44 protein-coding genes and 4 tRNA genes (1 of these 48 cut by a window edge) are annotated in these 43,081 nt (G+C 70.2%); 12 read left to right on the forward strand and 36 right to left on the reverse strand.

Going from position 1 to position 43,081, the window contains the following annotated elements; translation table 11 throughout:
- From B082_RS0104720 to B082_RS0104765, 10 genes are all read right to left on the reverse strand, one after another.
- Positions 1-1,907, reverse strand: the 5' portion of a protein-coding gene (locus tag B082_RS0104720; RefSeq protein WP_018550654.1) for a DNA-directed RNA polymerase subunit beta'. 1,993 nt of this gene lie to the left of the window's left edge; the window shows 1,907 of its 3,900 coding nt (coding positions 1-1,907); it begins with the start codon at positions 1,905-1,907; its stop codon lies beyond the left edge, outside the window.
- 129 nt (positions 1,908-2,036) lie between these two features.
- Positions 2,037-5,522, reverse strand: a complete 3,486-nt coding sequence (gene rpoB / locus B082_RS0104725) for a DNA-directed RNA polymerase subunit beta (protein WP_018550655.1) — start codon at positions 5,520-5,522, stop codon at positions 2,037-2,039.
- 596 nt (positions 5,523-6,118) lie between these two features.
- Positions 6,119-6,502, reverse strand: coding sequence for a 50S ribosomal protein L7/L12 (gene rplL / locus B082_RS0104730; protein ID WP_018550656.1), 384 nt, complete (start codon positions 6,500-6,502; stop codon positions 6,119-6,121).
- Between the two features lie 84 nt (positions 6,503-6,586).
- Positions 6,587-7,144, reverse strand: coding sequence for a 50S ribosomal protein L10 (gene rplJ, locus B082_RS0104735; RefSeq protein WP_018550657.1), 558 nt, complete (start codon positions 7,142-7,144; stop codon positions 6,587-6,589).
- 293 nt (positions 7,145-7,437) lie between these two features.
- Positions 7,438-8,358, reverse strand: a complete 921-nt coding sequence (locus tag B082_RS0104740; protein WP_026249430.1) for a hypothetical protein — start codon at positions 8,356-8,358, stop codon at positions 7,438-7,440.
- Positions 8,359-8,516: 158 nt separating this feature from the next.
- Positions 8,517-9,239, reverse strand: a complete 723-nt coding sequence (rplA, locus tag B082_RS0104745) for a 50S ribosomal protein L1 (RefSeq protein ID WP_018550659.1) — start codon at positions 9,237-9,239, stop codon at positions 8,517-8,519.
- 80 nt (positions 9,240-9,319) lie between these two features.
- The gene (gene rplK, locus B082_RS0104750; RefSeq protein WP_018550660.1) at positions 9,320-9,754 is read right to left on the reverse strand and encodes a 50S ribosomal protein L11; all 435 of its coding nucleotides are present in this window, start codon (positions 9,752-9,754) and stop codon (positions 9,320-9,322) included.
- Positions 9,755-9,931: 177 nt separating this feature from the next.
- Positions 9,932-10,774 carry a transcription termination/antitermination protein NusG gene (gene nusG, locus B082_RS0104755; RefSeq protein WP_018550661.1) on the reverse strand — a complete coding sequence of 281 codons (843 nt, stop codon included), beginning with the start codon at positions 10,772-10,774 and terminating at the stop codon, positions 9,932-9,934.
- Positions 10,775-10,848: 74 nt separating this feature from the next.
- Positions 10,849-11,136: a preprotein translocase subunit SecE gene (secE, locus tag B082_RS0104760; protein ID WP_018550662.1), complete on the reverse strand. Its 288-nt coding sequence runs from the start codon at positions 11,134-11,136 to the stop codon at positions 10,849-10,851.
- A 106-nt stretch (positions 11,137-11,242) separates the two neighbouring features.
- Positions 11,243-11,315 (reverse strand) — tRNA-Trp (locus B082_RS0104765).
- A 224-nt stretch (positions 11,316-11,539) separates the two neighbouring features.
- Between B082_RS0104765 and B082_RS0104770 the strand changes: the two genes are divergently transcribed.
- Positions 11,540-12,766, forward strand: a complete 1,227-nt coding sequence (locus tag B082_RS0104770) for a pyridoxal phosphate-dependent aminotransferase (RefSeq protein WP_018550663.1) — start codon at positions 11,540-11,542, stop codon at positions 12,764-12,766.
- A 121-nt stretch (positions 12,767-12,887) separates the two neighbouring features.
- Complete coding sequence (locus B082_RS0104775; protein ID WP_018550664.1) at positions 12,888-13,910, forward strand: adenosine deaminase; 1,023 nt, start codon at positions 12,888-12,890, stop codon at positions 13,908-13,910.
- 106 nt (positions 13,911-14,016) lie between these two features.
- On the opposite strand, the gene B082_RS0104780 is transcribed toward B082_RS0104775, so the two are convergent.
- Positions 14,017-14,622 carry a TetR/AcrR family transcriptional regulator gene (locus tag B082_RS0104780; RefSeq protein ID WP_018550665.1) on the reverse strand — a complete coding sequence of 202 codons (606 nt, stop codon included), beginning with the start codon at positions 14,620-14,622 and terminating at the stop codon, positions 14,017-14,019.
- 88 nt (positions 14,623-14,710) lie between these two features.
- On the opposite strand from B082_RS0104780, the gene B082_RS0104785 reads away from it, so the two are divergent.
- Positions 14,711-15,346 (forward strand): NAD(P)-dependent oxidoreductase, encoded by a 636-nt coding sequence (locus B082_RS0104785; RefSeq protein WP_018550666.1) that lies wholly within the window; start codon positions 14,711-14,713, stop codon positions 15,344-15,346.
- Positions 15,347-15,420: 74 nt separating this feature from the next.
- Here B082_RS0104785 and B082_RS0104790 read toward each other — a convergent pair whose 3' ends face one another.
- From B082_RS0104790 to B082_RS0104830, 9 genes are all read right to left on the reverse strand, one after another.
- Positions 15,421-16,476, reverse strand: coding sequence for a UDP-N-acetylmuramate dehydrogenase (locus B082_RS0104790; protein ID WP_018550667.1), 1,056 nt, complete (start codon positions 16,474-16,476; stop codon positions 15,421-15,423).
- A 72-nt stretch (positions 16,477-16,548) separates the two neighbouring features.
- Entirely contained in the window at positions 16,549-18,003 is a 1,455-nt protein-coding gene (locus B082_RS0104795; protein WP_018550668.1) for an MFS transporter, read from the reverse strand.
- A gap of 77 nt (positions 18,004-18,080) precedes the next feature.
- Positions 18,081-18,629 (reverse strand): TetR/AcrR family transcriptional regulator, encoded by a 549-nt coding sequence (locus B082_RS0104800; protein ID WP_018550669.1) that lies wholly within the window; start codon positions 18,627-18,629, stop codon positions 18,081-18,083.
- 109 nt (positions 18,630-18,738) lie between these two features.
- Complete coding sequence (locus B082_RS0104805) at positions 18,739-19,581, reverse strand: SDR family oxidoreductase (RefSeq protein ID WP_018550670.1); 843 nt, start codon at positions 19,579-19,581, stop codon at positions 18,739-18,741.
- Between the two features lie 240 nt (positions 19,582-19,821).
- The gene (locus B082_RS0104810) at positions 19,822-20,250 is read right to left on the reverse strand and encodes a MaoC family dehydratase (RefSeq protein ID WP_018550671.1); all 429 of its coding nucleotides are present in this window, start codon (positions 20,248-20,250) and stop codon (positions 19,822-19,824) included.
- Positions 20,250-20,702, reverse strand: coding sequence for a MaoC family dehydratase N-terminal domain-containing protein (locus B082_RS0104815; protein ID WP_018550672.1), 453 nt, complete (start codon positions 20,700-20,702; stop codon positions 20,250-20,252). The genes B082_RS0104810 and B082_RS0104815 overlap by 1 nt, the downstream gene beginning before the upstream one ends.
- A 120-nt stretch (positions 20,703-20,822) precedes the next feature.
- Complete coding sequence (rpmG, locus tag B082_RS0104820; protein WP_003956487.1) at positions 20,823-20,987, reverse strand: 50S ribosomal protein L33; 165 nt, start codon at positions 20,985-20,987, stop codon at positions 20,823-20,825.
- Positions 20,988-21,075: 88 nt separating this feature from the next.
- Positions 21,076-21,148 (reverse strand) — tRNA-Met (locus B082_RS0104825).
- A 44-nt stretch (positions 21,149-21,192) separates the two neighbouring features.
- A tRNA-Thr gene (locus B082_RS0104830) sits at positions 21,193-21,265 on the reverse strand.
- 214 nt (positions 21,266-21,479) lie between these two features.
- Between B082_RS0104830 and B082_RS0104835 the strand changes: the two genes are divergently transcribed.
- Together B082_RS0104835 and B082_RS0104840 are read left to right on the forward strand one after the other, a co-directional pair.
- Complete coding sequence (locus tag B082_RS0104835; RefSeq protein WP_018550673.1) at positions 21,480-22,736, forward strand: amidohydrolase family protein; 1,257 nt, start codon at positions 21,480-21,482, stop codon at positions 22,734-22,736.
- A 34-nt stretch (positions 22,737-22,770) separates the two neighbouring features.
- Positions 22,771-23,427: an SDR family oxidoreductase gene (locus B082_RS0104840; RefSeq protein ID WP_018550674.1), complete on the forward strand. Its 657-nt coding sequence runs from the start codon at positions 22,771-22,773 to the stop codon at positions 23,425-23,427.
- A gap of 52 nt (positions 23,428-23,479) precedes the next feature.
- On the opposite strand, the gene B082_RS0104845 is transcribed toward B082_RS0104840, so the two are convergent.
- Complete coding sequence (locus tag B082_RS0104845) at positions 23,480-23,929, reverse strand: DUF523 domain-containing protein (protein ID WP_018550675.1); 450 nt, start codon at positions 23,927-23,929, stop codon at positions 23,480-23,482.
- Between the two features lie 65 nt (positions 23,930-23,994).
- Positions 23,995-24,076: transfer RNA gene (locus B082_RS0104850), tRNA-Tyr, on the reverse strand.
- 223 nt (positions 24,077-24,299) lie between these two features.
- Here B082_RS0104850 and B082_RS0104855 point away from each other — a divergent pair.
- The 3 genes from B082_RS0104855 to B082_RS0104865 all read left to right on the forward strand — a co-directional run bounded on the left by B082_RS0104855 (position 24,300) and on the right by B082_RS0104865 (position 26,103).
- Positions 24,300-24,788 (forward strand): YajQ family cyclic di-GMP-binding protein, encoded by a 489-nt coding sequence (locus B082_RS0104855; RefSeq protein WP_018550676.1) that lies wholly within the window; start codon positions 24,300-24,302, stop codon positions 24,786-24,788.
- Between the two features lie 146 nt (positions 24,789-24,934).
- Complete coding sequence (locus B082_RS0104860) at positions 24,935-25,441, forward strand: methylated-DNA--[protein]-cysteine S-methyltransferase (RefSeq protein ID WP_018550677.1); 507 nt, start codon at positions 24,935-24,937, stop codon at positions 25,439-25,441.
- Complete coding sequence (locus tag B082_RS0104865; protein ID WP_018550678.1) at positions 25,441-26,103, forward strand: alpha-ketoglutarate-dependent dioxygenase AlkB family protein; 663 nt, start codon at positions 25,441-25,443, stop codon at positions 26,101-26,103. Before B082_RS0104860 ends, B082_RS0104865 begins: the two co-directional genes overlap by 1 nt.
- A 6-nt stretch (positions 26,104-26,109) precedes the next feature.
- On the opposite strand, the gene B082_RS0104870 is transcribed toward B082_RS0104865, so the two are convergent.
- The 14 genes from B082_RS0104870 to B082_RS0104935 form a co-directional block, all read right to left on the reverse strand.
- Positions 26,110-26,382 (reverse strand): GlsB/YeaQ/YmgE family stress response membrane protein, encoded by a 273-nt coding sequence (locus B082_RS0104870; protein ID WP_018550679.1) that lies wholly within the window; start codon positions 26,380-26,382, stop codon positions 26,110-26,112.
- 91 nt (positions 26,383-26,473) lie between these two features.
- Positions 26,474-26,866: a YccF domain-containing protein gene (locus B082_RS0104875; protein WP_018550680.1), complete on the reverse strand. Its 393-nt coding sequence runs from the start codon at positions 26,864-26,866 to the stop codon at positions 26,474-26,476.
- The gene (htpX, locus tag B082_RS0104880) at positions 26,863-27,726 is read right to left on the reverse strand and encodes a zinc metalloprotease HtpX (protein WP_018550681.1); all 864 of its coding nucleotides are present in this window, start codon (positions 27,724-27,726) and stop codon (positions 26,863-26,865) included. Before htpX ends, B082_RS0104875 begins: the two co-directional genes overlap by 4 nt.
- A gap of 193 nt (positions 27,727-27,919) precedes the next feature.
- Positions 27,920-28,384, reverse strand: a complete 465-nt coding sequence (gene mscL, locus B082_RS0104885; RefSeq protein WP_018550682.1) for a large conductance mechanosensitive channel protein MscL — start codon at positions 28,382-28,384, stop codon at positions 27,920-27,922.
- A gap of 118 nt (positions 28,385-28,502) precedes the next feature.
- Positions 28,503-30,035, reverse strand: coding sequence for an NADH-quinone oxidoreductase subunit N (locus B082_RS0104890; RefSeq protein WP_018550683.1), 1,533 nt, complete (start codon positions 30,033-30,035; stop codon positions 28,503-28,505).
- Entirely contained in the window at positions 30,032-31,582 is a 1,551-nt protein-coding gene (locus B082_RS0104895) for a complex I subunit 4 family protein (RefSeq protein WP_063831042.1), read from the reverse strand. Before B082_RS0104895 ends, B082_RS0104890 begins: the two co-directional genes overlap by 4 nt.
- Positions 31,583-31,609: 27 nt before the next feature.
- Positions 31,610-33,610 (reverse strand): NADH-quinone oxidoreductase subunit L, encoded by a 2,001-nt coding sequence (locus B082_RS0104900; protein WP_018550685.1) that lies wholly within the window; start codon positions 33,608-33,610, stop codon positions 31,610-31,612.
- Positions 33,607-34,032, reverse strand: coding sequence for an NADH-quinone oxidoreductase subunit NuoK (gene nuoK / locus B082_RS0104905; protein ID WP_018550686.1), 426 nt, complete (start codon positions 34,030-34,032; stop codon positions 33,607-33,609). The genes B082_RS0104900 and nuoK overlap by 4 nt, the downstream gene beginning before the upstream one ends.
- Entirely contained in the window at positions 34,032-34,622 is a 591-nt protein-coding gene (locus B082_RS0104910; protein ID WP_018550687.1) for an NADH-quinone oxidoreductase subunit J, read from the reverse strand. The genes nuoK and B082_RS0104910 overlap by 1 nt, the downstream gene beginning before the upstream one ends.
- On the reverse strand, positions 34,619-35,203 hold the full coding sequence (locus B082_RS0104915; RefSeq protein WP_018550688.1) for a NuoI/complex I 23 kDa subunit family protein: 585 nt from the start codon (positions 35,201-35,203) through the stop codon (positions 34,619-34,621). The genes B082_RS0104910 and B082_RS0104915 overlap by 4 nt, the downstream gene beginning before the upstream one ends.
- On the reverse strand, positions 35,203-36,171 hold the full coding sequence (locus B082_RS0104920; protein WP_018550689.1) for a complex I subunit 1/NuoH family protein: 969 nt from the start codon (positions 36,169-36,171) through the stop codon (positions 35,203-35,205). Before B082_RS0104920 ends, B082_RS0104915 begins: the two co-directional genes overlap by 1 nt.
- Positions 36,168-37,394 carry an NADH-quinone oxidoreductase subunit C gene (locus B082_RS0104925; RefSeq protein ID WP_018550690.1) on the reverse strand — a complete coding sequence of 409 codons (1,227 nt, stop codon included), beginning with the start codon at positions 37,392-37,394 and terminating at the stop codon, positions 36,168-36,170. The genes B082_RS0104920 and B082_RS0104925 overlap by 4 nt, the downstream gene beginning before the upstream one ends.
- Positions 37,391-38,032: an NADH-quinone oxidoreductase subunit B gene (locus B082_RS0104930; RefSeq protein ID WP_018550691.1), complete on the reverse strand. Its 642-nt coding sequence runs from the start codon at positions 38,030-38,032 to the stop codon at positions 37,391-37,393. Before B082_RS0104930 ends, B082_RS0104925 begins: the two co-directional genes overlap by 4 nt.
- On the reverse strand, positions 38,023-38,457 hold the full coding sequence (locus B082_RS0104935; RefSeq protein WP_202453774.1) for an NADH-quinone oxidoreductase subunit A: 435 nt from the start codon (positions 38,455-38,457) through the stop codon (positions 38,023-38,025). The genes B082_RS0104930 and B082_RS0104935 overlap by 10 nt, the downstream gene beginning before the upstream one ends.
- 225 nt (positions 38,458-38,682) lie before the next feature.
- Between B082_RS0104935 and B082_RS0104940 the strand changes: the two genes are divergently transcribed.
- From B082_RS0104940 to B082_RS0104955, 4 genes are all read left to right on the forward strand, one after another.
- On the forward strand, positions 38,683-39,885 hold the full coding sequence (locus B082_RS0104940) for a sensor histidine kinase (protein ID WP_199783752.1): 1,203 nt from the start codon (positions 38,683-38,685) through the stop codon (positions 39,883-39,885).
- Between the two features lie 162 nt (positions 39,886-40,047).
- Positions 40,048-41,403 carry a sensor histidine kinase gene (locus B082_RS0104945; protein WP_026249431.1) on the forward strand — a complete coding sequence of 452 codons (1,356 nt, stop codon included), beginning with the start codon at positions 40,048-40,050 and terminating at the stop codon, positions 41,401-41,403.
- Between the two features lie 172 nt (positions 41,404-41,575).
- Positions 41,576-42,235, forward strand: coding sequence for a response regulator transcription factor (locus B082_RS0104950; RefSeq protein WP_026171285.1), 660 nt, complete (start codon positions 41,576-41,578; stop codon positions 42,233-42,235).
- 271 nt (positions 42,236-42,506) lie between these two features.
- The coding region (locus tag B082_RS0104955) for a 2-oxoacid:acceptor oxidoreductase family protein (protein ID WP_199783753.1) at positions 42,507-43,081 on the forward strand (575 nt) is incomplete at its 3' end.

A 43,081-nucleotide genomic window follows, 5' to 3' on the forward strand; every position in this document is an offset into this window, starting at 1 on the left:
GGCGGGATGGTGCCCACCGGGAAGCGGATGTCGACGGACGACTGGAGCGCCAGCTCGCCGGCGTCGAACGCCATGATCGCCTCGGCCGTGGAGCCGAACGCACGGCCCTCGCCCTTGGTGTCACGGAGCTCGCCGTCGGTGGTCAGGAAGAACAGGCCCAGCACCATGTCCTGGGTCGGCATGGTGACGGGACGACCGTCGGCCGGCTTCAGGATGTTGTTGGAGGACAGCATCAGGATGCGGGCCTCGGCCTGCGCCTCCGCGGACAGCGGCAGGTGCACGGCCATCTGGTCACCGTCGAAGTCCGCGTTGAACGCGGTGCAGACGAGCGGGTGGATCTGGATGGCCTTGCCCTCGACCAGCTGCGGCTCGAAGGCCTGGATGCCGAGGCGGTGCAGGGTGGGCGCACGGTTCAGCAGCACCGGGTGCTCGGCGATGACCTCTTCGAGGACGTCGTACACCACGGTGCGGCCGCGCTCGACCATGCGCTTGGCCGACTTGATGTTCTGCGCGTGGTTCAGGTCCACCAGGCGCTTCATCACGAACGGCTTGAACAGCTCCAGCGCCATCGCCTTCGGCAGACCGCACTGGTGCAGCTTGAGCTGCGGACCGACGACGATCACGGAACGCGCGGAGTAGTCCACACGCTTGCCGAGCAGGTTCTGACGGAAACGACCCTGCTTGCCCTTCAGCATGTCGCTGAGGGACTTCAGGGGACGGTTACCGGGACCGGTGACCGGGCGACCGCGGCGGCCGTTGTCGAACAGCGCGTCGACGGCCTCCTGGAGCATGCGCTTCTCGTTGTTCACGATGATCTCGGGCGCGCCGAGGTCGAGAAGCCGCTTGAGGCGGTTGTTGCGGTTGATCACACGGCGGTACAGGTCGTTCAGGTCGGAGGTCGCGAAACGGCCACCGTCCAGCTGCACCATCGGACGCAGGTCCGGCGGGATGACCGGTACGCAGTCGAGCACCATGCCCTTGGGCTTGTTGCTCGTCTGGAGGAACGCGGAGACGACCTTGAGGCGCTTGAGCGCACGGGTCTTCTTCTGGCCCTTGCCGGTACGGATGATCTCGCGGAGGCGCTCGGCCTCCTCGTCGAGGTCGAAGGACTCCAGGCGCTTCTGCAGCGCGGCGGCGCCCATGCAGCCGTCGAAGTACGTGCCGAAGCGGTCACGCAGCTCGCGGTAGAGCAGCTCGTCGCCCTCCAGGTCCTGGACCTTGAGGTTCTTGAAGCGGCTCCACACCTCGTCGAGGCGGTCGATCTCGCGCTGCGCACGGTCGCGCAGCTGCTTCATCTCGCGCTCGGCACCCTCGCGCACCTTGCGGCGCACGTCGGCCTTGGCGCCCTCGGCCTCCAGCTCGGCCAGGTCGGTCTCAAGCTTCTTGGCGCGGTTCTCGAGGTCCGAGTCGCGGCGGTTCTCGATCTGCTGGCGCTCGACGGAGACGTGCGCCTCCAGCGACGGGAGGTCGCGGGTGCGGCGCTCCTCGTCCACGAACGTGATCATGTACGCGGCGAAGTAAATGACCTTTTCGAGGTCCTTCGGCGCGAGGTCCAGCAGGTAGCCCAGACGCGACGGGACACCCTTGAAGTACCAGATGTGGGTGACGGGAGCGGCGAGCTCGATGTGGCCCATGCGCTCACGGCGCACCTTGGCGCGCGTGACCTCGACGCCACAGCGCTCACAGATGATGCCCTTGAAGCGGACACGCTTGTACTTGCCGCAGTAGCACTCCCAGTCCCGGGTCGGACCGAAGATCTTCTCGCAGAAGAGTCCGTCCTTTTCGGGCTTGAGGGTGCGGTAGTTGATGGTCTCCGGCTTCTTGACCTCGCCGTGGGACCAGGTCCGGATGTCGTCCGCGGTGGCAAGGCCGATCCGCAGCTCGTCGAAGAAGTTGACGTCGAGCACTTGTCGTCAATCCCTCTTTCGGGGGTTCGAGCCCCCTCGCGTCACGCGAGAAATCGGGGCACTTCAGCAATGGTCTGAACGGGTCCGGGGAGAGCCGGCCGGATCACGGAGATCCGGCCGGCCAACCCGTCAGACCTCTTCGACGCTGCTCGGCTCGCGCCGGGACAGGTCGATACCGAGCTCCTCCGCCGCGCGGAAGACGTCCTCGTCCGTGTCACGCATCTCGATGGACATGCCGTCCGAGGAGAGCACCTCCACGTTGAGGCAGAGCGACTGCATTTCCTTGATGAGCACCTTGAAGGACTCGGGAATGCCGGGCTCGGGGATGTTCTCGCCCTTGACGATCGCCTCGTAGACCTTCACGCGGCCGGTGACGTCGTCGGACTTGATCGTCAGCAGTTCCTGGAGGGCGTACGCGGCGCCGTAGGCCTCAAGGGCCCACACCTCCATCTCACCGAATCGCTGCCCACCGAACTGCGCCTTACCACCCAGCGGCTGCTGCGTGATCATGGAGTACGGGCCGGTCGAACGGGCGTGGAGCTTGTCGTCGACCAGGTGGTGCAGCTTGAGGATGTACATGAACCCGACCGAGACCGGGTCCGGGAACGGCTCGCCGGAGCGGCCGTCGAACAGCTTGGCCTTGCCGGAGGGCTGCACCAGGCGGGCGCCGTCGCGGTTGGGGATCGTGGCCTCGAAGAGACCGGAGATCTCGTCCTCGCGCGCACCGTCGAAGACGGGCGTGGCGACGTTGGTGCCGGGGGCGACCTGGTCGGCGCCGATGGCCTGGAGCCGCTTGGCCCACTCGTCACCGAGACCGGAGACGTCCCAGCCGCGGCTGGCGAGCCAGCCGAGGTGGATCTCCAGGACCTGTCCCGGGTTCATTCGGGACGGGACACCCAGCGGGTTGAGGATGATGTCGACCGGGGTGCCGTCCTCCAGGAACGGCATGTCCTCGATCGGCAGGATCTTCGAGATGACGCCCTTGTTGCCGTGACGGCCGGCGAGCTTGTCACCGTCGGTGATCTTGCGCTTCTGCGCGACGTAGACGCGGACCAGCTGGTTCACGCCCGGCGGCAGCTCGTCGCCCTCTTCGCGGTCGAAGACGCGGACGCCGATGACCTTGCCGATCTCACCGTGCGGCACCTTCAGCGAGGTGTCGCGCACCTCGCGCGCCTTCTCACCGAAGATCGCGCGGAGCAGGCGCTCCTCGGGGGTCAGCTCGGTCTCACCCTTGGGCGTGACCTTGCCGACGAGGATGTCACCGGCGACGACCTCGGCACCGATACGGATGATGCCGCGCTCGTCGAGGTCGGCGAGGACCTCCTCGGAGACGTTCGGGATGTCCCGGGTGATCTCCTCGGGGCCGAGCTTGGTGTCACGGGCGTCGACCTCGTGCTCCTCGATGTGGATCGAGGAGAGGACGTCGTCCTGCACGAGGCGCTGCGACAGGATGATCGCGTCCTCGTAGTTGTGACCCTCCCACGGCATGAACGCCACGAGCAGGTTCTTGCCGAGGGCCATCTCGCCGTTCTCGGTGGCCGGACCGTCGGCGAGCACCTGGCCCTCGATGACCCGGTCGCCCTCGGAGACGACGACCTTCTGGTTGACCGAGGTGCCCTGGTTGGAGCGCATGAACTTCGCGATGCGGTACGTGGTGTACGTGCCGTCGTCGTTGGTCACGGTGATGTAGTCCGCGGAGACCTCCTGGACCACACCGTCCTTCTCGGCCTTCAGCACGTCACCGGCGTCGGTGGCGCAGCGGTACTCCATGCCGGTGCCGACGAGCGGGGCCTCGCTCTTGATGAGCGGCACCGCCTGACGCATCATGTTCGCGCCCATGAGGGCACGGTTGGCGTCGTCGTGCTCCAGGAACGGGATCATCGCGGTGGCGACGGACACCATCTGGCGCGGCGAGACGTCCATGTAGTCGACCTCGGCGCCGGGCACGTAGTCGACCTCGCCGCCACGACGGCGGACCAGGACGCGGGGCTCGGTGAAGCGCAGCTCCTCGGAGAGCGTCGCGTTCGCCTGGGCGATGACGAAACGGTCTTCCTCGTCGGCCGTGATGTAGTCGACCTCGTCGGTGACCTGGCCGTCGACGACCTTGCGGTACGGCGTCTCGATGAAGCCGAACGCGTTGACGCGGCCGTACGAGGCGAGCGAACCGATCAGACCGATGTTCGGGCCTTCAGGGGTCTCGATCGGGCACATGCGTCCGTAGTGGGACGGGTGCACGTCACGGACCTCGAAGCCGGCCCGTTCACGGGAGAGACCACCCGGGCCAAGAGCCGACAGGCGGCGCTTGTGGGTGAGGCCCGACAGCGGGTTGTTCTGGTCCATGAACTGCGACAGCTGGCTGGTGCCGAAGAACTCCTTGATGGAGGCGACGACCGGCCGGATGTTGATCAGGGTCTGCGGCGTGATCGCCTCGACGTCCTGGGTCGTCATGCGCTCACGCACGACGCGCTCCATCCTGGCCAGACCCGTACGGACCTGGTTCTGGATGAGCTCGCCGACGTTGCGCAGACGGCGGTTGCCGAAGTGGTCGATGTCGTCGGTCTCGACGACGATCGAACGGCCGGACTCGCCCACCGTCTCGGTCTCACCGGCGTGCAGCTTGACCAGGTACTTGATGGTCGCGATGACGTCGTCGGTGGTGAGCACGCCGGCGTCCAGCGGCTCGTCCGCGCCGAGCTTCTTGTTCACCTTGTAGCGGCCGACCTTCGCGAGGTCGTAGCGCTTCGGGTTGAAGTAGAGGTTCTCCAGCAGCGTCTGAGCGGCCTCGCGGGTGGGCGGCTCGCCCGGACGGAGCTTGCGGTAGATGTCGAGCAGCGCGTCGTCCTGGCCCTGGGTGTGGTCCTTCTCCAGGGTGGCGCGCATGGACTCGTACTCGCCGAACTCCTCAAGGATCTGCTCGGTGCTCCAGCCGAGAGCCTTCAGGAGGACGGTGACGGACTGCTTGCGCTTGCGGTCGATGCGGACACCGACCATGTCGCGCTTGTCGATCTCCATCTCCAGCCAGGCACCCCGGGAAGGGATGATCTTGGCGGAGAAGATGTCCTTGTCGGACGTCTTGTCGATCGACGAGTCGAAGTAGACACCCGGCGAGCGGACCAGCTGCGACACCACGACACGCTCGGTGCCGTTGATGACGAAGGTGCCCTTGTTGGTCATGAGCGGGAAGTCGCCCATGAAGACCGTCTGGGACTTGATCTCGCCGGTCTCGTTGTTGGTGAACTCGGCCGTGACGAAGAGCGGGGCGGCGAACGTGAAGTCGCGCTCCTTGCACTCGTCGATCGAGTTCTTGGGGGGCTCGAAGCGGTGGTCGCGGAACGTAAGCGACATCGACCCGGAGAAGTCCTCGATCGGTGAGATCTCCTCGAAGATCTCCTCCAGGCCGGACTTGGTGGGGACGTCTTGTCCACTGTCCAGAGCAGCCTCGACGCGAGCCTTCCAGGCGGCGTTGCCGAGGAGCCAGTCAAAGCTCTCGGTCTGCAGCGCGAGGAGGTTCGGAACCTCGAGGGGCTCCTTGATCTTTGCAAAAGAGATGCGCAGCGGGGCGGTGCTGGCGCCGTTGTTCGTATTCGCGGTCGAGGCGTTGCGCGAGGCGGCCAAGAGGGGGTCCTTCCGAGGGCTCGGACTCACTACGCGCGTACCGGTCCCAAACTGGACATGTGGACAGATATCCCGAACAAGGGATGCTGAGTCCACGGTGCACAAGATGGGTATGCCCCTGGTGACGGGCAGGAGGCAGCTAACAGGCAGCGCAAAGGGTCAGTGTAGCCAAGAGGCACACTGATGTCCAGTCGGGGTTTTCAGAGACCCACGTTGCTCTCAACAGCTGTTCTCAACACCTTTGTCCGGCCCTGCGCGAGCTGCGCTCTTCTTTACTGCCCGCTTCACCGTCGATCCATGCCTCGGATTCGGATCGATTCGGCGTCGCGCCTTGAGAATTGCGCGCCTCGTGCGGTTCGTCAAGGCCCCCTCGGCCCGGCCGGCCTCCGAGGCCCGCGGACACCGCCCGTCGGCAGCGCTCGCGTGCCCTACGAGAGGCGCACGGCGAAAGATCACCATACTCGTCAACGCGGGAAGGGCAAGGCACCCGCCACGGATACGCCGAAAGGCGACCACCCGTAAGGGTGATCGCCTTTCGCGATGTGACGCCGCGCCTCGCGGCACGGTGGTCCTGAGGAGTCAGATGACTCGCAGGGTCACTTGACCTCGACGGAGGCGCCGGCGGCCTTGAGGGACTCGGCAGCCTTCTCGGCGGCCTCCTTGGCGACCTTCTCGACGACGGGCTTCGGGGCGCCGTCGACGAGGTCCTTGGCCTCCTTCAGGCCGAGGGAGGTCAGCTCGCGCACGACCTTGATGACCTGGATCTTCTTGTCACCGGCGGCGGTGAGGATGACGTCGAACTCGTCCTTCTCCTCAGCGGCCTCGACCGGGGCGCCCGGACCGGCGGGGCCGGCGACGGCGACGGCCGCGGCGGCGGTGACGTCGAACTTCTCCTCGAAGGCCTTCACGAACTCGGAGAGCTCGATGAGGGTGAGCTCCTCGAACTGGGCGAGCAGGTCTTCCTGGCTGAGCTTCGCCATGACAGGCGTCCTTCCACTATTCGGCAGGTGCCGGATGTATATGTCGGCGGGCGTACGTGGGGCCCGCTGGACCGCTGAGCGAAATTACTCGGCGGCCTCGGCGGGAGCCGGCGTACCGGCACCGCCCTGCTCCTCGAGCTTGACGCGAAGCGCTTCCGCGGTGCGGACGAACTTCGACGGCAGCGCCTGGAAGAGCTGCGCAGCCTGAGTCTGCTTGCCCTTCATGGCACCGGCCAGCTTGGCGAGCAGAACCTCGCGGGACTCGAGGTCCGCGAGCTGCTTGATCTCATCGGCGGACAGCGCCTTACCGTCAAGGACACCGCCCTTGATGATGAGGTTGGGGTTGTCCTTGGCGAAGTCACGAAGACCCTTCGCCGACTCCACCGGGTCACCGGTGACGAAGGCAACCGCCGTCGGGCCTGCGAACAGGTCGTCCAGCGTGTCGATCCCGGCCTCGTTGGCCGCAATCTTGGTCAGCGTGTTCTTCACCACGGCGTACTGGGCGTTCTCACCGAGCGAACGGCGCAGCTGCTTGAGCTGTGCCACGGTGAGACCCCGGTACTCGGTCAGCACGGCGGCGCTGGAGCTGCGGAACTGGTCCGCGAGCTCGGCTACCGCTGCAGCCTTGTCGGGCCTTGCCATGAGCGTCGGCCTCCTTCCGGGTGATGAGGACCGCTCAAAAGGCCCGGAAAGACGAAACGCCCCGGCGCAGGCGCCAGGGCGAAGCTCGACCGGAACGAAGTCCGGGAGCTCTCCACAGTCACCTGCGCAGGTCGTCCGTGTCAACGGATCCTTCGGTTGCCGAAACCCTTGCGGATTCCGGACAACGACCAGCGGTCTTTGGCTTCTGCGAAAGAGTACGCGACCGGGGTCGCGCCGGGCAAATCCGTCCCGCTTCGGGTGGGACCGAGAGGTTTGAACTCTCCCGAACCCGGTTAGGAAGTCGCCCCCGTGGACGCCCCCTGCTGCTGCTTCATCAGCTCGGTGAACTCGATGGTCTGGTCGGCCGGCGGGCGCTCGACCGAGACCTTGGTGCCGTAGTCGCTGTAGAACACCGTCGAGTTCAGCTCGCCGGTCTTCATCTGGCCGCGCTCGGTCTTCTTCACCAGCAGGTCGTCGCCGTCGACCCAGATGTCCACGGTCTCCGTGGAGATCCCGGCGTCCGCCAGCTGCTTCTTGAGGGCGGCCAGCTCATCGGCGTCGAGGTTGCTGTTCTTGGCGGTCAGGTCGGCGACGTCCACCGTGCCCGAGTAGTGCGTGGTGGTGACGCCGCGGACGTCCTCCTGGCCGACCTTCTTCACGTCGCCCGAGGCCAGCAGCGACTTCACGCCTTGGTCCGGGGTGGTGTTCTGCATCTGGTCCTTCAGCGCCGCCCCGGAGGCGCCGCCGATCTGCGCGAGGTCGTCGTAGCTGTAGCTGATCCAGCGCTTGCCGCCGGTCTGCTGGGCCATGGCGTCGCCCATGTCCGCCGCGTACCCGTCCTTGAAGTAACGGGCCTCCATCGTGCCGTTGCTGCCGAGCTGCTTCATGGAGTCGGCCATGTCGCCGCCGGTGTACGTGATCTGCATGCTGCCGGTGATGCCGTCGGACCAGTCCATGACGCCGGACTGCTTCATGGACATCGCGGTGCCCAGCGACGTGGTGCCCTCGACCTTGGCCGAGTGCGCGCTGCCGGTCTTCTTCTGCACGGCGATCAGCGCGGCGATCGGATTCGCCTTCGCCACCGAGCCCGCGCCGCTCCCGCTGGTGCCCTTGGCCTTGCCCCCGTCGTCCGATCCGCCGCAGGCCGCGACCGACGTCAGAGCCGCCGCCACTGCCACGGAAAGACCCACGCGCCGCACGGTATTGCTCAACATTGCGATTCCACCCCTCGTTCGGCTCTCGGTGACCCCACGCTAATGCAGGGCTACGACAGCCATGTCCACGTACGAATGAGGACGGGCCCCGCACCTCGAAAGGTTGCGGGGCCCGTCCCATGTCACACGTGACGCGACGGTCGTACGAGCGCGAGGGCTCAGACGGCGGCCGGGTCCTCCTCGACGAGGAGGTTACGGGTGCGGTTGGAGTCCAGCGGGATGCCGGGGCCCATCGTGGTCGCCAGCGCGGCCTTCTTGATGTAGCGGCCCTTGGCGGCGGACGGCTTCAGACGGAGGACCTCCTCCAGCGCCGCTGCGTAGTTCTCCACCAGCTTGGTCTCGTCGAAGGAGACCTTGCCGATGATGAAGTGCAGGTTCGAGTGCTTGTCGACGCGGAACTCGATCTTGCCGCCCTTGATGTCGTTGACAGCCTTCACGACGTCGGGGGTGACGGTGCCGGTCTTCGGGTTCGGCATCAGACCACGCGGACCGAGCACGCGGCCGAGGCGGCCGACCTTGCCCATGAGGTCCGGGGTCGCGACGACGGCGTCGAAGTCCAGACGGCCCTTCGCCACCTCGTCGATGAGCTCGTCGGCGCCGACGATGTCGGCTCCGGCGGCTTCCGCGGCCGCAGCACGGTCACCGGTCGCGAAGACCAGGACCCGGGCGGTCTTGCCGGTGCCGTGCGGGAGGTTCACGGTGCCGCGGACCATCTGGTCGGCCTTGCGCGGGTCGACACCCAGGCGGAAGGCGACCTCGACGGTGCCGTCGAACTTCGTGGAGGCGGTGTCCTTGGCGAGACGGACGGCTTCGAGCGGGGCGTACAGGCGCTCCCGGTCGATCTTGGCGTCCGCAGCGCGGAGGTTCTTGCTGCGCTTCACTTCTACTCCTGATGGTTTCAGAGTGTGGAGTCGTGGTGCGGACCAGCGCTTGGTCCTACCACTGAGGGGGTGGGGCTGAATCAGCCTTCGACCGTGATGCCCATGGAGCGGGCGGTGCCGGCGATGATCTTCGACGCGGCGTCGAGGTCATTGGCGTTCAGGTCGGGGAGCTTCGTCGTGGCGATCTCGCGGACCTGGTCGGCCGTCAGCTTGGCGACCTTGGTCTTGTGCGGCTCGCCGGAGCCCTTGTCCACACCCGCGGCCTTGAGGATCAGCTTGGCGGCCGGCGGAGTCTTGGTGATGAAGGTGAAGGAGCGGTCCTCGTAGACCGTGATCTCCACCGGCACGACCATGCCACGCTGCGACTCGGTCGCGGCGTTGTAGGCCTTGCAGAACTCCATGATGTTGACGCCGTGCTGGCCCAGCGCGGGGCCGACCGGCGGGGCCGGGTTGGCCGCACCGGCGTTGATCTGGAGCTTGATAAGCCCCGTGACCTTCTTCTTCTTGGGAGGCATGTGCTCTCTCCGGGTCCTAGTGAGAGTTTTCGCCGTCATCCGGTCATCCGGATGCAGGCATACCGCACAACGATAACGGGTATAGCTGCGCGACCAAAAACCAAGCAGGTCAGACCGGCTTCGACAGCCTGTCTGACCTGCTCGGTAGGCATGTGTCCAGAAGCGAGCGGGTAAGCGCTAGTTCTTCTGGATCTGGTCGAAGCTGAGCTCGACCGGGGTCTCGCGACCGAAGATCTCGACGAGGCCCTTGACCTTCTTCGAGTCGGCGTTGATCTCGTTGATCGTCGCCTGCAGCGTCGCGAACGGGCCGTCGGTGACGGTGACCGAGTCGCCCACCTCGAAGTCCAGGACCTGGACCTCGACCTTGCGGGACGGAGCCGGCTTGCCCTCGGCCTCGGCGGCCTCGCGGGCGGCCTTCTCCTCGGCCTCCGGCGCGAGCATCTTGACGATCTCGTCCAGGGTCAGCGGGTACGGGTCGTAGGCGTTGCCCACGAAGCCGGTGACGCCGGGGGTGTTGCGGACGACGCCCCAGGACTCGTTCGTCAGGTCCATGCGCACCAGGACGTAGCCCGGGAGCTTGTTCTGGCGGACGTTCTTGCGCTCGCCGTTCTTGATCTGGACGATTTCCTCCTCAGGCACCTCGGCCTGATAGATGAACTCCTCCACGTTCAGCGAGACGGCGCGCTGCTCCAGGTTGGCCTTCACACGCTTCTCGTAACCGGCGTACGTGTGGATGACGTACCACTCGCCCGGCAGGCCGCGCAGTTCCTCGCGCAGAGCGGTGACGGGGTCGACGGGCTCGGCCTCCTCCTCGGCGGCTTCCGCGGTCTCCTCGGCCTCGTCGTCGGAGGTCTCGTCGGCGGCACCGGCCTCGGGGGCCTCGTCGGCGGCGGCGTCGGCAGCTTCGGCCTGGTCCGGCTCCTCGGCGTCCGCCGCCTGGACGATGTCGAGCTCGTCCTCGGCGGACTCGAAGGCGCCCGCCGTCGGCTCGACGGCGTCGTTCAGGTTCGGGTCAGACACGGTGGCTGCTTCTTCCTGGATACATATGGGTGGAACATGCGAAAGGGGCGCCCAAGAGGCGCCCTCCGCGTGGATCAGCCGAAGACGTACTTGATGACCCGCGCGAAGCCCAAGTCAATCACGGTTACGAGACCAATCATGACGACCACGAACACGATCACCACGGAGGTGTACGTCGTCAGCTGGTTGCGCGTCGGCCAGACGACCTTGCGCAGCTCGGCGATGATCTGGCGGTAGAAGAGCGCGAGACGGCCCAGAGGGCCCTTCTTGCCGCGCTTGCCGCCCTTCCGGGTCTTCTTCTTCGACTCGGGGACTTCGTCCTCGGCATCAGGCATGTCGATGGAGCCCACGGCGTCCGTCACGCTTCTCACCTGATTCCGGGTCGTGGCCGTGCCGCGCCCGGTGGAGCCGCACGGCGGTGCATTGAAGTACGTACATGCGCACACATCCTGGCGAAGGAGTGTGTAGCAGGGCCGGAGGGACTTGAACCCCCAACCGCTGGTTTTGGAGACCAGTGCTCTACCAATTGAGCTACGACCCTTTGTGGTTTCCACCAACCTACCGCATGTACCCGGAAGCCCGGGTGCAGGAACGGTGCGGCTGGTGAAGGCCAACGACAGGTGAGTGTACGTGCTCAGCGGCCCCGCGTCGAACAGATAGCTCCTGACCGCTCCCGGCCACTTCGTGCGCGGTTGCTGTCCGAGTGCTGTCCGGTCCCTGAAACCCCTGTGCCGACGGGGAAAACGGTCTGGGAGCATGGGGGGCATGAGCGCTGCTACTTCTCCGTCCGAGCGCAGGGTCTCCGCCCGCATCGGTGCCATTTCCGAGTCCGCCACCCTCGCCGTCGACGCCAAGGCCAAGGCCCTCAAGGCCGCGGGCCGGCCGGTGATCGGCTTCGGTGCCGGCGAGCCCGACTTCCCGACCCCCGGCTACATCGTCGACGCCGCGGTCGAGGCCTGCCGCAACCCCAAGTTCCACCGCTACACCCCGGCGGGCGGGCTCCCCGAGCTCAAGGCCGCCATCGCGGAGAAGACGCTGCGCGACTCCGGCTACGAGGTCGACGCCTCCCAGATCCTGGTGACCAACGGCGGCAAGCAGGCCATCTACGAGGCCTTCGCCGCGATCCTCGACCCGGGCGACGAGGTCATCGTCCCGGCCCCGTACTGGACCACCTACCCCGAGTCGATCCGGCTGGCCGGCGGCGTCCCGGTGGAGGTCGTGGCCGACGAGACCACCGGCTACCGGGTCTCCGTCGAGCAGCTGGAGGCGGCCCGCACCGAGCGTACGAAGGTCGTCCTGTTCGTCTCCCCGTCGAACCCGACCGGCGCGGTCTACAGCGAGGCCGACTCCGAGGCGATCGGCCGCTGGGCCGTCGAGCACGGCCTGTGGGTGCTGACCGACGAGATCTACGAGCACCTCGTCTACGGGGACGCGAAGTTCACCTCGCTGCCGGCGGTCGTGCCCGAGCTGCGCGACAAGTGCATCGTGGTCAACGGCGTCGCCAAGACGTACGCGATGACCGGCTGGCGGGTGGGGTGGATCATCGGCCCCAAGGACGTCGTGAAGGCCGCGACCAACCTCCAGTCGCACGCCACGTCCAACGTCGCCAACGTCTCCCAGGCGGCCGCGCTGGCCGCCGTCTCCGGGGACCTGGACGCGGTCGCCGAGATGCGCACCGCCTTCGACCGGCGCCGCAGGACCATCGTGCGGATGCTCAACGAGATCGACGGCGTGTTCTGCCCGGAGCCCGAGGGCGCGTTCTACGCGTACCCGTCGGTGAAGGAGCTGCTCGGCAAGGAGATCCGCGGCAGGCGCCCGGCCACCTCGGTGGAGCTGGCGGCGCTGATCCTGGACGAGGCCGAGGTCGCGGTCGTCCCGGGCGAGGCTTTCGGTACGCCGGGCTACCTGCGCCTTTCGTACGCGCTGGGCGACGCCGACCTCACCGAGGGCGTCTCGCGCATCCAGAAGCTGCTGGGTGAGGCGAAGGCGTAGTCCCCGCCCCGAACCCGTGAGCGACCCCCGGCCCCGGCCGGGGGTCGCTTTCTCGTTCGATGGGCAACTCGATGGGGAAAGCGGCTACCGCGACGCCCCGTCCGTGCGGCAGGATCTTGGAATGGAGCGTGATGTACGTCTGTTGCCCAAGGCCCACCTGCACCTGCACTTCACCGGGTCGATGCGGCCCACGACGCTGCTGGAGCTCGCCGACAAGTACGGCGTGCGGCTGCCCGAGGCCCTGACCGGCGGCGAGCCGCCCAAGCTGCGTGCGACGGACGAGCGGGGCTGGTTCCGTTTCCAGCGGCTGTACGACATCGCCCGGTCCTGCCTGCGGACCCCCGAGGACATCCAGCGGCTGGTGCACGAGGCCGCCCAGGAGGACGTGGCGGACGGCTCCGGCTGGCTGGAGATCCAGGTCGACCCCACCTCGTACGCTCCCCTGCTCGGCGGCCTGATCCCGGCGATCGAGATCATCCTGGACGCCGTGGACAGCGCCTCGCGCGCGACCCGGCTGCCGATCCGGGTGGTCATCGCGGCCAACCGGATGAAGCACCCGCTGGACGCCAGGACCCTCGCGCGGCTCGCCGTGCGGTACGCGGACCGGGGCGTCGTCGGTTTCGGGCTCTCCAACGACGAGCGGCGCGGCATGGCCCGTGACTTCGACCGGGCCTTCGCCATCGCCCGGGAGGGCGGTCTGCTGGCCGCCCCGCACGGGGGCGAGCTGTCGGGCCCGTCCAGCGTCCGCGACTGCCTGGACGATCTCGACGCCTCCCGGGTCGGGCACGGGGTGCGCGCGGCCGAGGACCCACGGCTGCTGCACAGGCTGGCCGAGAGCGGGGTGACCTGCGAGGTGTGCCCGGCGTCGAATGTGGCGCTCGGCGTCTACGAGAAGCCGTCCGACGTGCCGCTGCGCACGCTGTTCGACGCGGGGGTGCCGATGGCGCTCGGCGCCGACGACCCGCTGCTCTTCGGCTCCCGGCTGGCCGCGCAGTACGACCTGGTGCGCCGCCATCACGCGTTCACGGACGAGGAGCTGGCCGAGCTGGCCCGCCAGTCGGTACGGGGTTCGTCGGCGCCCGAGCCGCTGCGCGCGGAGCTGCTCGCGGGGGTCGACGACTGGCTGTCGAAGCCGGTGGCCTGAGCCGGGGCCCGTCCCGGGGCCCGGCGGTCCGGGGGTCCGGGGGTCCGGGGGGGGGCGGGAGTCCGGCGGTCCGGGAGCCCGGCGGTCCGGCGGTCCCGCGGCCCGGCTACCGTGCGAGGCCGCGCACCAGGGTCCGGGCGAGGGACGCGGCGAAGGCGTCGAGGGACTGCGGCGGTCCGCCGGTCTCCGTGGCGTCGTAGGCGAAGGCCCGCTGGGCGCAGGCCCCCATCAGCAGGGAGGCGGCCGCGTAGGTGTCGGCGTCGGCCGGTACCCGGCCCGCGGTCTGTTCGGCCCGCAGATAGGTGTCCACGCCCCGGATGGGCAGGTGGGGGCCCGTGCCCAGCTCGCGCATGGCCGCGTCATGGCGTTCCTTGAGCCTCGGCTCGGCGTACAGGGACGCGGCGATCGGGAAGCTCTGCTCGTAGAACAGGGCGGCTTGGCGGGCGATCTCGGTGAGGTTCTGCTCGACCGAGCGCTCCCCCTCCCCCGGCTCGGTGATCAGCTTGCGCAGGATGCCGTCGACCTTGGGCAGCCGCTCCTTCAGCACGACCACGAAAAGTTCTTCCTTGCTGAGGAAGTGCTTGTAGAGCGCGGCCTCCGAGCAGCCGGCCGCCTTCGCGATCTCCTTGGTGGTGGTCCGGGCCAGGCCCTTGGTCTGCATGAGCTGGTGGGCGGCGTCGATGAGGCGGGCGCGGGCCGGCTTCTGCTCCATGTGCGCTCCAACGAAGCTTGACGGGTGGGTGAGTACCCACTCACTCTAGAGGTGAGTGAATACTTACCCACCTTGGGAGGGGTGTGCCATGAAGCTCACGGTGTTCGGGGCGACAGGCGGTATCGGACAGGAGATCGTCCGTCAGGCGGTGGCGGCGGGGCACGAGGTGACGGCGGTGGTCCGCGATCCCGCGCGGCTCGCGGTGCCCCTCTCGGACGTCACGGTGCACACCGCCGCCCGGGTCGACGACCCGGAGGCGCTGCGTGAGGCGGTGGCGGGCCGCGACGCGGTCCTCTCCGGCCTCGGGTCGAGGGGCCGCAGGGCCGACGGGATCGCCGAGCGGCTGACCCGTGCCGTACTGACGGCCATGGAGGCGGAGGGCACCCGGCGGCTGCTGGTGGTCAGCGCCGCCCCGGTCGCCCCGAAGCCGGCCGACGACCCGCTGCTCGACCGGATGATGCTCTCGGTGATCGGCGCGGTCCTCAAGGAGGTGTACGCGGATCTCACCGCGATGGAGGCGGCGCTGGCGGCATCCGCCACGGACTGGACGTCGGTGCGGCCCCCGAAGCTGACGAACGGCCCGCTGACGGGCACCTACCGGACGGTCGTCGGCGGAAATCCGCGCAGCGGCCGGTCCATCTCCCGGGCCGACGTGGCGCACGCGATGCTGGCGCTGACCGGCGATCCGGCGGCGGTGAAGCAGGGCGTGGGCGTGGCGTACTGAGCGCCGGCGCCCGAGCGCCGGGGCCGGGGTGGGGGCGGGGGCGGGGCGGTGCGGGACCCGGGGCAGGCCGCGTCCTACAGGCTCACACCCACGGTCACCGGTTCGTTGACGAGGGTGACGCCGAAGGCCGCGTGGACCCCGGCGACGACCTCGCGGGCCAGGGCCAGCAGGTCTTCGGTGGTGGCCGCGCCCCGGTTGGTGAGGGCGAGCGTGTGCTTGGTGGAGATGCGGGCGGGTCCGGTGCCGTAGCCCTTGGTGAAGCCGGCCCGGTCGATGAGCCAGGCCGCGGAGGTCTTGGTGCGGCCCTCGCCGGCCGGGAAGGCGGGGGGCTTCACGTCGGGGCCGAGCCGGTCGGCGACCCGGGCCAGGAAGGCGTCGAACCCGGCCTGTTCCAGGATCGGGTTGGTGAAGAAGGACCCGGCCGACCAGGTGTCGTGGTCCTCGAGGTCGAGCACCATGCCCTTGCCGGCGCGCAGCCGCAGCACGGTTTCGCGGGCGGCGGCCGCGGGAACGCGTTCACCCTCGGCAACGCCCATGGCGCGGGCGGTTTCGGGGTACTTGAGCGGCGCGGACAGGCCGCCGGACTCCTCCAGGCCGAAGCGGACGCGCAGCACCACGTACCGGTCGGGTTCGGCCTTGAAGCGGCTGTGCCGGTAGGAGAACGCGCACTGGGAGTTCGGCAGGGTGACCGTTTCGCGGGTCCGCCGGTCGTAGGCGACGACCTCCGTGATGGTGGAGGACACCTCCTGCCCGTACGCCCCGACGTTCTGGATCGGGGTGGCGCCGGCCGAGCCGGGGATTCCGGCCAGGCATTCGAGGCCCGCGAGCCCGGCGTCCACGGTGCGGGCGACGGCATCGGTCCAGGTCTCGCCGGCGGCCAGTTCGAGTGAGGCGCCGTCGAGCACGAAGCCCTTGGTCGCGATGCGCAGGGCGGTGCCCTCGAAACCCTTGTCCCCGATGACCAGGTTGCTGCCGCCGCCGATGATCAGGAGCGGGATGCCGCTGTCGTCGGCCTCCCGCACGGCCCGGACCACCTCGGCGTCCGTCGTGGCGGTCAGGAGGCGGGTGGCGGGGCCCCCGAGCCGGAAGGTGGTCAGGGGGGCGAGGGGCGCGTCGTGGAGTTCCTGCACGGGGACAAGAGTACGGTCCGTGGCCCCGACCGGACGGCGGGGCCACGGACCGTACCGAGTGTGCCGGGTGCGTCAGGCGGGTACGGACACCCGCTCCTCGGCCGGTACCGGGGCGGGCCCCGTCTCCGTGGCCGGTTCCGGCGTTCCGGCGCCGCGGCGGCCCGGGATCATCAGGGCGACGAGCGCGGCCAGGGCGACCACCCCGGAGCCGATCCAGACCGCCGGCACGGTCCCGTCGGTGAAGGCCCGCGCGGAGCCGATGCCGCCCTGCGAGGAGAAGACGGTGGCGAGCACGGCGACCCCGAGGGCGCCGCCGACCTCGCGCAGGGCGTTGTTGGCGCCGGAGGCGATGCCCTGTTCGCCGGGGCGGACGCTGGACATCACCAGACTGGCGGCGGGCGCGAAGTACAGGGCCATGCCGATGCCGCCGGTGATGAGGCCGGGCAGCTGCGAGGCGTAGGAGGCGTCCGGGGCGATGGCCATGGCGAACAGCCCCAGTCCGGCTGCCTGGAGGGCTAGGCCCGTCACGACCACCGGGCGGCCGCCGAACCGGTCGGAGAGCATTCCGGCGATGGGCGCCACGAGCATCGGCATCCCGGTCCACGGCAGCATCCGCAGTCCGGCCTCGGTGGGCGAGTAGCCCAGGACGCCCTGGAGGTACTGGCTGAGCAGGAAGATCGAGCCGAACATCCCGAGGTACATCAGCATGCTGGAGACGTTGATCCCGAAGAACCCGCGGTCGCGGAAGAGGCGCATGGGCAGCATCGGCCTCTTGGCCCGGAAGCCGTGGCGGATGAAGCCGCCGATCAACACGGTGCCGGCGATGAGGGAGGTCAGGACGGTCGGGCTGGTCCAGCCGTCGGAGTTGGCGTTGACGAGGCCGTAGACGACGCCGAAGAGTCCGCCGCTGACCAGGAGGGTGCCGGGGATGTCGAGCCGGGCGTCGGGGGCGTACGACTCCGCCAGGCGGAAGCGTGCGAGCGGCAGCAGGAGCAGGCCGACCGGCACGTTGAGCCAGAAGATCCACTGCCAGGAGATGTGCTCGGTCAAGCTGCCGCCGATCAGCGGTCCGCCGGCCACCGCGAGGCCGGTCGCGGCGCTGAAGATGCCCAGCGCCGTACCCCGGCGGGCGGGTTCCACGGCGGCGGTGAGCAGGGTGAGCGTGAGCGGCATCATGATCGCGGCACCGACGCCCTGGACCGCGCGGAAGGCGATGAGTTCGTTGATCCCGGGCGAGAGGGCTGCTGCGGCGGACGCGCCGGTGAAGACGGTGAGCCCGGCGAGGAAGAGCCGGCGGCGGCCGAAGCGGTCACCGAGGGCGGCGCCGAACATCAGCAGCACGGCGAAGGTGAGCGTGTAGGCGTTGACCGTCCACTCCAGCTCCTCCATCTCTCCGCCGAGGCTCTGGCGGATGGAGGGCAGGGCGGTGGTGACGACGAGGTTGTCGAGGGCCGCCATGAATCCGGCGACGCTGGTGATGACGAGGGCCCAGGTCGCTCCCGCGCGACCTGTCGTGTGCTGGTTCACTGCTCCCCCTGGAGGGTTAGTTATTGATTACTAACTTCTTCGGGCAGAAAACCGGGCCGAACCCGGGTCGTGCTGCTTCAGGTGATCGGTTGGGCCGAGGTGTAGAAACCGGACCACATCCGGTGACCGGCCGGAAAGCCGAGCGAGGTCAGGGTGTTGGCGAGCATGCCGTACGCGAGGAAGGTGGTGGTCTCGTCCACGTCGGCACCGAGCGCCAGGTTGACCGAGTCGAACAGCTCCATCCAGCTGGCCCGCACCGACTCGCCGAACGCGTGGTCACCGGCCGCCTCCGCGGCGGCGACGGCCGCGTACACCTGCATCTGCATCAGGAGCTTGTCGGGGTCGTCGGCGATCAGCCGCTGGTAGGCCCTAGCCATGGCGTGGAGTGCTTCTTCGCCCTCCAACCCCTCCGCCGCCCCCGAGAAGACCTGCCTGGTCTCCAGGAAACAGCGGTCGGACGCCGCGAGGAACATCGCCTGCTTGTTGGGGAAGAGGCGGAAGAGGTACGGCTGCGAGACACCCACACGCTTGGCGATCACCTCGGTGGAGGTGGCGCTGTACCCACCCCGGGCGAACTCGGTGATGGCCGCCCGGATGACGCTCTCGCGCCGCTCGTCTGCACTCATCCTTGCCATGCCAGTAAGTTAGTACTCAATCACTAACCTAGTCAAGCGGGAGTCCGGTACCCGTAATGCCCGGCGGGGTGGGACGCCCCGGCCGGGCAGTTGCGGGAGGTCACCCGACCGGCGTTCCCGGGCTCATGTCGTACGCCTTCTGTACGAGGCCGGGGCGGCGGCCGTCGTTGAGCCGACGGTCCCACTGGGCGTCGACCTGTTCGCGCGCCTGCTGTTCCATTTCGGCGGGGAGCAGGTGCCGGTAGCGCCGGTCCTCGCCCAGCAGGACCCGGACGGTGCGCTCGTAGACCGGTTCGGGGTCGTACTGCTCGTGCGGAAAGGCCAGCTCGGCGTAGTCGAAGAGGCGGTCGGCGGGGCTGTCGCGCCACTCCTTCCACGTTTCGAACATGGTGTCGTTGAAGCCGGTGAGGAAGGGGCCGGGATTGATCGTGGCGACCGTCACGCCGAATTCGGCGAGTTCCTGGTCGAGGGCGTCGGCGAATGCCTCCACGGCGTGCTTGGAGCCCGCGTAGGCGCCGGTGAACGGGTCCACGGTGAGTCCGGCGACCGAGGACATGAAGACGATGCGTCCGCTGCGGCGGGCCGCCATCTGCCGGGCGATGCCCTGGGTGAGCAGGACGGGGCCGAAGACGTTCACCTCGAACTGCCGGCGGAGCCGCTCCTCCGGGATGTCGGCGGTCGCGCCGCCCTCGGACACCCCGGCGTTGTTCAGAAGAACCTCGACGCCCCAGCCCCGGGCGCTCTCCCGGTCGCCGGGGTCGGTGACATCCAGCTTCTCCACACGCAGGCCGACACCTCGTTCCCGGGCCTCGGCGCGCACCGCGGCGACCTGGGCGATGATCTCCACGCCCGCGATCACCTCGTGCCCCGCCGCCGCGAGCCGCAGGGCCACCTCCTTGCCGAAACCGCTGCCCGCTCCGGTGATGAGGATCGGTCCCGCCATGGCTGTCCCGCCTTCCGTGCTGGTACCCGGCCGGTCACGCGGCACCCCGGCCCGTGGCCGCATATGAAAGGCACGATAAGTCTCCGCCCGCGAGGGCGCCTCCGGGCGGAAGTGGCCCGCACGGCCCTCCTGGGCGGCCACCCGGAACGCACGGCCCAGGGGACGCACGGCCCATGCGTAAGGGGCACGGCCCATGGACCGTGCCCCTTACACCGCTGCGCCGCTTACGCCGCGCAGGCCTCAGCTCAGCTGCACCACGGCCCGGGACATGCCCAGAACCTTCTTGCCGTCGCTCATGACCGTCAGGTCGACACGCACCCGCCGGTCGTCCAGCAGGGCGCCCACCTTGCCGCTGACCTCGATCACCGCGCCCTTGTCGTCGTCGGGCACCACGACGGGCTTGGTGAACCGCACGCCGTACTCGACCACCGAGCCCGGGTCCCCGGCCCAGTCCGTGACCACCCGGACCGCCTCGGCCATCGTGAACATGCCGTGCGCGATCACATCGGGCAGCCCGACCTCGCGCGCGAAGCGCTCGTTCCAGTGGATCGGGTTGAAGTCGCCCGAGGCGCCCGCGTACTGCACGAGCGTCGCCCGGGTCACCGGGAAGGACCGCGCCGGCAGCTCCGTGCCGACCTCGACCGTCTCGTAACTCACCTTCGCCGTCATCACGCCTCCTCGGCGGCGCGCGCCACCAGCTTCGTCCACGCGGTCACGACGTGCTCACCCGACTCGTCGTGGACCTCGCCCCGGACGTCCAGGATGTCGTTGCCCGCCATGGACTTGACCGCCTCGATCGTCGAGGTGACCGTCAGCCGGTCCCCCGCGCGCACCGGGCGCGTGTAGACGAACTTCTGGTCGCCGTGCACCACCCGGCTGTAGTCCAGGCCCAGCTGCGGGTCCTCGATGACCTGGCCGGCGGCCTTGAAGGTGATGGAGAACACGAAGGTCGGCGGCGCGATCACATCGCTGTGGCCGAGCGCCTTGGCGGCCTCGGGGTCGACGTAGGCGGGGTGGGCGTCGCCCACGGCCTCGGCGAACTCGCGGATCTTCTCCCGTCCGACCTCGTACGGCGCGGTGGGCGGATAGGTCCGCCCCACGAAGGACTGGTCGAGCGCCATGGGCTCGCAACCTCCTGATGAAAGACGACTGGGCCGGCCTGCGGCCCCAATTCAACGGCACACCCGCTACAACGACACGAGGCCGCCCCCAGAGGGGACGGCCTCGTGTACGAGCCTGATTCAGCGCGTTTCGCGGTGCGCGGTGTGCGAGTTGCAGCGCGGGCAGTGCTTCTTCATCTCAAGACGGTCCGGGTTGTTACGCCGGTTCTTCTTGGTGATGTAGTTCCGCTCCTTGCACTCCACGCAGGCCAGCGTGATCTTCGGGCGGACGTCGGTGGCAGCCACGTGAGTGCTCCTTGGACGGACGATGGACGGATGAACGCAAAAAAGAGTAGCCGATCGAAGGACCGACCCCACAATCGGCTACTGTTAGTAGCGGTGACCGGACTTGAACCGGTGACACAGCGATTATGAGCCGCTTGCTCTACCGACTGAGCTACACCGCTTTGATGATGAGTCCCCCGCCGAAGCGGGGTTTCCCGATCACCAGAGCCCCAATGCGGAATCGAACCGCAGACCTTCTCCTTACCATGGAGACGCTCTACCGACTGAGCTATTGGGGCGAGCGATGAAGACATTACACGCTCGGTCGCCGATCGCCCAAATCCGTTTCGCGGCCCCCGCCCGACCCCGTCCCGTACCCCGCTCCGGCCACTCCCACACCGCTGATCAGCAAGGCCGTACCGGTACGACTATTGCGCTCCTGCTCGAACCGGACGGGGCCCACCCCTAGGCTCTACTCACTCTGCGTGATCTTGACCCCTTCCCAGGAGCGCGATGCCCGACAGCCAGCCGCGGCGGCCCGACGACCACGCGGCCGACGCCACCGGCAGCCCGGAGAGTTCCGCGCTGACGCTCTGCGGCGCCCGTCTCACCGACGGCCGCGTCGTGGACGTACGGGTCTGCGGCGGCCGCATCGAGGCCGTCGGCACCGCCGGCAGCCTCACCTCCCCCGGCGCACGGCTGGACCTGCGGGGCCACCTGCTGCTCCCCGCGCCCGCCGAACCGCACGCCCACAGCGACACCGCCCTCACCGCCGACGGCTCCGGACCCGCGTCCCCGCACCCCGACGCCATCCAGCGGCGCGCCACCGAGGCGGCGCTGCTCCAGCTCGGCCACGGCGCGACGGCCCTGCGCTCGCACGTGCGCATCGGCGACATACAGGGCCTGGCGGCGCTCGAAGCCGTCCTCCAGGCCCGGCGCTCCCTGCGCGGCCTGGCCGACCTGACCCCGGTCGCCGTGCCCCGGCTGCTCACGGGCGTCGCCGGAGCGGACAACCTGGCCATGCTCCGCGACGCGGTGAAGATGGGCGCCGGAGCGGTCGGCGGCTGCCCGGACCTGGACCCGGACCCGACGGGCTACGCGGAAGCCGTCCTGGAGGTGGCCGCCGAACACGGCTGCCCCGTCGACCTGCACTCGGAAGGTGACGATCCCGCGCGGCTGGCCCGGCTCGCCGCGATGGCGGGCGGCCTGCGCCAGCAGGTCACCCTCGGCCCCTGCGCCGGCCTCGCCCGCCTCCCCCGCGAGGCCGCCGCCCGCGCCGCCGCCCAGCTGGCCGCCGCCGGGGTGGCCGTGACCTGCATCCCGCAGGGCGCCTGCTGCGGCGCGGAGTGCCGGGGCACCGCGCCCGTACGGCTGCTGCGCGAGGCCGGGGTGCGGGTCGCGGCGGGGAGCGGGGCGCTGCGCGACCCGGCCAATCCGGTGGGGCGCGGCGACCCGCTGGAGGCCGCCTTCCTACTGGCCTCGCAGAGCGGGCTGCGCCCCGAGGACGCGTACGCGGCGGTGTCCGCCGACGCCAGGCATGTGATGGGGCTGCCCGAGGTCCGCGTCGAGGCGGGCTTCCCCGCCGAGCTGCTCGCCGTACGCGGGGAAGGGCTCTCCGGGGCGCTGTCGCTGGCGTACAGCCGGATCGTGGTGCACCGGGGGCGGGTCGTGACCCGGACCAGCGCGGTGCGCGAGTACTGCGACTCGGAGGCGGGCGGCGGCCCCGGGCTGCCGCGCCAGGGTCGGCCGGAATCGACCGGCGGGCCGTGAGCGGGGCGGCGCGCTCCGGCGTACCGTCGGTTCCATGCGCATTGTCATCGCAGGTGGACATGGTCAGATCGCGCTGCGGCTGGAGCGGCTGCTCGCTGCACGCGGGGATGAGGCCGCCGGCATCATCCGCAATCCCGGACAGAGCGAGGACCTCAGGGCTGCGGGTGCCGAGCCGGTGGTGCTGGATCTGGAATCGGCCACGGTGGAGGAGACCGCCGAGGTGCTGCGGGGCGCCGACGCGGCGGTCTTCGCGGCCGGCGCGGGCCCGAACAGCGGTACGGCCCGCAAGGACACCGTGGACCGGGGCGCGGCCGTCCTGTTCGCGGACGCGGCCCAGCGGGCGGGGGTGCGGCGGTACGTCGTGGTCTCGTCCATGGGCGCCGATCCGGACCACCCCGGCGACGAGGTGTTCGACGTCTACCTGCGGGCCAAGGGCGCGGCGGACGCGGACGTACGGGCCAGGTCCGGGCTCGACTGGACGATCCTCAGGCCCGGGATGCTGACCAATGACGCGGGCACCGGGCAGGTCCTGCTCGCCGCGTCGACGGGCCGGGGTCCGGTACCGCGCGACGACGTGGCGGCGACGCTCCTGGAGCTGCTGGACACCCCGGCGACGGCGGGGCTGACCCTCGAACTGATCTCGGGGAACGTGCCGCTGACGGTCGCGGTGAAGGACATCGCCGGGAACTGACCCCGGCACACAAAACCGGCCGGGGCGGCGCGCTGCGGCCGGTCCGCCGCGTTCAGCCGCGGGGCGCCGGGCGCACGGTGATGCCGTGCCGTTCCAGCAGGGCCGCGGTGACTCCGTCGCCGGGCCGCAGCTCGCCGGTGAACGTACCGTCATACGTCGTGCCCCGCCCGCAGGAAGGGCTGCGTGGCATGAGCAGTGCCTCGGTGCAGCCGGTCCGCCGCGCGGCCTCCAGCGCCCGCCGGGCGCCGTCGACGAACGCCTCGGTCACATCGTGCCCGGTGTCGTCCAGGACGCGGGCCCGGCCGTCCAGCACATCGTGCCCGTCGCCGCCGACGATCTCGGCGGGGCGGCGGGGTGTGGGCAGTCCGCCGGCGGTCTCGGGGCAGAAGGCGACGGGCGTGCGGTCGCCGATCGCGGCGGCCACCGGCTCCGATTCCTTGCTCCGGCCGTCGTAACGGCAGGGCACGCCCCGCAGGCAGGCACTGACGAGTACGGAATCCACGCGCACACCTTCCTCTCACCGGACAACAGAGAAGGCCCCCGTCCGGAGACAGGGGCCTTGCTTTGTGGCGGCGCCAGGGTTCGAACCTGGGTAGGCTGAGCCGGCAGATTTACAGTCTGCTCCCTTTGGCCACTCGGGCACACCGCCAAGGGTTGCTGCCGTGAGACCCGCTTTGCGGCGGCGCTCCGTGGCAACGACGTAAACGATACCTGATGACCGGGGGTGCTACGCCACCGGATTGACCAGCGGCCCCGAGGGGCGCGGGTGGCTAGGCTTTGGCGGGCGGCAGGGGCCTGCGCATCCCGGAGGTTCCGCGGCCGCCGCGTACGCACATCCTTTCCAGCACCCCCGATCCAAGGAGCCACACGTCATGGCCGACTCCAGTTTCGACATCGTCTCGAAGGTCGAGCGGCAGGAGGTCGACAACGCCCTCAACCAGGCCGCCAAGGAGATCTCACAGCGCTACGACTTCAAGGGCACGGACGCCTCGATCGCCTGGTCCGGCGAGAAGATCCTCATGCAGGCGAACGGCGAGGAGCGGGTCAAGGCCATCCTCGACATCTTCCAGTCCAAGCTGATCAAGCGGGGGATCTCGCTGAAGTCGCTGGACGCCGGTGAGCCGCAGCTGTCCGGCAAGGAGTACAAGCTCTTCGCGTCGATCGAGGAGGGCATCTCCCAGGAGAACGCCAAGAAGGTCGCGAAGATCATCCGCGACGAGGGCCCGAAGGGCGTCAAGGCGCAGGTCCAGGGCGACGAGCTGCGGGTCACCTCGAAGAGCCGGGACGACCTGCAGGCCGTGCAGGCGCTGCTGAAGGCCCAGGACTTCGAGTTCGACGTCCAGTTCACGAACTACCGGTAGTCAGCCGCGGTCCGGGCGCGGAGCATCTCGTTCCGCGTCCGGACTGCATGTCCGAATACCGCCGGTCGTGGCGGCTCGGGCGCAGCAGACTGGTCCGTGACGGCCGGCGTTCCGGCCGGTCGTACGGACGAGGAGAGGGAGGCGTCATGACCATGTACGCGACGGTCGACAGCCCGCTGGGTGAACTGCTGCTGGTCGGGGAAGAGGCCCCGGGGGCGGCGGGCACCGCGCTCGTCTCGCTCTCCCTGCCCGGCCAGAAGGGCGCGGCGGTCGTCCAGGACGGCTGGGTGTACGCGCCTTCGGCGTTCGGGCCGGTCGCCGCCCAGCTGCGGGAGTACTTCGAGGGGCGCAGGACGCGCTTCGACCTGGTGTACGCGGAGGGCCGGGGCACGGATTTCCAGCGCCGGGTCTGGGCCGCGCTGGACGCCGTCCCGTACGGGCGGACGGTGTCGTACGGGCAGATCGCCGAGCGGGTCGGCGCGAGCGGGGCCGGGGTGCGGGCGGTGGGCACGGCGATCGGGCGCAATCCGCTGCTGGTCGTGCGGCCGTGCCACCGGGTGATCGGCGCGGACGGGGCGCTGCGCGGCTACGCGGGCGGGCTGGAGCGCAAGGAACGGCTTCTGGGGCTCGAAGGCGCCCTGGCCGCGCGCTGATGGACGGGCTGTTCCCCAGGGCGCGTGCGGTCGTCGCGCCGGGGGCCGTGCATGTGCCCGACTGGCTTTCGCCGCAGCGGCAGCGGCAGTTGGTGACGGCGTGCAGGGAGTGGGCGCGGGGGCCCGTTCCGCTGCGGCACACGTCGTTGCCGGGCGGTGGGGTGATGTCGGTGCGGACGGTGTGCCTGGGGTGGCACTGGCAGCCGTACCGCTACTCGCGTACGGCGGACGATGTGAACGGCGCACGGGTCGCCCCGTTCCCGGACTGGCTCGTGGAGCTGGGGCGGGAGGCGGTGGCAGAGGCGTACGGGCCCGGGGACGGCGCGGAGGCGTACGCACCGGACGCCGCGCTGGTCAACTTCTACGACGGCACGGCCCGGATGGGCATGCACCAGGACAACGAGGAGCGGTCCGGGGCGCCGGTGGTGTCGTTCAGCATCGGCGACACGTGCGTCTTCCGCTTCGGCCATGCGGAGGGCCGGGGGCGTCCTTACACGGACGTGGAGCTGGCGTCCGGGGACCTGTTCGTCTTCGGCGGGCCTTCGCGGCGCGCGTTCCACGGGGTGCCGTCGGTCAGGCCGGGCACCGCTCCTCCCGGTACGGGGATGAGCGGTGGCCGGCTCAATGTGACGTTGCGTGAGACAGGGTTGGGGCGGGTGTAAGAGGCGTCAGCGGCGGGCGCGGGAATTGCCGAAGAGCAGCCGGTAGGCGATCAGCAGGACCAGCGAGCCTCCGATGGCCGCGATCCAGGTCGCCGGGTCGAAGAAGTCCTTGGTGATCTCGCGGTCCAGGAAGCGCGACGATATCCAGCCACCGAGGAAGGCACCGACGATGCCGATGAGGGTGGTGCCCAACACGCCGCCGGGGTCGCGCCCCGGCAGCAGAACCTTGGCGATGACGCCGGCGACAAGCCCAAGAATGATCCAGCCGATAATGGTCATGCGTGCGAACCTACCCGTCACTCGGTCTTGAAATCCAAGACGCCCGCGACGGGCGGGTGGTTGCACAGCACGGACTTGGGCGCGGTCGCGTCTACCAGCCCGCGAACTGTTCGTCGGTCCTGACGATCTCCTTGCCGAAGGGCATCAGGGACACCGGGATCAGCTTGAAGTTGGCGATGCCCAGGGGGATGCCGATGATCGTGAGGCACAGGGCGATGCCGGTGGTGATGTGGCCGAGCGCCAGCCACCAGCCGGCGAGAATCAGCCAGAGGACGTTGCCGACGCAGGACGGGCCGCCCGCGTCCCGGCGGTCCACGACCCGGTAGCCGAAGGGCCACAGGGCGTAGACGCCGATCCGGAAGGCGGCCAGACCGAACGGGATGCCGATGATCGTGATGCAGAGCAGGAGTCCCGCGAGCAGATAGCCGAGGAACATCCAGAAGCCGCACAGGATCAGCCAGATGACGTTCAGAATGGTTTTCACGGGCGAGGACCTGCCATTTGTTCGAGTCGGGCGATGCGCTCCGCCATCGGCGGGTGGGTCGAGAACAACTTGGACATGCCCTGCCCGGCGCGGAACGGGTTCGCGATCATCATGTGGCTCGCGGTCTCGATCCTCGGCTCCGGGGGCAGCGGGAGCTGCTGGGTGCCGGTCTCCAGCTTCCGCAGGGCGCCGGCCAGGGCCAGCGGGTCGCCGGTGAGCCGGGCGCCCGAGGCATCCGCCTCGTACTCCCGGGAGCGGCTGACGGCCAGTTGGATCACGGATGCGGCGAGCGGGCCCAGGATCATGATCAGCAGCATGCCGAGGATGCCGGGGCCCTCGTCGTCGTTGGACCGGCCGACCGGAACCAGCCAGGCGAAGTTGACCAGGAACATCACGACGGAGGCGAGCGCGCCGGCGACGGACGAGATGAGGATGTCGCGGTTGTGGACATGGCTGAGCTCGTGGCCCAGGACGCCGCGCAGTTCCCGCTCGTCCAGGAGCTGGAGGATGCCCTCGGTGCAGCAGACCGCGGCGTTGCGCGGGTTGCGTCCGGTCGCGAAGGCGTTGGGTGCCTGGGTCGGGGAGATGTAGAGCCGGGGCATGGGCCGGCGCGCGGAGGTGGAGAGCTCGCGGACGATGCGGTAGAGCTGCGGCGCCTCGAACTCGCTCACCGGGCGGGCGCGCATGGCCCGCAGCGCCAGCTTGTCGCTGTTCCAGTAGGCGTAGGCGTTGGTGCCGACGGCCACCAGGAGTGCGACGATCAGCCCCGTACGGCCGAAGAGGCTGCCGATGAGGATGATGAGTGCGGACAGGCCCCCGAGGAGTACGGCGGTTCTCAGCCCGTTGTGCCGGCGGTGCACGGTACGCCCTCCAAGTCGTGCAGCAGGGGAACCCTTGCTGGGTGGGGCTCCACTCCCCAGTGGAGCCTCCCGTACCGGTCAACGCGAGGCGAGCGGAGCTAGTTCCCTTGTGCGCGGGGGCGGGCGGCCCCGGCGGTCCCCGGCGCGAGCGCCCGAGGACGCGCTGGTCCGTACGGGTGGGGGCGCGGCGCGCTCAGCGCTGGGCGGGGAGCTTCGCGAGCTCCACGGCCTCCGGGTCGGGCTCGACCTCGCTGGTGCAGTGGGCGCAGCGGGAGGCGATGGCGGGGATCTCGGTGTAGCAGCGGGGGCAGTCGCGCAGGGCGGCCTTGATGTCGATCGCTTCCTGGTCCTTCTTGGCGGTGAACCGGTCCTGCACCTTGGACATGGGCACGACGACGCAGAAGTAGAGGACCGAGGCGGTGATGAGGAAGGCGATGGCGGCGCTGATGAAGAGGCCGTAGGGGAAGTTCACGCCGTCGAGCTCGAACTCGGCCTTGCTGAAGTCGCCGGTTCCGCGCGTGATGACGCCGATCAGCGGGACGATGAAGGCGTTGCTGAACCCGGTGACGACCGCGGTGAAGGCGGCTCCGACGGCGAGACCGACGGCCATGGAGATGACGTTCCCGCGCAGGATGAATTCCTTGAACCCGCTCAGCACCGCTCTGGCTCCTCTGTGGTGATGTGAAAGGTGGTACGCGCCCACGCGCGGGCATGACCCTGCCCTGTGGGGGGTGCCGAGGGCAAACCGATCTTGATCTTGGGGCCGGACGCGGCCGTCAGAACAGGTTGACGGCGGCGAATCTGAGCACGGTCTGCGGGGCGCCCGACAGGACGATGCCGGCGACGGCGGTGAGGACGATCGCGGCGGTGAGGGTCACCGGGGTGCGGTGCCGGGCTGCGGGAGCCGGCTGGTGCGTACGGTCCGCCTCGGGTGCGCGGAACAGGGCGGCGGTCCACTGGAGGTAGTAGTACAGCGCGACGACCACGTTGACGGCCATGACGACGGCGAGCCAGCCCAGTCCCGCGTCGACGGCCGCGGAGAAGACCGTGACCTTGGCGAAGAGGCCGATGATGCCCGGCGGCAGCCCGGCCAGGCAGAGCAGGAAGAAGGCCAGCGCGAGGGCGGCGAGCGGCCGGGTCGCGTACAGCCCGCGGTAGTCGGCGAGGCGGTTGCCGGGGTGGGTACGGGCGACGAGGGCGGCGACCGCGAACGCGCCGAGGTTCACGACGGCGTACATCAGGGCGTACGCGACGGTGGACCCGATCCGGCGGTCCCCGGCGTACGCGGCGGCGGCGATCGGCACCAGGAGGTAGCCGGCCTGGGCGACGGAGGACCAGGCGAGCAGGCGTACGGCGCTGCGGGCACGGGTGGCGCTCTGGCGCAGCGCGGCGACGTTGCCGACGGTCATGGTGAGCGCGGCGAGTACGGCGAGGGCGGGGCCCCAGACGTCCGCGTACGCCGGGAAGGCGATGACGGTGACGAGGATGAGGCCGGTGAAGCCGACCGCCTTGCCGACGACCGAGAGGTAGGCGGCGATCGGGAGGGGGGCGCCGACGTAGGTGTCGGGGACCCAGAAGTGGAAGGGCGCGGCGGCCGTCTTGAAGGCGAAGCCGACGAGGGTCAGGGCGACGCCCGCCCCGGCGAGCGTGGAGAGCCGTCCGGGTACGTCGTCGAGCGCGCCGGCGAGGTCGGTGAGGTGGAGGGTGCCGGTGGCCGCGTAGACGAAGCTGACGCCGAGGAGCATCACGGCGGTCGCGGTCACGGAGGACAGGAAGAACTTCAGCGCGGCCTCGGAGGAGCGCCGGTCGCCGCGCTTGATGCCGACGAGGGCGAACGCGGGCAGCGAGGCGACTTCGAGGGCGATGACGAGGGTGGCCAGGTCGCGGGCGGCGGGCAGGAGCGCGGCGCCCGCGGCGGACGAGAGCAGCAGGAACCAGTATTCGCCGGCCGGGAGCTTGCGGGTGTCGCCGATGGAGAGCAGTGCGGTGAGCAGGGCGCCGCCGAGGACCAGGGCCTGGATGACCAGGGTGAAGTGGTCGGCGGTGTAACTGCACGCGTGGCTGCCGGTGGTGAGGCAGAAGGTGGAGCGGTCGCCTTCGTGGAGCGGGATGATCAGGACGAGCCCGGCGACGAGACCGGCGACGGCTCCGTGGCCGAGGAGCGGTTTGCGGGCCTCGGGGACGAAGAGGTCGGCGACCAGGATGACGACGGCGACGGCCGCGACGGCGACGGGGGGCGCGAGGGCGAGCCAGTCGACGGACTGGACGAGGCTTGCCACGCCGGAGGCGTTTTCGGATGCCGTGATCACGACTTGCCTCCTGCGAGGAGCTTCTGCACGGCCGGGTCGGTGAGGCCGAGGAGGACGGCGGGCCAGAGGCCGGCGAGGACGGTGAGGGCCGCGAGGGGGGTCCAGGCGGCGAATTCGTAGCTCTGCACGTCGGCGATCGGCTGCGGTTCCTCGCGCGTGGCGCCCATGCAGACGCGGCGGACCACGATCAGGAGGTACGCGGCGGTGAGCAGGGTGCCGAACGCGGCGATCGACATGAACGTCAGGAAGGCGGGCCTGCTGAGCCCTTCGGCGGGGTCGAACGCGCCGAACAGGGCGAGCATCTCGCCCCAGAAGCCGGCGAGTCCGGGCAGGCCGAGCGAGGCGATCGCGGCGAACGCGAGGAGGCCGCCGAGACGGGGCGCGCGGCCGTAGAGCGCGGCGCCCGTGGCCCCGGCGAGGGTGTCGAGGTCGGCGGTGCCGTACCGGTCCTTGACCGCGCCGACCAGGAAGAACAGCAGCCCGGTGATGAGTCCGTGGGCGATGTTGGCGAAGAGCGCGCCGTTGACCCCGGTGGGGGTCATGCTCGCGATGCCGAGGAGGACGAAGCCCATGTGGCCGACGGAGGAGTAGGCGATGAGCCGCTTCAGGTCGCCCTTGGAGCCGGGGCGGGCCAGCGCCAGGCAGGCGAGCGATCCGTAGATGATGCCGGCGACGGCGAAGGCGGCGAGGTACGGGGCGAAGGTGTGCATGCCGTCGGGGGCGACCGGGAGCAGGATCCGGACGAACCCGTACGTGCCCATCTTCAGCAGGACGCCCGCGAGGAGGACGGAGCCGACCGTCGGGGCGGCGGTGTGGGCGTCGGGCAGCCAGCTGTGCAGCGGCCACATCGGGGTCTTCACCGCGAGACCGACACCGATCGCGAGAACGGCGATGACCTGCACGGACGAGGTGAGCCCCCGGCCGTTGTCAGTGGCGAGTGCCACCATGTCGAAGGTGCCGCTCTTCAGTCCGATGAGGAGCAGGCCCAGCAGCATGACGACCGAGCCGAGCAGTGTGTAGAGGATGAACTTCCAGGCGGCAGCCTGCCTCTGCGCACCGCCCCAGCGGGCGATGAGGAAGTACATCGGGATGAGAACCATCTCGAACGCCAGGAAGAACAGGATCAGGTCGAGGACGGCGAAGGTGGCGAGGGTGCCGGACTCCAGGACGAGGATCAGCGCGACGAAGGCCTTCGGGGAGGGGCCGGAGGGCATCTTGAAGTAGCTGTAGAGCGCGCAGAGGAAGGTCAGCAGCGCGGTCAGTACGAGCAGGGGGAGCGAAATGCCGTCGATGCCGAGGTGGATGCGCACATCCAGCGCCGGGATCCAGCTGATGTCGGTGGTGGCCTGCATCTTCGACGGGTGGTCGTGGTCGAAGCCGGCGGCCAGCACGAGCGTCGCCAGGAGGATGACCCCGGTGACGGTCACGCCGTGGCGGAGCACGGCCTGGTCGGGGCTGCGGCCCTTCAGTCCGGGCGGGGCCGGGAGCAGGGCCGCGACGGCGCCGATGAGCGGGGCGACGACGACGAACGCCAGAAGGAACTGCATCACGGACGCGCTGATATCGATCACGGCTCAGGACCCCGCGTTGACGTTGGCGAAGACGACGGCGGCGACCGCCAGGACCAGGGAACCGGCGAGCAGTGCGCTGACGTAGGTCTGCACGTTGCCGGTCTGTGCGCGGCGGACGGCGGTGCCGAGCCGGCGTGCGCCGAGGGCGGAGCCGCGTACGTAGGTGTCGACGACCTCCCGGTCCAGGAAGCGGACGAGGCGTGCCGCGGCCTGGACGGGTCGGACGAACAGCGCCGCGTACAGGGCGTCCAGGTGGAAGCCGGTGGCCGCGTGGCGGTGGAGGGGGCCGAGCAGCAGGCGGCCGGGGTCGGCGGGGTCGGGGGCGTCACCGGCTGTGCCGTAGGCGGCGGTGCGGGCCTCGATGGCCTCGATCTCGACCAGGGCGGGTTCCGCGTCGGGGTGGGCGACGACCGAGCCCATGGGGACGCGGGCGGCGAGTGCCGTGGTGTGGCGCCAGGCCCCGTAGGTGACGAGGCCGCCGACGAGGCCGACGCCGGTGGAGAGCACGGCTGTGGTCAGGGACGGGGTGAGGCGGTGGCCGTCGAACCAGTCGCCGATCACGCCGACGGTCAGCCCGAGCCCGATGGTGGGGACGGCCAGCACCCACAGGACGGCGGTCATGGCGACGGGCTGCCTGCCGTGGTCGGGGGCCTCGGCTCCCCGGCCCCGGAAGGCCAGGAGCCAGAGGCGGATGGCGTAGGCGGCGGTGAGCACGGCGGCCAGGAGCCCGGCGACGAGGACCGTCCAGCCGGCGGCGGCCGGGGCGACGTGCCGGTCGCCGAGGGCGGTGTGCTCGGCGGCGACGAGGACGGCTTCCTTGGAGAAGAAGCCGGCGAACGGGGGGATGGCGGCCAGGGCGAGCAGGGCGACGGTCATCGTCCAGTAGGCGTCCGGGATGCGCCGGGCCAGGCCGCTCATCCGGGACATGGCGGCCAGTGAGTTGGTGCCGGCGGCGTGGATGACGACGCCGGCCGCGAGGAAGAGGACGGCTTTGAACGCACCGTGCGAGACGAGGTGGAAGACGGCGGCCCCGCGGTCGCCGACGGCCAGGGCGCCGGACATGTAGCCGAGCTGGCCGATGGTCGAGTAGGCGAGGACGCGCTTGATGTCGTCCTGGGCGAGGGCGGCGAGCCCGGAGCCGATCATCGTGACGGCCGCCATCACGGCGAGGACGACGAGGGCGGCGCCGGATGCCGCGAAGACGGGGAGGAGCCGGGCCACGAAGTAGATGCCGGCGGCGACCATCGTCGCCGCGTGGATCAGGGCGGAGACGGGGGTGGGGCCGGCCATGGCGTCGGGCAGCCAGGTGTGCAGGGGGAACTGCGCGGACTTGCCGGCGACCCCGGCGAGCAGGAGGAGTGCGATGAGGGTGGGGTGATCGAGGCCGTCGTGGGCGACGGCGCCCAGGATGCCGGTGATGCGGAAGGTGCCGGTGTCGGCGGCGAGGGCGAACAGGCCGATGAGGAAGGGGACGTCGCCGAGCTTGGTGACCAGGAACGCCTTGAGGGAGGCGGCGCGGGCCTCGGGCGTCTCCCAGTAGTGGCCGACCAGGAAGTAGGAGCAGATGCCCATGATCTCCCAGCCGACCAGGAGCACCATCAGGTCGCCGGAGTAGACGACGAGCAGCATCGCGGAGGTGAAGAGGGAGACGAGGGCCGCGTACGAGGGGTAGCGGGGGTCGTCGCGCAGGTAGGCGGTCGAGTAGATCTGCACGCAGCTCGCGACGAGGGCGACCAGCACGGCGACGAGGACGGCGAAGCCGTCGAGGTGCAGCGCGAGGTCGATCGGGACGGAGCCGGTGGGGGTGAGCTGGGTCGCGGCGTCGATGGCCCGGCCGCCGCCCTGGCGTGCCGCGACGACGGCCGCGAGGACGAGGGAGGCGAGGGAGGGCAGGACGGCGAGCGGCCGGACGTAGCCGGGGGCGGTGCGGCCGGTGAGGAGGCCGGCCGCGGCTCCGAGGAACGGGAGGAGGGGGACGAGGACGGCGAGGGTCGTGGTGGTCACGCGGTGGCCTCTGCCTTCTTTGCCTTCCCTGCCGCAGCAGTGGCCTGGTCTTCGGGGGCGGTGCCCGTGGGGTCGTCGCCCTCGTCGTCGCCGGCCGGGACCGTTTCGGCCTCGTCGGTCTCGGCGGTGTCGCGGAGGCGGTCGATGTCGGAGGTGCCGCGGTTGCGGTACACGGCGAGGACGATCGCCAGGCCGATGCCGATCTCCGCCGCCGCGATGGCGATGGTGAACAGGGTGAGGGCCTGGCCGGAGTGCAGGGTGTCGCGGAGCCAGACGTCGAAGGCGACCAGGTTGAGGTTGACGGCGTTGAGCATCAGCTCGACGGACATCAGGACGAGGATCGCGTTGCGGCGGGCGAGGACTCCGTACAGCCCGGTGCAGAAGAGGAGGGCGGCGAGCACGGCGGGATAGGCGAGGTGCATCAGCTCTTGTCCTCTCGGTGCGGGCCGGCCGGGGTGGTGCTCGCGCGGCCCTTGCGGGACAGGACGATCGCGCCGACCAGGGCGGCGAGCAGCAGGACGGAGAGTGCTTCGAAGGGGAGCACCCAGTTCCGGAAGAGGAAGGAGCCGGTGGCCTCGGTGGAGCCCTGGGCGGGCCCGTCCAGCTCGATCCAGGTGGTGCGGAAGGCGTCCACGACGACCCAGACGAGGGTGCCGGCTGCGGCGACGGCCACCGCGAGGGCGGCCCAGCGGTTCTCCGAATCGGCGTCCGGGGAGCGGCCGATGGGGGCCCGGGTGAGCATCAGGCCGAACAGGAGGAGGACGACGACGGAACCCACGTAGATCAGTACCTGCACCCAGGCGATGAACTCGGCGGTGAGCAGGAGGTATTCGACGGCGAGGCCGCCGAGCGCCACGATCAGCCAGAGGGCGGCGTGCACCAGCTGCCTGGTCGTGACGGTCACCAGGGCCGCGCCGAGGGTGGCGATGCCGACGAGGACGAAGGCGATCTCGACCCCGGTCGGGGAGAGGAAGCCAGGGGCCGCCGAGGCGGCCGCGAGAGTGGTGCTCATGCCTCGCCCTCCTCTGCGGCGGCTTCCTGTGCCTGCTGTTCCTGTGCCTGCTGTTCCTGCTGGGCGCGGAGCTTGTCGGCCGTCTTGCGGGCGGCGGCGATCTCCTTCGGTTCCTCGGCGCGCGGGTCGAGCGCGGGCGGCTCCGGAACGGTCCACATCCACTCGCGGAGCTTGTCGCGCTCGTGGGTGAGTTCCAGGATGTCCGTCTCCGCGTACTCGAACTCCGGCGACCAGAACAGCGCGTCGAACGGGCACACCTCGATGCAGATGCCGCAGTACATGCAGAGCGAGAAGTCGATCGCGAAGCGGTCCAGCACGTTGCGGCTGCGCTCGCGCCCGCCGGGGGCCGCGGCGGGCACGGTCTCCTTGTGGGAGTCGATGTAGATGCACCAGTCCGGGCACTCACGGGCGCAGAGCATGCAGACCGTGCAGTTCTCCTCGAACAGCGCGATGACGCCCCGGGAGCGGGGCGGGAGTTCGGGCTGCACGTCCGGGTACTGGGCGGTGACGGTCTTCTTCGTCATCGTCCGCAGGGTGACGGCGAGACCCTTGGCCAGGCCTGAGCCGGGGATCGGGGGCACTAGTTGATCGCCACCTTCACGATGCCGGTGAGCGCGATCTGCGCGAGAGCGAGCGGAATGAGTGTGGTCCAGGCGAGCTTCTGCAACTGGTCCTCGCGCAGGCGCGGGTAGCTCACGCGCAGCCAGATGACGATGAAGGCGAGGATGCCGGTCTTCAGCAGGGTCCAGACCCAGCCGAGTCCGTCGGCGCCCATCGGGCCGTGCCAGCCGCCGAGGAACAGGACGGTGGTCAGCCCGCACAGCACGACGATGCCCGCGTACTCGGCGAGCAGGAACAGCGCGAAGCGGAGGCCGGTGTACTCGGTGTACGCGCCGAAGATGATCTCCGAGTCGGCGACCGGCATGTCGAAGGGCGGGCGCTGGAGTTCGGCGAGCCCGGCCACGAAGAAGACCAGCGCGCCGATGATCTGCCACGGCAGCCACCACCACTCGAACGCGTCGAGGATGCCGGGCAGCGAGACCGTGCCGGCCGCCATCGCCACCGAGGCGGCGGCGAGCAGCATCGGCAGTTCGTACGCGAGCAGTTGGGCGGCGGTGCGGAGGCCGCCGAGCAGGGAGAACTTGTTGGCCGACGCCCAGCCGGCCATCAGCGAGCCGAGTACGCCGACGCCCATCACCGCGAGCACGAAGAAGATGCCCGCGTCGATGACCTGGCCGACCGCGCCCTCCCCGGGGCCGACCGGGATCGCGACGATCACCAGCAGGTACGGGAGCAGGGCGACGGCCGGCGCGAGGCGGAAGACCTTGCGGTCGGCGCCGGCCGGGACGATGTCTTCCTTCTGCGCGAACTTCACGCCGTCCGCGACGAGCTGGGCCCAGCCGTGGAAGCCGCCCGCGTACATCGGGCCCAGGCGGCCCTGCATGTGGGCCATCACCTTGTGTTCGGTCTGGCCGACGACGAGGGGGAGGACCATGAAGACGGCGAACACGATGACGATGCGGAGGGCGACGTCCAGTACGTCGTTCACTCGGGATCGCCTCCGGTGGGGGTGTCGTCGGGGTCGGGGTCGGGGCCGGGTGCGGGGGTGGTTTTGGGTGCGGGGGCGATGGTCGGTGCGGCTTCGGTGTCCGGTGCGGCTTCGGGGGTGGTGGGGGGTTCGCTGCGCTGGGCTTCTCCCCTACCCGCCCCTTCCCGAACCGGGGGCTCCGCCCCCGGGCCCCCGCTCCTCAAACGCCGGAGGGGCTGGGATGTGCCGGCCTCCGGCGGTTCCTCGGTGAACGCCGGGCGGGCGTTGTGCCACGGTGCGTCCGACGCTGCCGTCGCGCCGCCGTCCGCGGCGGGCTCCGGTGTCGCGGCCGTGCCTGTCCGTGTCCGCGCCTGCTCCGCGCCGGTGCCCGCATCCGGCGCCTCGGCGCCCCGCTGGCTCGCCGAGCCCTGCGATGCGCTGCGGCTGCGGCGCGGCGGGGCCGCGGGGGCACCGGGTGTGGCCTCGCCCGCGGTGCGGGTCCGGCGCGGCGGGGCAGCGCCCTGCTCGGCCGTTCCCGGTGGCGCCGGCGTCTCCGGGGTCGTCGGTGTCGCCTCACCCGCCGTGCGGGTTCGCCTCGGGGGGCGGTCGCCCGCGGCCCTCGGTGTGCGGGCGGGGCGGGACGGGGCCGGGGGGAGCTGGCCCTTGAGGGGGCCCCACTCGTTCGGGTCGGGGACGCCCGGGGGCAGCATCGTGCGGCGCTTCGGGCCGCCGTGTTCCGACTCGCCCGGCTCCTTCGCGCCCGGCCAGGCCTTCGCCACGCGGGCGGCCAGGACGAAGTCCTTGCGCAGGGGGTGGCCCTCGAAGCCCTCGGGCAGGAGCAGCGGGACGAGGTGCGGGTGGTCCGCGAAGTCGATGCCGAACATCTCGTGGGTCTCGCGCTCGTGCCAGGCGGCTCCGGCGTAGACGCCGATCGCGGTCGGCAGGACGGCCGCCTCGTGCGGGACGGTCGTACGGATCAGCAGCCGGCGTACGCCGGATCCCGCCGAGGGGAGCGCGGCGACGTGTACGCAGACGCGGAAGCCGGTGCCCGGCTCGTCGACCGCGCTCAGCCAGTCGAAGTAGGTGCAGCCGAGTGCGTCCCGCGCCGTTTCCAGGGCGGTGATCCAGGCGGCGGGCGGGACGTCGACGGTCAGCAGGTCGTAGGCCCGCTCCGCGGTGGCGTCGTCGCCGAAGAGTTCCGTGACGTCGTCCGGCAGCCGGTCGAAGGAGGTCTCGGCGGTCACTTCTCCTCGCCCTCCCCCGGAGCGGCCGGCGGGGTCACCAGGCCGCTGCGCAGGGCCGCCGTGGAGGGGCGGTCGCCCACGGCCGTCGCGTAGCGCTCGCCCAGCGACTCGCGGGCGATCTTCTCCTGGAGCTTCAGGATGCCCTGGAGCAGGGCCTCGGGCCGGGGCGGGCAGCCGGGTACGTAGACGTCGACCGGGATGATCTGGTCGACGCCCTTCGTCACGGAGTACGAGTCCCAGTACGGGCCGCCGCAGTTGGAGCAGGCGCCGAAGGAGATGACGTACTTGGGCTCGGGCATCTGCTCGTACAGGCGCTTCACCGCGGGGGCCATCTTGTCCGTCACCGTGCCGGAGACGATCATGAGGTCGGCCTGGCGGGGGCCGGGCGCGAACGGGATGACGCCCAGCCGGATGAAGTCGTGGCGGGCCATGGACGCGGCGATGAACTCGATGGCGCAGCAGGCGAGTCCGAAGTTGAAGACCCAGAGGCTGTAACGGCGGCCCCAGTTGAGGACCACCTTCATCGGCTCCGGTGCGAGCCGGGACAGTACGCCCAGGCGCTTGGGTTCCGGGAGGAACGTGGGTACGGCGGCGGGTTCGGACCCCGCTTCGGCGGACGACGGGCTCGTCACGTCCATTCGAGGACGCCCTTCTTCCATGCGTAGAGCAGTCCCACGGCCAGGAAACCGAGGAAGATGAACATTTCCACGAGCGTCGTCGCGCCGTATCCGGGTGCGGCGAAGACGGTCGCCCAGGGGAAGAGGAAGATCGAGTCGACGGCGAAGATCACGTACAGGAAGGCGTAGACGTAGTAGCGGACCTGGGTGTGTGCCCAGCCCTCCCCCACGGGGTCGACGCCGCACTCGTAGGTGAGGAGCTTCTCCGGCGTCGGGACCACGGGGCGCAGCAGCCGGCCGGCCCCGAAGGCGACCGCGACGAACAGGACGCCGACGACGGCGAGCAGTCCGACGACCGAGTAGCTGTGGAAGTAGTCCGAAGCGAGCGCGACGGGCGCCGGTCCCGGCGGGTGCGCCACGTCCGGAAGTTCCGACGGGCCCGGCAGGTATGCCGCGCCCGGAAGGTCCGTCACGTCGGCCACGTCCGCCCCCTCGCTCCCTCTAACCGTTCGACGATCTGTACGCACGGGAGTCTAGGCCCTGTAAAGGACGGGTAAGCAGTTGCGTCGGGCAACTGACGGGGTTGGGCGGGACACGGTGGGGATATCCCTACTTCGCCCTCACCCACGAGCCCCATGGCATCCACGGGCCCCGCCCGGCAGGCTGGTCGTATGACCATGAGCCCCCAGGTGCCCCCCAACGACGGGCCGCCTCCTGTCCGCTTCGCCTTCGGCCGGTGGACGTGGAAGGAGGTCGCGCACCTCCTCAGCAACTTTCCGATGGCGGTCGTCGGTTTCGTTTACACAGTGGTGATGACCGCCGTCGGTGTGGGCCTCGCGGTCACCGTCGTCGGTCTGCCGCTGCTCGCCGCCGGGCTCCAGGGTTCCCGGCTCATCGGGCGGGCCGAGCGGAAACGGGCGCGGAAGCTGCTGGGGGTCCGGGTCGACGAGCCGAGTCCGGCGGCTCTGGGCCGCCGGGACGAGGGGTTCTTCGCCTGGCTGTGGTCGAGCCTGATGGACCCGGTGGCCTGGCGGTCGGCGCTGTACTCGTTCGTACGGCTGCCGTGGGGCATCCTCACCTTCGTGGTGACGCTGCTGTGCCTCGTCCTGTGGCCGGCGCTCCCCTATACGTCGCGGCTCATGGCCAACGCGGACCGGGCCATGGTGCGCGGTCTGCTCTCCCCCTCCGACGACCTGGAACGCCGCATCGCCGAACTGGAGTCGGACCGGGGTGTGGTGGTCGACACGGCCGCCGCCGACCTGCGCCGCATCGAGCGCGATCTGCACGACGGGGCGCAGGCCCGGCTCGTCGCCCTCGCCATGGGTCTCGGTCTGGCCAAGGAGAAGCTGACCGACGACCCGGAGGCGGCGGCGAAGATGGTCGACGAGGCGCACGGCGAGGTCAAGGTCGCCCTCCAGGAGCTGCGCGACCTGGCCCGCGGCATCCACCCGGCCGTCCTCACCGACCGCGGCCTGGACGCCGCCCTCTCCGCCATCGCCTCCCGCTGCACCGTCCCNGTCACNGTNNNGGTGGACCTGNCGNNNCGTCCNGCNCAGGCCATCGAGGGCATCGCGTACTTCACGGTCTCCGAACTCCTCCAGAACGTCAGCAAGCACAGCGGGGCCACCCGCGCCTCGGTCGACGTGTGGCGCACGGGCGACCGGCTGCTGCTCCAGGTCGGCGACGACGGGCGCGGCGGGGCCTCGATGGACGGCGGTACGGGGATGGCGGGGCTCGCGGAGCGGCTGGACGCGGTCGACGGGGTCTTCGTCCTGGACTCCCCCGTCGGCGGCCCGACGACCGTCACCGCCGAGCTGCCGTGGCGCGACCGGGAGACCGAGAAGGGCGCGGCCGGCGGCGGTCGTGCGGCGTAGGAACCGCAGGGGTGGGGAAAACCCCCGGCCCGAGACGGAGACCGTCCTCATGGTGCGCCGGCACCCGACCCAGCACTCTTGAACCAGAAGCCGGCGCGAACAGGCAGCACACGGGCACAGCCCCGGACCACCCGGATGCAGAAGAAGAAACGGACGGAACCCATGGCCACGGCATACGGACCGGACACACGGGACCCTCAGCGGTCGGGAAGCGGTTCCGGCGACCGCCCGGCGACGCGGCGCGTCCTGCCGGCCGCGCTGCGGGCCCCCTTGGAGGCCAGGACCTGGCGCGAGTTCTGCTATCTGATGCTGAGCCTGCCGATCAGCATCGTGCTCTTCGCCTTCTCGATCACCATGGTCTCGCTGGGCGCGGGGCTGCTCGTCACCTTCCTGGGCATTCCGGTCCTGGCGGCCGGCCTGGTCATGTGCCGGGGCTTCGGGATGCTGGAGCGGACCCGGGCGCGGGCCCTGCTGGGGCTGGACGTGGCCGACCCGGCGCCGGTGCGCGGCCGGACCGGCGGGCTGATGTCCTGGGTCGGGGCGGTCCTGAAGAGCGGGGTGTCCTGGCGCCACCTGCTCTATTCGCTGCTGCACTTCCCGTGGGCGGTCTTCGCGTTCTGCGTCTCGCTGACGCTGTGGTCCTGGGGCTGGGCGGCCCTCACCTACCCGCTGTGGCACTGGGCCGTCCCCTCGCATGCCGGGGTCCAGGGGATTCAGCTGTACGGGGACGCCACGCACGAGGTCTATCTGGACTCGCCCGCCGAGCTGGCCATCACCGGCGTGATGGGGCTGGGCGTCGTCCTGCTGTCGCCGTGGGTGATCCGGGGCCTGGCCTCGGTCGACCGGCTGCTGGTGGCCGGGCTGCTGAGCCCGTCCCGGCTGGCGGAGCGCGTCACGGAGCTGGAGTCGGACCGGGGTGTCGTGGTCGACACGGCCGCCGCCGACCTGCGCCGCATCGAGCGCGATCTGCACGACGGGGCGCAGGCCCGGCTCGTCGCCCTCGCCATGGACCTGGGGCTCGCGAAGGAGAAGCTGACCGACGACCCGGAGGCGGCGGCGAAGATGGTCGACGAGGCGCACGGCGAGGTCAAGGTCGCCCTCCAGGAGCTGCGCGACCTGGCCCGCGGCATCCACCCGGCCGTCCTCACCGACCGCGGCCTGGACGCCGCCCTCTCCGCCATCGCCTCCCGCTGCACCGTCCCNGTCACNGTNNNGGTGGACCTGNCGNNNCGTCCNGCNCAGGCCATCGAGGGCATCGCGTACTTCACGGTCTCCGAACTCCTCCAGAACGTCAGCAAGCACAGCGGGGCCACCCGCGCCTCGGTCGACGTGTGGCGCACGGAGGACCGGCTGCTGCTCCAGGTCACCGACGACGGGCGCGGGGGCGCCGGCCTGGCGGGGGGCAGCGGTCTCGCCGGGCTGGCCGAGCGGCTGGACGCCGTGGACGGTGTCCTGGTGGTCGACTCCCCGGTGGGCGGCCCGACGAAGGTCACCGCCGAGCTGCCCTGGCGCGGCTGACCGGAGATTTCGCCGCTCATCGGCCGCACCGCCCCGGGGGGAGCCTCCCCCGGGGCGCGGTCAACCCCGCGCGTACTCGCGACGTCACTGCCGTTACTGGGATGCTGGACGGCATACGGATCGCAACAGCGAGCAAGCAGGTGGGGGAATCAGCGTCGTGGTGGAGGACAGGGTGCGTGTGGTCATCGCCGAGGATTCGGTACTGCTCCGGGAGGGACTGACCCGGCTGCTGACCGATCTCGGCCACGACGTCGTCGCGGGGGTGGGGGACGCGGAGGCGCTGATCAAGACGATCGGCGACCTCGCCGGGCAGGACGCGCTGCCCGATGTGGTGGTCGCGGACGTCAGGATGCCGCCGACCCACACCGACGAGGGTGTGCGGGCGGCGGTGCGGCTGCGCAGGGACTACCCGGGGATCGGGGTGCTGGTCCTTTCGCAGTACGTGGAGGAGCAGTACGCCACCGAGCTGCTGGCCGGGTCCAGCCGGGGTGTGGGGTATCTGCTGAAGGACCGGGTCGCCGAGGTGCGGGAGTTCGTGGACGCGGTGGTCCGGGTGGCCCAGGGCGGTACGGCGCTGGACCCCGAGGTGGTGGCGCAGCTGCTGGGCCGCAGCCGCAAGCAGGACGTGCTGGCGGGGCTGACGCCGCGCGAGCGCGAGGTGCTGGGGCTGATGGCGGAGGGGCGTACGAACTCGGCGGTGGCCAAGCAGCTGGTGGTGAGCGACGGGGCGGTGGAGAAGCACGTCAGCAACATCTTCCAGAAGCTGGGGCTGGCCCCGAGCGAGGGCGACCACCGGCGGGTGCTGGCCGTACTGACCTATCTGAACTCCTGACCCGGCCGGCCGGCCTCCCCTATTCCTGACGGTCTGTCAGACTGAAGTCGCCGGGTGTCTCCAGCGAGGGTCCGACGGGGAACGAGGCTGCTGGTGAATCATGACGGAACAGCGCCGGGAAACGTCTCACCATCTTGAAATGAAGCGTCTCAAAATGCCGTCCATCATGTGATCGGCCAGAGGAAGGCGACCCTTACAGACGTAGGGTGGGGCTCGGGACCTCCGGCGGGCCGGACGGTTCCGAGCCGCCGCGCCGAGGGAGGTCCAGTAAGTGACCAGCCAGGTCAGTAGCCCAGCGGAACAGGCCGACGAGGCCAGTGACGCGCTCGTAGGGGGACCGCGTGCCCCCCAGTCCGCAGCCACGGGGAACGGCAAAGAGGTCCGCCGTCTGGACCGGGTGATCATCCGCTTCGCGGGTGACTCGGGTGACGGTATGCAGCTCACGGGTGACCGGTTCACCTCCGAGACGGCGTCCTTCGGGAACGACCTCTCGACGCTGCCGAATTTTCCCGCCGAGATCCGNGCCCCCGCAGGCACNCTGCCGGGGGTTTCGTCGTTCCAGCTGCACTTCGCCGACCACGACATCCTGACNCCGGGCGACGCGCCGAACGTGCTGGTGGCGATGAACCCGGCGGCGCTGAGGGCGAACATCGCCGATGTGCCGCGCGGGGCNGAAATCATCGTGAACACCGACGAGTTCACCAAACGGCCGATGGCGAAGGTGGGCTACGGGACGAGCCCGCTGGAGGACGGCTCCCTGGAGGCCTACAACGTCCACCCGGTGCCGCTGACCACGCTCACCATCGAGGCACTGAAAGGGTTCGAGCTCTCCCGCAAGGAGGCCGG

The sequence above is a fragment of the Streptomyces sp. ATexAB-D23 genome, from assembly GCF_000373645.1.
GTDB lineage: Bacteria > Actinomycetota > Actinomycetes > Streptomycetales > Streptomycetaceae > Streptomyces > Streptomyces castrisilvae.

Excerpts from the sequence above, each read along its gene's own strand:
- B082_RS0104840 (WP_018550674.1), top strand. The coding sequence starts at position 22,771 with ATGCGCATTGTCATCGCAGGTGGACATGGTCAGATCGCGCTGCGGCTG.
- rplL (WP_018550656.1), bottom strand. The coding sequence starts at position 6,502 with ATGGCGAAGCTCAGCCAGGAAGACCTGCTCGCCCAGTTCGAGGAGCTC.
- B082_RS0104775 (WP_018550664.1), top strand. The coding sequence starts at position 12,888 with ATGGAGCGTGATGTACGTCTGTTGCCCAAGGCCCACCTGCACCTGCAC.
- B082_RS0104780 (WP_018550665.1), bottom strand. The coding sequence starts at position 14,622 with ATGGAGCAGAAGCCGGCCCGCGCCCGCCTCATCGACGCCGCCCACCAG.
- B082_RS0104865 (WP_018550678.1), top strand. The coding sequence starts at position 25,441 with ATGGACGGGCTGTTCCCCAGGGCGCGTGCGGTCGTCGCGCCGGGGGCC.
- B082_RS0104740 (WP_026249430.1), bottom strand. The coding sequence starts at position 8,358 with ATGTTGAGCAATACCGTGCGGCGCGTGGGTCTTTCCGTGGCAGTGGCG.
- B082_RS0104870 (WP_018550679.1), bottom strand. The coding sequence starts at position 26,382 with ATGACCATTATCGGCTGGATCATTCTTGGGCTTGTCGCCGGCGTCATC.
- B082_RS0104770 (WP_018550663.1), top strand. The coding sequence starts at position 11,540 with ATGAGCGCTGCTACTTCTCCGTCCGAGCGCAGGGTCTCCGCCCGCATC.
- B082_RS0104800 (WP_018550669.1), bottom strand. The coding sequence starts at position 18,629 with ATGAGTGCAGACGAGCGGCGCGAGAGCGTCATCCGGGCGGCCATCACC.
- rplJ (WP_018550657.1), bottom strand. The coding sequence starts at position 7,144 with ATGGCAAGGCCCGACAAGGCTGCAGCGGTAGCCGAGCTCGCGGACCAG.
- B082_RS0104805 (WP_018550670.1), bottom strand. The coding sequence starts at position 19,581 with ATGGCGGGACCGATCCTCATCACCGGAGCGGGCAGCGGTTTCGGCAAG.
- B082_RS0104810 (WP_018550671.1), bottom strand. The coding sequence starts at position 20,250 with ATGACGGCGAAGGTGAGTTACGAGACGGTCGAGGTCGGCACGGAGCTG.
- B082_RS0104910 (WP_018550687.1), bottom strand. The coding sequence starts at position 34,622 with ATGAGCACCACTCTCGCGGCCGCCTCGGCGGCCCCTGGCTTCCTCTCC.
- B082_RS0104855 (WP_018550676.1), top strand. The coding sequence starts at position 24,300 with ATGGCCGACTCCAGTTTCGACATCGTCTCGAAGGTCGAGCGGCAGGAG.
- rplK (WP_018550660.1), bottom strand. The coding sequence starts at position 9,754 with ATGCCTCCCAAGAAGAAGAAGGTCACGGGGCTTATCAAGCTCCAGATC.
- B082_RS0104785 (WP_018550666.1), top strand. The coding sequence starts at position 14,711 with ATGAAGCTCACGGTGTTCGGGGCGACAGGCGGTATCGGACAGGAGATC.
- B082_RS0104895 (WP_063831042.1), bottom strand. The coding sequence starts at position 31,582 with ATGCAGTTCCTTCTGGCGTTCGTCGTCGTCGCCCCGCTCATCGGCGCC.
- B082_RS0104815 (WP_018550672.1), bottom strand. The coding sequence starts at position 20,702 with ATGGCGCTCGACCAGTCCTTCGTGGGGCGGACCTATCCGCCCACCGCG.
- B082_RS0104860 (WP_018550677.1), top strand. The coding sequence starts at position 24,935 with ATGACCATGTACGCGACGGTCGACAGCCCGCTGGGTGAACTGCTGCTG.
- B082_RS0104835 (WP_018550673.1), top strand. The coding sequence starts at position 21,480 with ATGCCCGACAGCCAGCCGCGGCGGCCCGACGACCACGCGGCCGACGCC.
- B082_RS0104930 (WP_018550691.1), bottom strand. The coding sequence starts at position 38,032 with ATGGACGTGACGAGCCCGTCGTCCGCCGAAGCGGGGTCCGAACCCGCC.
- nuoK (WP_018550686.1), bottom strand. The coding sequence starts at position 34,032 with ATGCACCTCGCCTATCCCGCCGTGCTCGCCGCCCTCCTCTTCTGCACC.